This is a genomic window from Streptomyces sp. NPDC057136 (assembly GCF_042670885.1).
Taxonomy (GTDB): domain Bacteria; phylum Actinomycetota; class Actinomycetes; order Streptomycetales; family Streptomycetaceae; genus Streptomyces.
This window is the reverse complement of sequence record NZ_JBHUUV010000004.1, coordinates 1-57,671: the sequence shown is the minus strand read 5'-3', so window position 1 is coordinate 57,671 and position 57,671 is coordinate 1. Positions and strand designations below refer to the sequence as shown.

Here is a 57,671-nt window from a genome sequence, read left to right as displayed (position 1 = left end):
CCACCAGCGACCTCGTGCGACGCCACGCCGCCACCTTCCCAGCCATCGCCTCCACTCTCACCTCAAACGTCGCCCACGCTTCGGAAGCCGAGCGTCGACCGGCCTCTCCCAGCGGCACCGTCCCCAACGTGATCGGCGTCCACCTCTATCTGGAGCGCCCCGACGGAACAGTGCTGCTCGGGCTTCGCCACCCCGATTCCGCGTTCGCACCCTCCACCTGGCACACCCTGGCCGTTCATTAGGCAAGTGCGTTGTCGGGCAACAAGGTGTCGACTGCTTTAGAACACGTGCCCGACCCTCCCAGAGAGGACCCTCATCCGGCCTCGAACTCCTGGAGCCACGGCCAGGGGCAAAGTAGCTATCCGTAATCAGACGCTTCCAGTACGTTCTCATCGTGGTCGCGGAGCATCCGCATGATGGTGGCCGCTGACGGGTGCTGGCCCTTCTTCTTCCCGGTGGAGATGACGAGCCGCTCGGTGATCTCCCGCAGGCTCGCCGCAGCGTAAGATCCCTGGCTGCCCGGTTCCGGGCCGCCGTGTACGCAGCGCCTGCTGCCGCCCCGATCATCTCGTCTGAGTTGTCCGGCAGGGCGCTGAGGCTGTTTAGCGCTACGGCAGTGTGCGGCACCGGCAGCTGCCAGGCCGACCACGCCGGCGGGTTCTTGGGGGTCGCCGGTCTCCCCGGCGGCTTCTGCTGCGGCCTTCAGCGGGCGGGCGGCCAGTTCCGTAAAGCCAGCAGGTCCCAGTCAGGTACCGGGCGACTGATGTCGCGTGCCAGCGGGTGCAGCCGCGCGTCCAGCCCGGCCGCGGAGTGCCGAGTCAACTCGACACTTCCTCCCGTCGCCGGTCATCGCCGGCTGTGGCGGGGATGGCGTTGTCGATGAGGACGGCGGCGATGGCGGCGGCGGTGGGGAAGGCGTCGGCGTCGAGGACCCGGGTGCGGGCCGCGGCGCCGTCGATGAGGAGCGCGAGCTGCTCGCCGAGCTGTTCGGGGTCGGCGGCGCCGGCTTCGCGGGCGGTTTCGGCGAGCCGCGCGGCGACGGCCTTCTTGTAGTCGCGTGCGTACTGGGATGCGGGGTGCTGGGGGTCGTGGAGTTCGACGGCGGCGGCGATGTAGGGGCACAGGGGGGTGGTGGGGGGGATATCGAAGGCGGCGAGGAGTCGTTCGCGGGGCGTGTGGTCGGTGCGGTCGAACACGCCGGACAGAACGGAGGGGTCGAACCGGCGCAGGTACTCGGCGACGAGTTCGTCCTTGCCGGTGAAGTGTTGGTAGGCGGTGCGCTTGGACACCTGGGCCGCCGCGCAGAGCTGGTCCATGCCGGTGCGGTTGATGCCCTGCTCGCGGAACAGCTGCTGGGACGCGCCGAGGATGCGCTCGCGGGCGCCCCGGCCGCGGCGGCTACCCGTGGGGCCCTTCTCCAACTCCGTCATGGGCCCAGCGTACCGCAGCTCGGTAACGACCGGTGTACATAGTTGCGCCCCAGCCACCCGCCCCGTACGTTAAGCACACAGGGCGGTGTACATAACACCGTCATCCCAGGTGCGCACGGCACCACCGACCCAAGGGAATGACTATGGGAAAGCTTGACGGGAAGGTTGCGGTCATCACCGGCGGCAGCACCGGCATGGCGCTGGCCGGCGCGAAGCTGTTCGTCGACGAGGGAGCGCACGTCTTCATCACCGGCCGCCGCCAGGACGCCCTGGACGAGGCCGTGAAGCAGATCGGCCGCAACGTCACCGGCGTCCAGGGCGACGCCGCCAACCTCGACGACCTGGACCGCCTGTACGACACCGTCAAGCGGGAGAAGGGAAGCCTCGACGTGCTGTGGGCCAGCGCCGGCGGGGGCGCGCCCGCACCGCTCGGCGAGATCACCGAGGCCCAGTTCGACACCTGGTTCGGGCTCAACGCCCGCGGCACCCTGTTCACCGTCCAGAAGGCCCTCCCGCTCTTCAACGACGGCGGCTCCATCCTCATGACCGGCTCCAACGCCTCCCTCGGCGCCTTCCCCGGCTGGAGCGTCTACGCCGGCAGCAAGGCTGTCCAGCAGGCATGGGCCCGCGTCTGGCTCAACGAGCTCAAGGACCGCCGCATCCGCGTCAACGTCCTGACCCCCGGCCAGGTCGCCACCGCCAAGCAGGCAGAGCTCTTCGACGAGGCCACCAAGCGCCAGTTCGAGTCCCTCATCCCCCGCGGCCAGATGGGCCGCCCCGATGAAATCGCCACCGCCGCCCTCTTCCTCGCCTCCGACGACTCCAGCTACGTCAACGGCATGGAACTCGTCGCCGACGGCGGCACCACCGCCATCTGAACCGAACAACCACAACCAGGGCAGGACACCTCATGAGCAACATCAGCATCATCGGCACCGGGAACATGGCCCGCACCATCGGCGCGCGGGCGATAGCGGGCGGCAACACCGTCGAGATCATGGGCCGCGATCAGTCCAAGGCCGCCGACCTGGCCAAAGCTCTCGGCGGCGCCGCCACGACGGGAGAATGGGGCACCGCCCCGGCCGGGGACATCGTCATCGTCGCCCTGCTGCACGACGGCGTCGTACCGGCCGTCGCCCAGTACGGAGAAGCTCTCGCGGGCAAGGTCATCGTCGACATCAGCAACCCCTTCAACTCCACGTTCGACGGGCTGGCCCACCGCGAGGAGACCTCCATCGCGCAGGAAGTCGCCAAGGCGGCCCCGGCCGGCGCCAGCGTGGTGAAGGCGTTCAACACCGTCTTCCGCCATGTCCTGGAAAAGGGCCGGCCCGACGTCTTCATCGCCGGCGACAGCACGCAGGCAAAGGCAAGTGTGGAAGCGTTCATCGAGAGCCTCGGGATGCGCCCGCTGGACGTCGGCGGCCTGAAAATGGCGCACTGGCTGGAGGGAGCGGGCGTGGTCACGGTGGGCCTCGCCAACCACGGAGTGGGGAACTTGGACTTCGCCCTCAGCATCACCGAGCTTCCCGTCTGACCAGACGGTTGACGGAACACCGAAGGGGCTCGCCAAGAAGCTTGGTTTCACACTTCCCATAATCGGGCCCGCTATCAGCAGCGCAGCTGGCCTGAGCGCGTTCTGCCGCGGGATCGAGGACCTTGGCTACGACACGCTGTGGGTCGGCGATCGTCTGGTCCAGCCGGTCGATATGCACAGCACCTATCCGGGCAAAGAGCAGCCGTACCCGCCGCAGATGAAGCGTTACCTCGACCCGGTGCTGCTGTGGACCGTCGCCGCGACTGCGACCAGCCGGGTGCGGCTGAATGCCAGCACGCTCAGCACCTTCTACTACGAGCCGCCGCACCTGGCCCGGATGCTGACCACGCTCGACGTGCTCAGCGACGGCCGGCTCGAGGTCGGCGTGGGACTCGCGCGCGCTCCGCAGGTGGAGGCAGCGGCAGTTCCGGCATGAGACCTGGGCCGGTCCTGGCTGGAGCCCAGGCAACGTGCGTGAGCGTCACCTGGGGTGTCGGTGGCAGTCATGAGGGGGATGCGTCGCCTCTGCTGGCCGCGGTGGCGCTCTGGACGCAGTCGTGGAGCAGGGTGCGGCGCTGGTCATGTACGTCATCGTGTTCTTGGCTGCTGGCCGCATATACGTTGCTGACCGGTGACCAGGCCATGGACATGGCGATGACCATGGCCATGATGTCGAACGGGTCACCTGCGCGGACCCGCCCGGCGGCCTGGGCTTCGGCGATGGCCGTGAGCTTGCGGTCGTCGTAGTGCTGGTGGGTCTCGACGAGGTGCCCGGCAGGCCGGCGCTCCAGTCGTGTCCAGGTCGCCAGTCGGATGAGGTCGGGGCGGCGCAGGTATTCGTCGTAGAGACGAACGGCCCAGTCCGCGAGATCGTCGGCGTCGATGGGCACGACGTTGGTGATGCGCTCCAGCGAGCTGAGGAAGATCGCGTCGAAGAGTCGTTCCTTATCGCCGAAGTAGGCGTAGAGCTGTGCCTTGTTGGTGCGCGCTGCCGACACGATGCGTTCGATGCGCGCCCCGGCGATGCCGTGCTGGGCGAACTCTTCGGTGGCGGCGTCCAGGATGCGCTGGTAGGTCGCGGCGCCTCGCGAGGTCTGGGGCTGTTCCGGCATGCCCACACTCTACCAAACAGAACAGTTGGTTTGCCTTGGGGTGCGGTCGCGCTTACGCTGCAACAGACAGAACAGTCTGTTTAAGGAGTCACGTATGCGAACGACCACCGGATGGCAGGCGGCCGCCCCGACGGCGCTGCGGCGCACGTCGCTGGAGCGCCGTGACCTGCGCCCGGATGATGTCGCGGTGCAGGTCGACTACTGCGGCGTGTGCCACACCGACCTGCACGCCCTGCACGCCTACGACCAGCACACGAAGGCACCCCTGGTGCCCGGTCACGAATTCACCGGCGTGGTGGCCGGGATCGGCCCCAAGGTGACCACCTTCTCGGTCGGCGACCGCGTCGCGGTGGGCAACATCGTCGACTCCTGCGGCGTGTGCGCCATGTGCGAAGCCGGACAGGAGAATTTCTGCCACTCCTTCCCGACTCTGACCTACGGCGGCGCCGACCGGCAGGACGGGTCGACCACCCTGGGCGGCTACTCCCGCGAGTACGTCGTGCGCGACGCCTTCGCCTACCCGCTCCCCTCCGGTCTCGACCCGGCCGCAGCCGCCCCGCTGATGTGCGCAGGCGTCACCGTCTGGGAGCCCCTGCGCTCCCTCGGCGTGGGCCCCGGCAGTCGCGTCGCCGTGGCCGGCCTCGGCGGCCTGGGTCACCTCGCGGTCAAGATGGCCGTGGCACTCGGCGCCACCACGACCGTCATCAGCCGCAGCCAGGACAAGCGCGACGACGCCCGCAAGCTCGGCGCTCACGACTTCATCGCCTCCACCGACACCCAGAAGATGGCCACGGCACGTGACACCTTCGACGTCGTCATCGATACCATCTCCGCCCCTCACGACCTCGCTCCGTATCTGAAGCTGGTGGCGATGGACGGCACCCTCAGCCTCCTCGGGTACCTGGGCGCCGTCACCGTCGAGGTCATGGACCTGCTCATCGGCCGCAAGAAGCTCAGTTCCGCGGGCAGCGGAGGCCGCCTGGCGACAGCCGAGATGCTCCAATTCTGCGCTGACAACAGCATCGCCGCCGACATCGAAGTACTCCCGTCGTCGCAGGTGGAAACGGCACTCGACCGCCTCCGGCGGAACGACGTCCGCTACCGCTTCGTGCTCGACATGTCCGACCTGGACTGAAGAGACGGTGGGCCGGGCCATGGCGTGCGGGCCGGACAACGGCGCGCGCATGGCCCGGCACTCCGCCCCGTACCCTTGCCATTTGCCGGACTCGTTGCGGTTCGGGTCTCTTGCTGTGCGCGATGTTGGCAATCCGCACGACCGAAGACCGCACTCCCCGCTCGGGGAGGCCGAGGCCAGCTGACGAACCAAGGGGTCCGCCTCGTCCGCGTCCGCTTAAGTACCACCGTGAGCTCTCGGGCGAGCACCGTGTCGTCGCCGGGTACTCCCCGCGCATCCGTGCTATGTGCTGCGTGGGTCAGCCGTGCTTGACCAGGTCGTTGACGGCCTGGGTGTCTTTGTAGAAGGCGTTCGCGCCGTGGATCTTCCCCTCACGCACCGTGTAGTGCTCCACAACCTCCATCGGCAGTCGACGCCCGCTCTTCCTGGAGACGAATACAAGATTGAGCCGCATCTCCACTACCTCGCCAGCTTCGAGGACGGCGTAGTCCCGCACAATCATTTCTGCCGAAGTGTTGATCGCGCCTTCCAGGCGTGCGAACCCGTCAGGTCCTCGCCACTGCCCTGACCAGGGCAGGGTCTCGGCCTCCTGCCAGACCGCCTCCTCGTCGACCATCTCCAGGGCCCCACTCAGGTCACCGGCTTGCATGCGGGTCACGAACTTCTCCAGCGTCGCCACATCGTTGTTGCCGGCTGGGGTGCCGGAGGGGAAGTAATGGCCGTTGTCCAGATCGGCGAGCAGGCTGGGTTGAGCGGGTTCCCAGCCGAGGGCCTGGCGGGTGATGAGGTTGGACGCCGGGTAGTTCTGCGTGACGACGTTCGCGAGGAACCCGAAGTATCCCGGCACCATCAGGTCGTCTGCGGGAATGCTCACCGCGGGCAGGCCCAGGCGGCTGCCAATGGCCTCGGCGATCTCGCGGAACGGGATGCCCCCATCCTCAACCGCGTGCCAGTATTTGCCAGCCGGACCCTTCTCCAGCGCCAAGCGGAACAACGAGGCGACATCGCGGACGTGCACGGCGTTCCACAGGTTCGCGCCGTCTCCGGGGTAGCCGGCGAAACCCTTCTCCTTCGCGAGCGCGATCAGCATGGGGAGGAAGCCCGCATCGGTCGTGCTGTGCATGATGTTGGCAATCCGCACGACCGAAGACCGCACTCCCTGTTCGGCGAGACCGATTACGGCGGCTTCCACGACATTGCGAACCCGGAGGGTGCCCTTGTGCTCATCACCGACAGAAAGGGCCGGGTCCTCCTCGGTGGCCGGCCGGCCCAGCTTCCCGGGCGACCCTATGCTCCCCGCCGCGACGAGCGGCTTTCCGGTTCCCGCGAGTGCCTCGCCGTACGCGAGCATGATCGGGAGTTCCGCGGCGGCCACGGCGCCCATCCCGCCGGACGGAAGCAGGTCTTGCCGGTGCGCGACGTGGACGACGCCGTCGGAATCCGCAGCCGCCTCCTTGAGCCCGTCGAGATCCTGGAGGTCGCCGCGGCGCACCTTCGCGCCGAGCGCGGACAGCGCCGCCGCGGCCGTGTCCGATCGGGCCAGGCCGGTGACCTCGTGCCCGGCGGCGACGAGCTCGGGGATGATGTACGAACCGGAATGGCCGGTCCCGCCAGTGACGAAAACGCGCATGCTACTGGTCCTTGTGATTGATGTGGCGCGAGAAGTGGTGGTGTGGGCGCGCTCAGGCAGAAGTGTTGACGCCGAGGGTGAAGTTGAAGCTCCCCGCGCCATAGCGGCCCAGGCCGATCATCACCAGGCCCGTTCCCTCCAGCCAGCGCGCCATCCCCAGGGGGCCGGTGTCCATCGGCCGCAGCCCGAGACTTTCGATGAATGCCGACACAGTCGTCTTGGCCTCGGCGTCATCGCCGGCGATGAGCACGTCCAGCGGGTTGCCCTGCGCCAGCATGTGACCGAAGACGGTGTTGAACGCCTTCACGACGTGCGCGCCGGCGGGGGCGACCTTGGCGATCTCCTGCGCGCCGGAACTGCCGTCGGGGGTCACAAGGCCCTGGGAATCAGGGGAGACGGGGTTGGTGACGTCGATGATGACCTTGCCGTGCAGTGCGTCCCCGTACTCGCTCATCACCGCCGCCGCGCCGGCGTAAGGCACGGCGAGGATAACGATGTCCCCGGCCGGGGCGGCACCGGCCGTCCCGACAGTGGCGCCGCCGAGCGCGGCGGCCAATTCCTTGGCCTTGGCCGGGTCGCGGCCGATGATCTCGACGGCGTTGCCGCCGGCGAGCGCCCGGCCGGCCAGGGCGCCGGCCATGTTCCCCAGGCCGATAATGCTGATGTTGCTCATTGGTGTGCCTGCTTTCTGGAGCTGGATAGGACGCCATGCCTATCCCGTCGTTATTAACGATCGTGTCGTCGAATCCGTCGAATGACGCGACGGACGGCGCTCCATTCCCGATGTGCTCATTCTGAGCCTGAGCCCTGCCATCGAGTTCCGATGTCGAATTCTTAAACCGAATTCACTTCGGCCCCGTTAGGTACCCATTCAGGTTGTCATTGGCCTGAGTGGCTGTCCAAGACCTCTTTCAGTCGCTGCGATACCCTGAAGGCATCGCCGGACCGGGAGGGCTCCATGGATCTGGACCTGCGCAAGTTGCGCTACTTCGTCGCCGTCGCCGACAAGCTCCACTTCGGCCGCGCCGCCGATGAGCTGCACATCGCGCAGCCGCTGCTCAGCCGGCAGATCCGCGCGCTGGAAAAGGATCTCGGCACCTCGCTGCTGACAAGGGACAGCCACGGCGTGATGCTGACTGACGCCGGCAGGCAGTTGCTGACCGACGCCGGCCCGCTGCTGGCCTCCGCGCACGCGGCCCGCCGCCGGGTGACCGTGGCCGCGCGGGGCAGCCAGCGGCTAATGGTCGGCTTCCGGGCAGGCATCGCGGTCGCCCCGGCGGTACAACTCTTCGCCACCCAGCACCCGGACGTTCTGGTGGACGTGCAACGGATCGAATGGGACGACCAGTCCCCGATGCTGCTCGACGGCCGCATCGACGTGGGCTATGTGCGGCTGCCCATGGACGAGGCCGGCCTGCGCGTCGCCCCGCTCTACGCCGAGCCGCGGGTGGCGGTGCTGCCCGCCGGGCACCGATTGGCCGGCAGGGAAGAAGCCTGGTCATACGGTCCCCTCCCCGGCGTCAGGGACGCCTTGCATGTGGTGGCGGTCGATGATCCCCGACAGTTGAGCAGCCTGTGCCGCCGCGCGGTCGCGCCGGGGCTTGGGAGCCAGTGGGTCGGCCGCGTCGGCCCGATGCCGCTCGCGTCGGCGCTGCACGTCTTCGATATCGCGGTCGGTGTAGGCGAGGTTGGCGCACGAGGATCGGCACTCCGACTCGTCCGGTATGTCATCGTCCGGCAGCCCGAGTGCGAGCTTGGCCTTGCGGCAGGCGGCCGTGGCCGCGCGCCATACGCAAGTCATACCCTGCCCGTGATAGATCGCAGGATCCATCTGCTCCAGGAGTCGTTCCGCGCTGCCGGCGCTCGTCACCACTCGGCCCTCGAACGGCGCGGTGCGTTCCACGCGGGCCCGGTATTCGTCGGCAGAGGGACCGCTGACGTGCTCACCGGCCGCAAGGCGTCGGCCGTCCTGCTCGACCTGGTCGATGATGAGCTCGAGTTTCTCCACGGCTATGTCATGCAGCCAGGAGGGGTCGGCATACCCGGCGTAGCTCAAGGTTACTTTGATATTAATATGTCCGTATTGCAGTGCGGCTGCGATCAGCCCCCGCGGCCTGCGGACGATGAAGCGGGCCAGGGTGCGGCGGTAGCGGGTGGCATTGATGCGGCCAGCGGGATCAGCGGGGATGGGTGCGCCGATTCGTGCAGTTCTTCCAGGAGGCTGATGGCGGCGTGCACCACGTCCACAACGACCCACGGGCGCAGAGGTTCGGATACGTCTGGCTGGTCGGGGACGCGGTCGAAGCCCTTACCGCGGAAGCCGTGGACCAGGAGCTCACCTGTCGCTTCGTCGATATCACGGCATCCGCGGCGAAGATTGAGAACCTCACCGGGGCGCATTCCGGAGAGGTAGCAGACCGCCGTGAACAGCGCGGCGGACAACAGACGCACCAGGTTGGGGAGTTCTCCGATGGTGATGGGGTGCTCACGCCAGGAACGGCCATGGACCTGTCCGGTGATTCGGCCGATGCCGGTGAAGGCTGCGACGGGCAGGCCGCTGTCGACAAGGAGACCCAGCATGGTCACTGACACTCCTTGACGGTGTGCCTTCGGGATGCCCATGAGTCGCTTGATGTGCCCGTGGTTGATGTCTCCGCCTTCGTGGCCGGGCAGGGCGATGCCCCGTTGACGGCAGTGCGAGAGGTATGCGCGAAGCCGTTCCTCCCGTGTGCCGCTGTACCGGGCCTGCGAGTGGTGCTTCCCGGCCTCCAGTTGCTGGTACTCGTGCCAGGCATCCCGGATGTCAGGACCGACTCCCTCGATCATCACCAGGACCCAGGCCAATAGCGCCTCCATGGTGTCCTCGGCGATGCGTGGGGTCTTGTTCTCCCGCCCCGTCCTTGCCGGTGCCCCGACGACCTCCTTGGCGGTCTGACCGGCCCAGGGGAAGTCACAATCGAGGCGGCACTGGGCGGGCATGTGCTCGCTGAAGAGCCACAGCAGGCGCACCGCGGTGATCAGGTCCGACTTTCGGCGACCGTTGCGGTCCAGGCCCAGCACGTAGGTGCGGAAGGTCTCCAGATCGGCGTCGCGCACCTCGGAATGGTTATGGAACCCCTGTTCGTCCAGCCAGAGCGCCAGAACCCGCATGTCGATGACCCAGTAGGGAAAGCTGCCGATGCTGGCCTGCTCGGCGGGGCGTTGCCGCCCGCCCGGCTCCACCGGGACGGGGTGGTCCAGGGCGGCCAGGAAGAACGTGCGGAAATGCTGACGCAGTGCGCCGGGAAAGCTGGACCAGGAGATGGCCGAGATCTGAAGGTGCGCGTCGCGGTGGGCTGGCTGGACATGCCATAGCTCGTCTCCGAATCGCGACATGCGCGAGGGCGGAGTGCCGATCCGTACCGGCCGCTTGCGGAGGATGAGGACGTCATCGGCAGGCCAGAGCGCCTGGCCCGGAAGGCTGCCGTTTCCCGACGCGGAGGTGGCCGAGGAGGTCGAGGGGGCGGTCATCGGAGATCCAGCCTTCCGCTCAGCAGGTCGTCGATCAGTTCGCTCTGCCCGTCGCTCAGCTTGGCGCGGGCCTGCTCGCGCTCGGCAGGGGTGTAGTGACGCAGGATGTCCTCGAGCCGGTCGGTGGCCGCTTGGTATTTCGCGCGCCAGGTTGTGGGATCGGAGTTGGGGCGTGTGGCGAGGAGCCGGTCTCGGACCACGATCTGGACCGGCAACTGGTGTGGGAGAGCGCGGGCGTTCTCGCACCCAAGGCACGTGAAGAACGAGGCCGTGCACGGTGTCCCCCGTGGCGTGTCAGGCCCGGCGAGGTGATCGACGCATCCGGTCAGCACCGTGTCTTGCTCCCCGGCCAACAGCCCTTTCAGGACTTCCGGGTCAAGCCCGGCCTCAGCCGCTGCCGCCTCCGGGTCCTGAGCCGCGCGGTCGAGGAAGTCCGGCGTGAACACCGGAATCTCCATTGCCGTGCGTGCCTTCGCGACCTGTTCGCGCAGTGCTTTGCCGACCACGGAGCGGCTCTGCTCCTGCACGGTGCGGCTGCGCTTGAGGTAGTAGTCGCGCAACGTTTCGCGACTGTGGGCGACCGGGCGTCGCTTCAGTTCCAGCGCACTCTGGCGGATCCGCCTCACCTGTACGGCGGGCAGTCCTCCGGCAACAGCTTTGCGCATGGAGGGGAAGCCCCGCGTCTGGCTCCAGTGCTTCACGTGCACCTCGGTGTTCCACATGTCTCTGTCGAACGCCGGACGGCTCCTGGGGCTGTAGGCAATGAACGCGCGGGTCTCTCCGCTGAGGCGGCGTGCGGTCTGTGTCAGTTCCAGCAGCAGCTGGTACACCCGTAACGGTGAGTGGAAGAGACGGGGCTCGGTGTCCTCGGATTCGGCCAGCTCGCGCAGGGAGGCGGGGAGGTCCTCGAGTGCGGCGACCATGTGCTCGCGGTCGGGGCCGCGGCGTGGTTTGGTCTCCTCGACCAAGGCCACTGCCTGCGTCGTCACACCGCCGTCGGGCCGGGTGTGCAGAGCCGGCCACGTCTTGACCGTCCCGAAATTCTCCGCGGTCAGCGCGCTCAGCAGCATCGCGAAGGCCGTCGACTCATCGCGGGTGAGGCTCAGCATGCCGCCGATGGCCATCGCGCCGCCGAGCCGGGACACCTCGTCCCGCAGGGCACCGGATTCGTTCCGGGGCAGATCCCCCGTTGTGGCGAACTCCTCCAGCAGTCTTCCCAGGGCCTCCTCCCTGCTGCCCGGTATGAGTTCGCCGTCCCGGAAGCGGGCCAGCAGGCGTACTCCCGCACGGATGCGGTCCCGGGCGATACGGACATCACGGCGCAGCGCGGTCATGATCTGCTGCCACTCGTGATCGCTGTACGCCATGACCTGCGTTGCCGGCGTGGCGGCGGGAAGCCGTGTGCGCAGGAGATCATGGAGGGCTTCTGCCGTCAGCTCTTCGCGCTTGCGCATGAGACGCCGAAGAGCCATCAAGTGCACCCGCAAACTCGCCGGATGGCCCTCGTACCTGTCACGAAATATCTGAAAGTGCTCGGGCGCCAATTCGCCCGGCGTCGCCGGCACACGGCCGGCCTCGGACAGCACCACCGTGAAGCGGTGCAGCATCCAGTGGTATCTCTTCGCCGTGGCCAGACGCTTGCTTCCGCCGCGCGCACCGCACCGGGCCGCCAGCAACACGGCCATCCACTGCTGCATCGCGAGCGGCCCCAGGAAGGACGAGAAGTCGAGGATGTGGCTTTTTCCGCTCTGTTCCTCGTAGAAAATCACCGTGGTTTGATCCCCACCAGCGGGCAGCCGCTCAGGAGGCTGCCAGTCCCGGGGTGGCTGGGCTGCTCGTTGGCCGCCTCGCCCGCGCCCGCTCACAGGGCACCTCCTGGACCGACAGCCGCGGCAACGGGCATGATGGTGGAGCCGCCGTGCCGGGCGAAGATGCGGACCAGCGAGTCGACGCCGGCCTGTTCGTCGTCATCGAGCTGCGACATCAGGTAGGACAACTGCAGCCCCGTGAAGGGCTCCAGGTAGTGCTCCCGGGTGGTGTCCGGGTGCTTATGGCCGAGCAAGATCGCCACCTGTAGCCAAATGTCCCCCAGTTGATCTCGGAAGTCTTCGATCTCCTCCGCGGTGAACCCCTCCAGCCTCCGTTCTTCCAGCAGGGACAGGATCGAGAACCATTTCAGGGCGAAAGAGTGCCTGCACATATGGGCCGTTGCCCACAGCGGGCATTCGCGGCGGATCCGCTCCCGCTCCTCCTCGGGCAGGCGCCCATCCGGATCGGCTCTGCGCACCCATGCTGCCGCGACGCGCTTGTTCGCATCGTCGAAGGTGTCCTCCCAGCTGTGGACCTTCTTCGGCAGCCCGCTCACCGACAGCCACAGGCAGAGCGGCTCCAGCCCACCGGGAGTCCGGCGGAAGAGCATGCGGCGCTCGTCCGGCGACAGCACGTCCAAGGCCAGCACTGCCGGCCCGCTGCTGCCCTCAACATAGAGCTCGCCGGTCCGGGGATTGTGGCCGGTGACAATCCGCACGCCGCGCAGCCGGTCGTATCGGCCCCGCCGCTGTGCGCGGCGGATCGCCTCCGCCCGTGACCCCTCCAAGGGATCCGCGTAGCCTTCCACCGTGGTTGGGCGGGTGCGGAGGTCAGCTGACGACCAGGCTCTGTACGGAGAAGATCTGTCACTTCGCACACATGCCGGATCCCGATGCCCCTGACTCCCCATGTCGCAGAACGAACGGAAGGATCTCCGGGTCGGGGAGCGCGGACCACCTCTACATCAAGGCGGCCGTGTCGGACTGGATTGCCCGCCACGGCATCCGCGGTGAGACTCGCGTCCTGCAAGACCCGGTCGAAGAGATCAGGCTGGGCGCCCAGGTCACCGCCGAACCCCGAGGCACGAGCCACTGCACTTCGTCCTCGACTACTCCGCCTTCGCCGCATTCGACCCGCTGAACGCCACCACAGTCTTCGGCCCGGGCATCGAACCGGCCCCCGTCTCCTGCGCACACAGGGCTTACACTGCGTGCGGTGTGTCACCGATGGGGCACAACGGAAAGCCCAGATCGGCACCCAGAGCAGTGATGGTGCCATCGACTGGTACGACTTCACCGCAGACCACGTCCAGCTGACCCGGGAAGGGCTGTCGACCGCGGCCGTCACGGAGATCCGACACCGGCGCAGCCACACGGTGCCGATCGGCGCGCGCCGTCCCGCTGATGAGGCCACCGCCGTGCCCGGGCCGGCCACTGCCGTAGCCGACACGCCCGTGGACCGGACCGAGCTCGTGGAGAGACCTGCGCAAGGCCCTCGCGGACCACGTCAGCGTGACGCCGCTGCCGCGACACCTGGACCGGCTGGAGACCGCCGTCCAGCAGGGTGCCGTCCGCCCCGGATAACTCAACTCAGTCAGCCTCTGACGGGGGCGGCCCGGAGCACCCTGATCACTCAACGCGCTGGTCGTATAGCCACCGTAGAACCGCCCTCCCCATGCCACAGTGCTCGCCCACTGGCACCTCTGGGGAGAATCTGGGGAGTAATTGAAGGCTGGTGGGGAGAATCGGCTGCATAACGCAGTACGAAGCTCAAAGACACTGAAAGATGCGTCCCCGCAGGTCAGAGGCCCGCAGAACCATAACGCCGCAGGTCAGAGCCACCAGGTAGACAACTTCATGACGTGATCCACCGGTTCAACGAGGTCGGCCTGGACGAATCCATGCAGACCAATCACAGGATCCGGAACACTCACGGTCCAGGGTCAACGAACTGGCTGGCGCGACAGCCATTCTTTTTGTCAGTCCAGTAGGAGCCTGAGCCACGGCAGACTACGAATCCGCCTCACTGAGCGTTTTCAGCGTTGCCTCTCCAGGGTGAGGACGGCCTTGGCGATTGACGTCATGCAGTTGGGGCTGATCCGGGATCTTCGGAAGATGCGCCATGACTTCAGTCGTCCCATGCCCCGCTCCACGGGCGCCCGGGATGTGGCCAGCGCCCGGTTGACCGTCTGCTGTGTCGGGAACAGTCGTCCGCCGGGCGGCCGTTTGCGCCCGGTGGTGACCCACGGGCCGGCGCCCTGGTAAGCACGGTCAGCCAGTACGGCAACTCCTTGGAGTTCGCAGATCCGGATGATTCGGTGGGTGCGGGCCGCGGTGAGGTCGTGACACCGGCCCGGCAGAGCGGGCGAGATCCACAGCACCTGCCCGAACGGGTCGGTCACGACCTGCACGTTCACGCCGTGGCGGCGGTGCTTGTGCGAGTAGTCGGCCCGGCCGTCGCCCACACGGTCGCACTCGGCGAGGGTCCCGTCGAGCAGGACGTACTCCGGTTCATGCTCGCGCAAGACCTTGAGCAGGCCAGGCGCCTGGGCAGCCAGAAGGTCGATCACCGCGGCGGTATAGGCGTGGGCGGTGCCCACCGAGATCCCGAAGCCGGCGGCTATCTGAGCCAGGGTGTCGTGCTTGCGCAAGTACACCAGAGCGACGAGCGCGCGTCGGTGTGGCGGGAGCTTGCAGCGGCGGTCACCCTCGCAGGTGACGATGAGCATGGTTACCCACTCGACCAGCGCATGAGGCAGGTCAAGTGCGGCAGGATAGGGAACCAACGAGGCACCTGAGCTGATGAGTTGAGACTTCGAACATCTCCCTCAACGGCACAGGTGCCTCGTGCGTTGCGCCCTCGACGCCGTCACCCCATCGGTGACCACTCCGAAAACGCTCAGTGATGCAGTTGGCTGACCATGAAACGAACTGGCGAGGAACGCCATATTCCGGCTGCGCGCCCTTTTCTTCTGGCAGGCAGCTCCGCCCCGTCCGTGAGGCATCAAGGCAACGTGTCCGTGACCCTATGCAAGTAGCTGAAGTCGTGTTCATCTCGAGCACGGGCCAAGGAGCGGACCTCACGAGTGGCTACGTTCAGGGCGTAGCCACCAACTGCCCCCAAGGCCCAGGTCAGACCTGGCTGCACAATACTTCCCGCAGCGGCCGCCAAGGCGACCGTCACCGTTACTGACCGAGTCACCCACGCCATCCGGGTGCTCCTCGCAGCGGCATGGTAGTCCTTCACGGACTGGTCGATCTCGCGGCGCAGCTGGGACAGGACATCGGCAGGGTGTTCGTAATCCCGGCGCAGCTCACCGAGCATGCGGTGGACGGCTCTCATCAGACGCTGGCGCTCATCGGCGTAGCGGTCCCGGAAAGCAAGGACGTCGGCTGTTGGGGTGCCGGGAGCGGGGACAGCGAGCAATCGGCCCAACTCCAGCTCCCAGGCGGGCTGGAGGTCCTCCACGGAACCGGACGGTCAGCTCGGAGCCCACAGCTTCGCCAGCAGAACAAAGGTGCCTTCTACCTCGCGGAGTGCGACCGGGTCGGTGACGCACGCGGCGACTACTCGGGAAAGCACCCGTCGTCACGGAGTGAACGTGCAAGTGATCACCGATCCGGACGGCACGATCCTGTGGATCTCAGGGCGCTGCCCGGCCGCACCCACGATCTCACCGCGGCCCGCAGACACCGCATCGTCGACACCTGCCGCCGACTGGGCATTTCAGTCCTGGCCGACCTGGCCTACCTCGGAGCCGGTGGCACCTTCGCCACCGCGAAACGGCGTCGCCCCGGCAAAGAACTCAACCCTCGCGAGAAGTCGCTGAACAGGGCCCATGCCCGCCTGCGGCCGTTCTCTCGCACTTCGTGACTCGACATCGCGAAGCGTGGAGAACGGCCGCCTCCGCTGTCCCAGGAAGAACCGCAGATCAGCAGGTCGAGTGACCCGCGAGGTTAAATGCCAAGCGCTATCCCGTCGAGCGAGGCGTGGCCCGCCTCAAGACCTGGCGGATCTTCCGCAAAGCACGCTGCAGCCCCACCTGGCTCACCACCGCGGCCAAAGCCGTCCTCACCCTGAAGAGCTACCGCTGAAAAGGCTCACTCTGTCATCACCAACGACGCGTTGGGCGGCATGGGTAGCGACTTCGCTACCGTCCCGTCATGGCCTATGTCCCGGCTACCAGACGGGTCACCATTGTGGGATCACCACAACACCCTGTTCCCTCTGGGTGAGATCCCGGCCCCTGGTGGGCCATGTGCGAGTACCCCTCGTTCGCTCAACTGCCACGAGTCAGGAAAAGCTCCAGCCCCAGGTACCCAGTCCGCTCATCACAGACAGCAGACCAGCCAGACCGTGATGCGAATTCGCCTGACACCCCGTCAGCAAAGTCAGCATTGGGTCAGCATTACGTCTACTAAAGCTGCTCGCACACGACCACACTTTGGAATCCCGGGCACGTGCGGCGGAAGCTTCCGGAGAAGCGCTGGACCGATTCCGCTTCTGAGTATGAGACCGAGCTGCCGCGACCAGGAGCGCGCCCGGACCCGGTCACATCAGTGCAGCTCAGCGCACCCTTCCCCGCGGTTTCAGCGCCACAGGCGGCAGTTCAGGAGCGGGGAGTCGGTCGCCGTCGTAGCCATGCACTTCCCCGAACCGGGCACCATCCGCCCAGTCCGCACGCGCCTGTGCGATATCCTCGTGGGACCGCCCGATGAAGTTCCACCACATCACGATCCCCCGTTCCTCGTAGCTCAGCGGCAGCGGTCCGCCCGTCTCCGGGATAGGCGCCGCGAGCGTGGTCGTCTATCGGGTGCACCACGAGGAAGCGCCTGAGCTGGGCTGTTACCCGTCAGGCGCCTTGCTTTCAGCGCGGTCGGCATCGAGTCAGATTTGCGACTCATCTCCCGATAGCACCCATAGCTATCCCAGCCCTGACCAGCTCTTCCGGACCAGTCACGGACCAGAATCCCTACTCACCCTGCAGACTCCGCGCTCCGGCTGACGCGGTCCCACTCCTCCATGGATTGCTCGATGAGGCGGTTCGCTTGCTCCTGTACGCCGTCCAGGAAAGCCATAAGGAGATCCCGGCGTGGCGCAGATCGTATGGCCGCTTGGCCAGTCTCGAGGCCAGCTCCGTGCGGGTCAGGACGTACTTCCGTGCTCGTGACCAGGTGAGCCCGTCGGCCGCCGCGTCCACGTAGTTGCCCGCCTGGTTTCGGAACAGCCGGTCGTCCGGTGCCACACCGAATCGCTCGATGTGCGAACGGAGTCTGATCCGGGATGGTCGACTGCCGGAGCAGCCTGTCCGCTCAGGCCCTAAGGGCGTGTCCAGTCGTTGCGTCCACGTGATCGGGGATCTCATCGTGGCGGTCGCCCACGGTTGGTGTCCCAGTCGGCTCGAACATGAGGATCGCGGCACCGGACGGTGCGTACGGCTTGTGCTCGCTACCTGCGGGGACGGTGAAAACCGCTCCCTTCGGAAGCAGGACTGTGCGCTCACCCTCGGGCTCCCGCAAGGAGATGTGCAGCTCCCCATCGAGCACCAGGAAGAATTCGTCGGTGTCGTCGTGGGCGTGCCAGATGTGTTCGCCTGCGACCTTGGCGATCCGGACGTCGTAGTTGTTGACGCGCGTGACGATGTGGGGGCTCCACAATGCGTTCTTTCGCCATGTGCAATTCCTAGCACTCACGCTGCCCCTGCGAAACCGCGGAGGATGAGCCCATGAGTAACCAGCCCATCCCCCTCAGCCAGGCTCTGGCCTCCTTCGAAGGCTCACGCGGTGGGCATACACCGGGTGGTCGTGATCGTGGACGAGAACTCAAACCCTTTCGAGCTCGGCTGTGCAACCGAGGTCTTCGGCCTCCGAAGGCCGGAGATCGGCCGCGTTCTCTACGACTTCAGGCTCTGCTCCCCCGAGCCTCGCACCCCGATGCGAGACGGATTCTTCACGCTCACGGGAGTCGCCGGCTTGGAAGCGGCCGATGCGGCGGATACCTTGATCGTCCGCAACCGCCCCGACGTCGAGGTGCCCCGCCGACCCGCCGTGCTCGACGCCATCCGGCGGGCGCACGCGCGTGGCGCACGCCTGATCGGCTTCTGCAGTGGCGCCTTCACCCTGGCCGAGGCAGGCGTGCTCGACGGGCGACGGGCTACCGCCCACTGGCAGTGGGCGGCTTCTTTCCGGTCACGTTTCCCTGCTGTCCACCTCGAAACAGACGTGCTGTTCGTGGATGACGGTGACATCCTCACCGCTGCGGGAAGCGCGGCCGCACTCGATCTCGGGGAGCATGTGGTGCGCCGCGACTACGGCGCCGAGATTGCCAGCTCCGTGAGTCGGCGACTGGTCTTCGCGGCGCACCGGGACGGCGGGCAGCGGCAGTTCGTGGAGCGTCCCATGCCCGACTTCCCCGACGAGTCCCTGGCACCCGTCCTGGCCTGGGCGCAGGAACGGCTCGACTCACCGCTCGCGGTGTCAGACCTTGCGGCCCAGGCGGCGGTCAGCCCGGCGACGCTGCATCGTCGCTTCCGGGCACAGCTGGGAACGACCCCGTTGATGTGGCTCACGGGGGAGCGACTTGCCTTGGCCTGCCGATTGATCGAACGAGGCGAGTCACGCTTTGAGGTGGTCGCACGGCGGAGCGGGCTGGGCACCGCTACCAACTTGCGCACGCTGATGCGCCGCGAGACGGGCATCACTCCATCGGCGTACAAGCGTCGGTTCGGGCCAGAAATGTATTGACGACGGGGACGTCCCCCCAACGGCTTCTGCGTACAGCCACGCTCGGGGAGTGACCGAATAGCACACGGTCAGAACACCGCCTCTTCACCAGTAGGGTCCGATTGCTCGTCGGCGGTGGATCAGCCAGGCCACCAGGAGCAGGACGGCCAGCAGCGGGGTGATGAGGAGAAGGAGTCCGCCGCCGATCCGGGGCGCGAGGGCGCCGGCGCGGCGCAAGTGGCCTGCCGAGGTACTGCGGGTGATGGCGACGGTCAGGGACGCGACACCGACGAGCAGCCCCATGCCGACCGCGTACGCGGCGAATAAGAGAATTCCCTCGCCTGTGGAGCCGCTGCGGAAGGCGGAGACGACGATGGCGAGGAAAGGGGTGACGGTGCAGCCCAGGGAGGCAGTGCCGTTGCCATGCCGAGCAGGGCCATCGAGGGGACGGAGCGGGTGACGGTGGGAGCCCGTCGCACCTTGGGTAACAGGGCGGGCAGCCGGCGGCCGGCCAAGAGCCATGCTCCGGCCGCGCCCATGAGGATGCGGAACGCGATGGTGAACCAGGGCAGATGTGCCTGGACCTGGCCGGCGACGGGCTGGATCACCAGGCCGAACACGCCGAACAGGGCGGCGAAGTCGACGGTGATCGAAGCGGTTGCGGTCAGGGCCCGGCCGACGGCGACCTTGCTGGTGAGATTGTCGTCGCCGAGGACGAGGAGGGAGAGGTAGGCGGGAGCAGAGCCAAGCCGCACGGGTTGACGGAGGCGAGGATGCCCGCGGTGAGCGCGAGGACGAGAGGAATGTCAGTCATGCCTGCGGGGGCGAGACCGGGTGCGGCGGGTTCGGGTTGGAGCGGCGTGAGAGTTGGCCTCCGAAGCGTCTCAGCCCGTGGTAGGGCCGGTCCAGTCCGTGGGGACGTGGCCGAGGCGGACCCGCTGCGGGTGGTCGCCGACGGGGATCGAGGTGACCTTCTTGCCGGTGGCAAAGTCGATCGCCGTCACCTGGTCGGTGCCGCTCTCTGACACCACGCAGTGCTTACCGTCTCCGCTGACGGTAGCCCAGTACGGCTTGGAGGCGGTGAGGAGCGGGCCCTCCTGAAGCGTCTCGCGGTTCACGACGGTGACGTAGTCGTCCATGGTCCCGGCGATGCAGAGCTTGTCGCCCTGGGGACTCATGGACATGCCGTGGTGGCGGGAGTCGTTGACGTAGGTGGTGCGTTCGTCGCTGGTGTCCGGGTTCTTCGGCAGCGTCTTCACTCGGGTGATCTTGTCGTTGTGCACGTCGTACTCGACGAAGCCGTTGAAGAAGGAGAGCTGGAAGTACATCTTCGACTCGTCGGGCGTGAAGGCAACCGGGCGCAGCGCGTCGGACAGGTCCTTGCGGCCGAAGGCGTCGAGCCGCTCGCGCATGTCGATGATCTTCTTGACCTCGAAGGTCTTCGCGTCGGCGATGGTGATGCGGCGGTCGCCCTTGGTGAAGTCCTGCCAGGGCGCGTCCATGTCGGTGTTGACCTCGCCGATGGCCATGTTCCAGAGGTACTTGCCGCCGTTGGTGTACACGTTCTCGTGCGGCTTGTCGCCCGTCTTGAAGTTGCCTGCCTCCTTGCCCGTCGCCATGTCGAGGACGTGCACGGTGTTGGAGATGGAGGAGGAGACGGCGACCTGGGTGCCGTCGGGAGAGACCGCCATGTGATCGGAGCGGAAACCGGACACCGGGAAGCGCCAGTTGATCTTGCCGCTCTCCACGTCGATGGAGACCACGTCGGCGAAACTCGGCCGGGAGGCGACGACGGACTTGCCGTCCTTCGTGGTGTACATGTCGTCGACATATTGGTCGTGGCCCTCGCCCGGGCCGAGCCGGATACCGAGGAAGAAGGCGAGCTTGACGGGATTGAGGTAGATCTCCCGCAGGCGCTCCTTCTTGTCGGGGATCATGTTGATCCGGCCGATCTTGGCGTAGTCGCCACGGGAGTTGATGACGTCGGCGGTGCCCTCCCAGTTGTTGCCGACGAAGAACACCTCCTTGAGCTCCTCCGCGGCGGCTTCCCGCACCTGCTTCGGGGTCTCGCTCGCGCCGGCCGAGCCGGGGATGGTGGGCAGTGCGCCTGCGGTCAGTCCCGCGGCGACAAGGGCGGCCGCGCCGAAGGGGCGCCGACGGCGAGGACGACGGGTGGTGGAACGCGTCATGGTGAACTCCAGAGGCAGGAGTGGGTGGCGCGCCGTCAGACGGGCCCGCATCTGTTACTGGAGGTAACGTAGCCAGGAGCGGGAAACTTGAACAGAGTCCGATCGAGATTCCTCGACGGCTGCGATCGAGCCTTCCCAACGGTTCACCACGGGCAGGCTCGCCTTAGCCGCGTTGTGCGCGACGGGCGACCTCCGGGACTGGGACGCCTACGAGGGCCTGGTCGCAGGCATCGACGAGGCCAACGCCCAGCAGGCCGCCCTGCTGGAGCAGGCCGAGCTGGCCCCGGTCACCGATCAGGACCAGTTCACCGACCCACTGGAGAAGATCACCCAGAGCATGCGGGCGCCGCGACGACACAGGAGACGCGCACGGCCCTGGAGACACTCACGGTCGGGGCCTCACGACTCCAGCAGCGGGCCGAGGACCTCAAAGCAAGATCCGGACCATTCCCGGGCCATCGACTCCGACCCGCGTACCGAGTCTCGGCGCAGAGCTCCGGCCCGCCCCGCCCAGTGAACAAGGAACTGGATCTCCGGTTCGCCGTCGGGTACGCACCGCTCGAGTTCCGCGACACGCTCCGCACTGGCCGAAGGGACCCTCGACGCCTCGCACCTCGTCACCGGGCGCGCGGGACTGGACGGCGTCGCACCCGCGTTCACCGCCCTGGCCGACCCCGAGGTCCACGCCAAGATCCTGATCGATCCGGCACTCGGTACGGACCGGATCCTGGTTCGGTGCACCCGGGCCGGTGCACTTCAATGGCGTTGCGTACGCACTGGACCGTCGAGCAGCTGCGTGGTCAATCGACTGTCCCTGATCTGCCCCGTCGTCCCGAAGGCAAGGCCGTGGGCTAGCGCAGCAGCCGCTCACCCAACGTCCGCCGTACGGGCCGCACCACGACGCGGCTGTGCATCGTCGTGCCGACCAGCTCTACGCGCAGCGTGAGCGGCGTCCCGGGGTCTGGAGCCTGACGAATCTTGATCTTGCTGTGCACCAGGCTCAGGGCACCGGCATCGACCACGATGCCCGGCTTGGTGACAAGCGTCAGCTTCTTGCCCGCCGTGTTCATGTCGATCCGCAAGGTGTCCTGCGTGATCACTGCCTGCGTGAAGTCGAGCGTCACCTCACACCACGTCGTGGCCAACTCCAGCCTCCGCGGCACCACCCAGCACCCGTCACGTTTGACAGCGCCACTGTGAATGCCCTCAATTCGCAGTACGTCCTTGACTTCCGCCACGGCCATGCCGGTCGAAGCGGACACGGCCGGCAGGTCAGCGGTCAGCGCTGCCAGTTTTTTGACGGTACGCGCCGACAGGGCAGCTTCCAGGCGCTCGTCCAACTCATCCGCGGCCAGCAGCCCGTCCCCAGCGGCAATGCGCAGCACGTCCACCACCCGGTCACGGTCGGCATGAGAGGCCCTCAGCTCGGGCGACGAGTCCGCGCCGGAGCGCTTCCCTGTGGGCGAAATCTCTCCCGACATACTTCCGTCCCGGTCCTGTCAACGTGCCTACGCGACGCGGGCAGCGGCGCGAAAAGAAGACTAACGCTATATCGCGACATGGGTCCCGGCTGGGCGGAGAGAGGTGATGGTCAGCGTCGACTCACGGCACGCCACTCACAACCTCGCGCGTCATCCCAGTAGAGCCGACCCCGACGTTCCGCACCGCCTGGAACTGATCCTCCCCGCCGGCCCGGCATCCAGCAGGCCCTCGGCACCACCCCCGCGCCGGCCACACACCACCGTCGGCACCGCCAGCGGTCAAGGCAACAGCGCACCGCACGCGGCCTCAAAGAAACGCCGTAACAGGCTCCAGCCGCCGAACCGGGCGGGCCCTCCTACCCTGCGGCCGAACACACCGAAGGTATGAGTAGGCTCGGCGACATGTGGCCTCGGGTGAACGGAATGAGAACGCTTGAACTGAGTAGCCCGGGCAGCCTTCGAGACGAACTCAACGCCCTTGTGCTTGCGGGAGGCAAAACCGCTACCGCCACCCTGCTGGCCGAGTATGTGGACGAGGCCGAAGGCGAGGGCTACACCGACCTCGCCCATTGGCGCCGTGCCCATATCGACTACTGGCAGAACCTCGAGGGGCGCAGTGTCGACGACACCACGCCCGTGGTGTGCATGCACTTCACCCGAGCGATCTAGTGTGATGCGAGATGCAGCGGGCGCGCGCAGAGTCCTGAAGCGCTCGCGGCAGACAGCCCGACTGCTCGTCGTATGCGGACCAAGATCCGGGCCATACCCGGACCAGCACCGCACAAGGTGGCTCAGAAGTCGGCGTTTTGACTGGTCAGCAGAATGACTGCCCCGTACCACCAGCAGACGAAGAACCTTCTCGTGTCGTACTCGCCGAAGAAGCTCGGCTTCTTCTATACACCGAAAAAGGGCGCCTGAACAGGTGCTTTACCTGCCAGGCGCCCTTCGTGGCACGCATCTGGGCCGTGGAGCGAGATACGAGGTAACTCCCGACATCTCTCATTCCTATCCCTCCTCCGAGCATCAGCCGGCCCCCGGTGACGAGCGCGAGCCGTACGCCGTCGCAGGACGTGGCGGCAGGGGTTGAGCACACACTTCCAGTACGACGGCAGGATTGGCGAAGTTAATCACCGTATTCTGGTGAACATTGCAATTCATGAGGGAGTATCACGAATTGCGATGAGTTGAGGGATGGGAGCAACAGTTCCTCCCGCCGAGGCACCGTGCACCACCCCCTCCGCGACACAGCGCGGTCAACTGCCCCAAGACCGGTACGGGCCGCGTCAGGCAGCATCCCGGGGGGGCGATCCGATCCTCGGCCGCCGCTGAGTGCGTAGTCACGGAACCCTCACCGTCCGGTAGCAGCCGACGTGACCGGTGTGGACGTGTCCCCCGCACGGCGTGGCGGAGGCGCGGTTCGCGTGTCCGTCACGCCTGTCGGCTCCCACCGCCCTTTCCCGCCCGGCGTGGTACCGATCAAGCTCCCAGGTGAGGGAAGCGCAGTTCGGTGCGGCTGCGCGCGGTGTCGCCGGGGCGCAGCACGGTGCTGGGGAGGTCGGGCCTGTTGGGAGAGTCGGGCAGGTGCTGGGTCTCCAGGCAGACCGATCCGTGCCGTTCGTGGCGGCGGCCGGTGGCGTCGGTGAAGGAGCCGTCAAGCTGGTTGGCGGTATAGACCTGGATGCCGGGCTCCGTCGTCCAAACCTCCAGGACGCGGGCCGCGCGGGGGGCGGTGAGCCGTGCGGCGCGGCGCAGGCCACCGGCGTCGCGAAGCACCCAGCTGTGGTCGAACCCGCCTGCGGCGCGCAGCTGTTCGTCGTCCTGGCCGAGCCGTTCGCCGAGGACGCGGGGTCCGGTGAGGTCGAAGGGGGTGCCCCGGACCTCGGCCGGAGGTCCCTGGGGGATGCCGTCGCCGTCCACCGGCACGTAGGTGTCGGCGTCGACCTCCAGACGGTGGCCGAGGACGTCGCCGTGGCCGGCCAGGTCGAAGTAGGCGTGGTTGGTGAGGTTGACGACCGTGGGCCGGTCGCTGACCGACGTGTAGTCGATGGCCAGGGTCCCGGTCGCGTCGAGGGTGTACGTGACCGTGCAGTCCAGCGCCCCGGGGAAGCCCATGTCGCCGTCGGGGCTGTGCAGGGCGAGCCGTACGGACGCGGTGTCGTCGGTGCTGTCCGCGCTCGCGTCCCACACCTTGGTGTGGAAGCCCTCGGGGCCACCGTGGAGAGCGTGGCCGTGGTCGTTGGCGGGGACGTGGTACGTGGTCCCGTCCAGGGTGAAGCGACCGTGCGCGATGCGGTTGGCGTAGCGGCCGACGACGGCGCCGAAGTACGGGTGCTTGGCCGTGTAGTCGTCGACGGTCGCCAGCGAACGGACGACCGAGGCGGTGGCGCCCGTGGTGTCGGGCACGGTGAGGCGGTGCAGCGAGGCACCGTAGGTCAGTATCTCGGCCCGGACTCCCGTACCGCAGTCGAGGGTCCACAGATGGACCGGGGTGCCGTCGGCGGATCCGAACGGTGTGCGGTGCACGGTGGGGCGTGGCATCAGAGGTCCTTGGGAAGAGCGTCGGCAGGCCCGGGTGCGGTGGATTCCCGGATGACCAGGCGGTAGCCGGGACGTGGCCTGCGCGGTTCGGTCACCGGGTCACCGGAGAGACGTTCGACAAGGCTGTCGACGGCCAGGCGTGCGATGGCTTCCTTGTCCGGGGCGATGGTGGTGAGCGTGGTGGCGCCGTAGCTGCTCTCCTCGATGTCGTCGAAGCCGACGACTGCGATGTCTGCCGGGATGCGCAGCCCGCGTGCCGTGATGGTCCGCATCGCGCCGATGGCGATCAGGTCGTTGTACGCGAACACGGCGTCGGGCCGTTCGCCCCGGTCCAGGAGGGCCGCCATGCCGGCGGCGCCGTCCTCGCGGCCGTAGCCGTCGGTGACCACGACCAGGTTCTCGTCCGGGGTGATCCCCGAGGCGGCGAGCTCCTCGCGCCAGCCGCGCAGCCGCAGGTGTGCGGGCTGGCGTTCGCGGCCGGTGCGTGATCCGAGGAAGGCGATCCTGCGGTGGCCGTGGTCGATGAGGTGGCGCACGGCGTCGCGGGCGGCGGCCACGTTGTCGATGGCGATGTGGTCGTACGGGGCCTCGTACTCGCGCTCGCCGAGCAGGACCAGCGGCGCCGTCTCGGTGCGCGCCATGAGGTCCTCGGTCTCCAGATGGATGGGGCTGAGGATGAGACCGTCGATCACGTGGGACCTAAATCCCTGGCTGACCAGCAGCTCCTTCTCCCTCAGACCGGCGGTGTGGTCGACCAGGACGGTGTAGTCGTGCCGGGCGGCCGCGTCGACGACCGCTCCGGCGAGCTCCGCGAAGTACGGGTTGCCGAATTCGGGGACGGCGAGGGCGATGATGCCGGTGCGTCCCTTGCGCAGGTGGCGTGCGGTGAGGTTCGGCCGGTAGCCGAGCTCGTCGATCGCCAGTTGCACCTTGGCGCGCATGGCGGGTGTGACGTGCTGATAGTTGTTCACCACGTTCGACACGGTCTTGATGGACACGCCCGCCCGTTGCGCAACGTCCTTGAGGCTGACGCCCACGGCACTCCTTGGCTCGACTCGGCTCTTAGGGTCGGTGGCTCTGTTCGGCACAGCTGGTTCGCGGTCAGGTGGTTCGCGGTCAGGTGGTTCTGCGACTGCGCGCCAGATAACGCTGGGCCACCACGACAACGATAAGGAAACCCCCGCTGACCACCGACTGGTACGAGGAGTTGAGCGAGCCGATCTGGTTGATCAGGTTCTGGATGACGGCGAGCAGCAGGACCCCCCAGAGGGTGCCGCTGATCGAGCCCGCTCCACCGATGAGCAGCGTGCCGCCGATGACGACGGCGGAGATGGCATCGAGCTCCATGCCGACGCCGACGATCGTGACGCCGGATGACAGCCTCGCCGCGCTGAGCGCACCGGCGAGTCCGGCCAGCAGGCCGCTGAGCGTGTAGACGAGGATCTTGGTGCGGGCGACGGGGAGGCCCATCAGGGTGGCCGCGTCGCTGCTGCCGCCGACGGCGAAGAGCGTCTGCCCGAACGAGGTGCGCTGCACGACGAGTCCGCCGGCGCCGAAGAGGACCAGGGCGATCAGGATCGGGTAGCCGAATCCCCAGACGCTGCCCTGGCCCAGCTCGCCGAAGGCGGAGTCCTTGGGCACCAGGTAGGTGGTTGCGCCCTCGTCCGTGAGGGCGAGCAGCAGGCCCCGGGCGCCGAGCAGGGTGGCGAGCGTGACGATGAAGGGGGCCATGTTCCCCCGGGCGATCAGGAACCCGTTGAGCAGGCCGATCGCCCCGCACACGGCGAGGGGGACGAGCAGTGCGGCGAGGAACCCGTACTGCGACGCCCAGGCGGCGAGGACCCCGCCCAGGGCGAAGACCGACCCGACGGACAGGTCGATGCCGCCGGTGATGATGACCATGGTCATGCCGAGCGCGACCACGGCGAGGAACGACGCCTGGATGGTCACGCCGCGGGCGTTGTCCAGCGAGGCGAAGGTCGGGTAGATGAAGGAGGCGGCGATCACCACGGTCAGCAGGACCGCGAGTACGCCTTGGCGCTGCAGGAGTTCGGCGGCACGCTGCCGGTCCGTCGGCCCGGCGGCCGCGGCGGGGCGGGGCGATGTCGTCTTCCGCGGCGTCGGCGCGGGCGCCGGAACGGTGCGTGTGGGTGAGGTTTCGTTCATCGGGACCGACGCTCCCGTGCGACGTAGACGGCGGCGATGATGATGGCCGCCTGGGCGATCTGTGCGGTGGAGTCGGGCAGGTCGTGCTTGACGAGGGTGGCGCGCAGGAGCTGCATCAGCAGGGCGCCCGCCACGGTGCCGAGCACACGGACGGAGCCTCCGTTCAGGGGTGTGCCGCCGACCACGACCGCCGTGATGGCGGAGAGTTCCATGAGGGTGCCGAGCGAGGACGGGTCGCTCGCGGTGAGCCGGGCCGTGGCCAGGATGCCGGCGAGGGCGGCGAGCACCCCGCAGAGCACGTACACGCCGATGAGGACCCGTTTGACGGGGAGGCCCGCGAGGGCGGCGGCGGAACGGTTGCCCCCGACCGCGACGATCTGCCGGCCGAAGGTGGTGCGCTGCACCAGGAAGGCCACCGCGACGGCGAGTACCGCGGCGATCAGGACGACCAGCGGGATGCCGAGGAAGGAGCCGGTTCCCAGCGACAGCAGGTCGGGGTTGACGATCTGCTTGAGCTGGCCGTCGGCCATGACCAGGGCCAGTCCGCGGCCGCCGACGAAGAGGGCGAGCGTGGCCACGATGGGCTGCAGCCCGATGAGGGAGACCAGACAGCCGTTGACGGCTCCGACGACCGCGCCGGCCAGAAGCGAGACGACGAGCGCGGGCACGAGCCCGTAGCCGAGGTAGAGGGGCAGGAAGGCGGCGGCGAGCGCCATCGTCGAGCCGACGGACAGGTCGACGCCCTCGGTGCCGATGACCAGGGCCATGCCCAGGGCGACGATGACGATGGGGGCGACCTGGACGAGCTGGGTGCGGAAGTTGTCGGCGGTCATGAAGTGGTCGGTGAACAGCGCGTTGAAGAGCAGCAACACCGCCACGGCGACGTACACGCCGTACTCCTGGTACCAGGCCGGATCACGGAGCCGCGCCAGCGGGGAGGTGGGCGTGCCGGGCCTGGCGGGTCCGGCGGGCGGGGATACGGTGGTCGAGGTCATCGGGAGTCCTTCTGAGCGGCCGGGGACTTGTCCTCCGGTGCCGGTGCGTGGTCGGCGAGCACTTCGAGCAGCCGGTTCTCGGCCACCTCGTCGCCCGCCAGTTCGCCGGCGACGGCTCCGCCGCGCAGGACGACGATCCGGTCGGCGCCCTCGATGAGTTCCTCGATGTCGGAGGAGATGAGCAGGACGGCCAGGCCGTCGCGGGCGAGGTCGTCGATGAGGCTCTGGACCTCGGCCTTCGCGCCCACGTCGATGCCACGGGTGGGTTCGTCGAGCAGCAGGACCTTGGGGTCCAGGCAGAGCCAGCGGGCCAGGAGAACCTTCTGCTGGTTGCCGCCGGAGAGTTCGCCGACCTTCTGTTCGGGGCTCGACGCCTTGATCCGCAGGCGCTTCATGAAGATGTCGACGACCCGGTCCTGCTTCGCGCGGGAGACGATACCGGCGCGGGACAGGCGCGGCATGGCGGCCAGCACGATGTTCTCGCGGACCGAGAGGCCGGGAACGATTCCCTCGGCCTTGCGGTCCTCGGGCAGCAGGCTGATGCCGGCCCGGATGGCGGCGGCCGGCGTGAGCCGCTTCAACGCGGTCCCGTCCACGGTGAGTTCGCCCGAGTCCAGCGGCAGCGCACCGGACAGGGCCTTCGCCGTCTCGCTGCGGCCCGAGCCGAGAAGGCCACCGAGTCCGAGCACCTCACCCGCGTAGAGCGACACGGATATGTCGTGGAGCTGGAGGCGGCTGGTGAGCCCGGTCGCGGTGAGGACGGGCGTACGGGCGGCTTCGTGACCCTTCGCGGCGAAGCTGGTGACGCCCGAGCGGCGCACCTCGGCCAGGTCGCGGCCGAGCATCATCGACACGAGCTGCATCCGGTCGAGGTCGGCGAGGTCGCCGGTGTGGATGTGGCAGCCGTCGCGCAGGACGGTGACGCGGTCGCAGATCCGGTAGAGCTCGTCCATGCGGTGGCTGACGTAGAGCACGGCGATGCCCTGGTCACGCAGGTTACCGATGACCCGGAAGAGGGTCTCCACCTCGCGCGGTTCGAGCGAGGAGGTGGGCTCGTCCATGATGACGACCTGGGCGTTGACGGAAACGGCCCGGGCGAGGGCGACCATCTGCTGCGTACCGATGCCGAGGGTGTGCAGGGGGCGGCGCGGATCGACGGGTACGCCGAAGCCGTCGAGCAGTTCACTCGTCTCCCGGTGCATGCGGGCGAAGTCGATGAGGCCGACGCGATTCCTGGGTTCGCGGCCGAGGAAGATGTTGCGCGCCACGCTCATCAGCGGGACGAGGTTGACTTCCTGGTAGATCGTGGAGATACCGGCCTGCTGCGCCTCGAAGGGCCGGGCGAACCTGACCGGTTCGGCGGCCATCCGCAGTTCGCCCCCGTCGGGCCGGTACACACCGGTCAGCACCTTGATGAGGGTGGACTTGCCGGCGCCGTTCTCCCCGACCAGTGCGTGGGTCTCTCCCGCGCGCAGGGAGAAGGAGACGTCGTCGAGGGCGACGACGCCGGGGAACCGTTTGCTCACCGAGCGGGCTTCGAGCACGACGGAGGCCGTGGCCGCGGCCTCCGCAGGTGCCTGAGGTACTGCTTCGGGTGGTGCCATGAGTCTTCTTGGCCTTCCGCTGTCCAAGGGGGAGGGCCCGGGAGCCGCCGTGGCCTGGTGCGAGCGCCACGGCGGCGGGGGCCGTTGGGTTCAGGAGCGGATCAGTACGCCCCGCCGAGCGATTCCTTGGCGTTGGTCTCGTCGTAGGCGCGGTCGGTGATGATGACGTTCTCGGGGATCTCCTCGCCGCCGTAGAACTTCTGGGCGGTCGCGAAGGCCAGCGGCCCGAAGCGCGGGTTGGACTCGATGACGGCGTTGTACTCGCCGTTGACAAGGGCCTGCACTGCGTTGCGGGTACCGTCGATCGAGACGATCTTGACGTCCTTGCCGGGCTTCTTGCCGGCCGCCTTCAGCGCGGTGACCGCACCCAGGCCCATCTCGTCGTTCTCCGCGTAGACCGCGGTGATGTCCGGCTTGGACTGGATGAGCTGCTCCATGACCTGCTGGCCCTTGTCGCGGGCGAACTCGCCGGTCTGCTGGGCAACGATCTCGATGCCGGGGGCCTTGGCCTCGATCTGGTCGACGAAGCCCTTGGTGCGGTCGGTGGTCACGTTGTTGCCGGAGGCGCCGAGGAGAATGGCGACCTTGCCCTTGCCGTCGGTGGCCTTGATCATCGCGTCGGCGGCACGCTTGCCCTGCTCGACGAAGTCGGAGCCGAGGAAGGCCACATAGTCCTTGCACGCCGTGGAGTTGACCTTGCGGTCGATGGTGAGGACGGGCACCTTCTTCGCCGCGGCGGCCTTGAGCGCGGGCTCGAGGCCGTCGGAGTTGAGCGGGGCGATGATGAGGAACTGGGCGCCCTGGGAGAGCATGTCCTGGATGTCACTGATCTGCTTGGGCAGCTGCGACTGCGCGTTGGTGGTGAGCAGCTTCTTGACGCCGATCTTCTTGGCCTCGTCCTTGATGGACTGCGTCTCGGCGATACGGAAGGGGTTGGCTTCCTTCTCGGACTGGGAAAAGCCGACCACCGCGTCCTTCAGGTCGAGCTCAGGTGCGCCGTAGGTCTGCAGCGAGCAGCCGGCACCGGAGCTGGTCTCGGGCGTCTTGGCCGCCTGAGCTCCCTGGCTGCTGTCACCGCCCGCGGTGTCCGTGGCCTCCGACTTCGAGCAGCCGGAGGCGGCCAGCGTGGCGGTTGCGGCGAGCAGGCAGGCCGCGGCGAGGGTACGGGATCGACGCTGAGTCATCATGCGCGGGACGCTCCTTGGCGGGATGACGGCACGCCGTTCGGCGCGCGGTCGGGCAGGGCTGGACGATGCATCGGCCGCTCGGCGGCATATGGCACTGCATTCCTCACGACCCGCTTCCAGCTGGGAAAACTCTGGTCGCAAGAGCCTGTGCGGCCTCTCGGCGGCTCGGTTTACAACGTTATATAGGCGGGGTGGCGTCGGCGGCAAGGGAGTTGTCGTTGCGTTTCCAAAATGTGTCGCCCCGGGCCCCTGCCTCCTGGCGCCGGCTGCCGGGCCGTCCCGGCGCCAGGTACTGCGCCACCTCTGGACACCGCTTGACCGCGTGCTGTCATACCGCCGACATCAATTTTCCAACGTTGAAAGCGAGGGGTGTGCCGTCGGCCCGGAAGCGACGGTCACCTTCGTCAGGCACCGGCCCGGTCCGGGCCGGTCTCCTCTCCCTGTCCGGCAGAGCAGAAGCGGAACCCCACGATGTCCCTGAACCGCAGACAACTCATGACCGGCGCCCTGGCCACCGCCGCCGCGGCCACCGCGAACGGCCGCTGGGCCACCACCGCGACCGCCTCAGGAGGAATAGCGGCCGCAGCGCGCGGCGGCCACTATTCGTATGCCCGGCCGCAGGTCGTGGTGGAGACGCTTAACCGCCGGCACGGGGCTGCTGGCCCTCGTCGCAACCGCGCTGGCCGGTGCCGGCGCGCCCTCCGTCCAGGCCGCGACCTCGGCCTGGACGCCGAAGCCCTCCCCGATGACCACCCCGTGGACCGGCCAGCTTCCCGTGGACAAGCCGCTTCCGGAATACCCCCGCCCCCAGCTCACCCGCCCGGACTGGGCGAATCTCAACGGGATATGGGACTTCGCGGTAACCGGCCGCGACGCCGGACAGAGCACCGGGGGCGACCTCTCCCCCGTGTGACCGGCCTGGGGCCTCTCGCCGTCCTGCCCGGCCGGGGCCCGTGGGCACCGGCGCGCACCGGACAGGCCGGACTCCCGGCAGCGCGGGCTCGCGCACACTGCCGGGAGCGGTCCTGGGCGCTTGAGTCCTACGGCTGTTCGCCGTCGTGGAGTGCGGTCACCTCATGGTCGGTCAGCGCCTTGTCGTACACCCGTACCTGATCGATGGAGCCGTTCCAGAAGTCGGTGTTGCCGCCCGACCACCTGGCGCGGCCCACGGAGAGCGCGCCGGTGCTGACATCGGCGGACCCGGCCGCGGCGGTGGCCGCGAGCTTGCCGTCGACGTACAGCTTGATCTGGTCGCCGCTGCGCACGCCGACGAGGTGGTACCACTGGCCGGGCTCGGGCGTCACTTCGAGCCGGGCCCGGTTGCCGCCGGGCGTGGAGAAGGCGAACGCGCCCTGTCCGTACTGGAGGTAGAACGGGTTCTCCGTGCGGCGGCCGTCCTGGCTCACGACGGTGGCGTAGTTGCCCGGGCGCGCGTCCAGGGACGCCCAGGCGGACACGGTGTAGTCACCGGTGGTGTCGACCACCGGGCCGCTCGTCTCGGCGTACTGTCCCTTACCGTCGAACTTCAGGGCCGAGCCGTGCACCCCCGCCGTCCAGGACGCGCCCGCCGTGAGGGTGAGGTCCTTGCGATTGGGCCCGCTGTCGGCCGCCGTGGTGCCCTTGTTCTCGTCGAGGGACCAGGCGCCGCCGCCCTTGACCGCGTCCCGCTCACCGGCGGCGGCACCCGCCGCGATGACCTCTTCGTTGATCCTCCGCACCTGTGCCTGGTCGACCTTGATGTCCCGGCGGTCGTACGTCCAGAGCCCGTTGAGCTCGTTCTCGAGGTCGGTCACCTGGGTGTAAACGGATCCGGAGAGCTCGGCGCCGGCCGCTTCCAGGTAGTACTTCCGGGTGTTCTCGACGTACTTGGCGGTGAGGGCGGCCTTGTCGGCGACGCCGCTGTAGATCACCGTCGGGGTGCCCGGCCACATGTGTCCGGGGGTGCGCAGGGTGAAGCCGCCGTGTTCCCCGTCCATCGCGGCCCGGTGGTCCGGGAAGGGGGCGTCGGTGTTGTTGTAGTCGTGGTGATCGATGATGTCGCCCTTGCCGCTGTCACCCTTGGAGTTGCAGCAGTTGACGCCGCTGTGGGCGTTGACGACCCGGGAGGGATCGGCAGCCTCGACGGACTCGGTGATCCGGCCGGTCTCGGTGCGGTCCCACTCGCCCCAGCCCTCGTTGAAGACGATCCATCCGCCGATCGAGGGGTAGTTGTGCAGCTGTTCCATCATCTCGGCACCCTGGTCGAGGAAGGCCTTGTGGCCCTTCTCCCCCGTGAGGTCGCCGGAGACGAAGTCCTGCCACACCAGGAGACCCAGCTGGTCGGCGTGGTAGTACCAGCGGGCGGGCTCGACCTTGATGTGCTTGCGTACGGCGTTGAAGCCGAGGTCCTTCTGCGTCTTGAGGTCGAAGACGAGGGCGGCGTCGCTGGGCGCGGTGTTGAGCCCGTCGGGGTAGAAGCCCTGGTCGAGCTGGGCGAGGGAGAAGAACGGCTTCCCGTTGAGGACCAGTTTCGGGTAGCCGCCGACCTTCTCGACGCCGAAGGACCGCATGCCGAAGTAGCTGTCGACGGTGTCCTTCGACCTGCCGTCCCGCAGAGTGACTTCGAGGTCGTAGAGGTAGGGGTCGTCCGGCGTCCAGAGGTGCTGCTTCGCGACCGGCAGACTCAGCTCACGGTTGGCCGGTCCGGTGACACGGCCGACGACCTTGCCCTTCTTGTCACGCGCGACGGCGGTGATCCGGGCGGCCCCGGTCGCGTCCTCGGAGTTGACCGTCAGAGCCAGTCGTCCCTTGTCGATGTCGGGTGTGGTCTTGAGGGAGTCGACCGCGGCGGGGGCGACGGGCTCCATCCAGACGGTCTGCCAGATGCCGGAGGACGCGGTGTAGAAGATGCCGCCGGGGTTGCTGGACTGCTTGCCCGTGGGCTGGTCGCGTCCGGTGGTGTCGGTGACCGCGACGACGATCTCCTGAGGGCCGCTGCCCTTGACGGCGTCGGTGATGTCGGCACTGAAGGCCGTGTACCCGCCGGTGTGCTCGGCCACCTGCTTGCCGTTGACCCACACCCGTGCCTGGTAGTCGACGGCGCCGAAGTTGAGCTTCAGGCGCTTCGCGCTGCCGCCGCTCTTGCCGACCGACCAGCTCTTGGGCACGGTCACGAGCTTGCGGTAGAACATGTGGTCTTCGTGGCTCTCGAGTCCGGACAGCTGCGACTCGACGGGGAACGGCACGGTGATGCGCTCGTCGAGCGACTTGCCGAAGACCGGCTGCTCACCCGCGGTCGCCCCGGCGAACTCCCACGGTCCGTTCAGGTTCTTCCACTGGTCACGCACCTGCTGCGGGCGGGGATATTCGGGCAGCGGGTTCTGCCGGTCGAGCTTCTCGCCCCACGGGGTGAGCAGCCTCTGCGTGGAGAGGTTCTTGGCCCTGCGGCTGATCTCCGGGACGGTCTCGTCGCCGTTTTTCAGGCCACCCTCACCGTCGTACGCCACGCGGACCTGCTGGTCCTTCTGGATGGGCTCGGCAAGGGTGACGAGAAGCGCGTTCGGGTTGTCGGACGCCCTGGTGACCGACGTGACCGGCATCGGCGTGGTGTCCGCCTCGATCACGAGGTGGTCCTTCACGCCCTCTACGTCCGCCACCTCGCCTGCGAAGGTCGCCTGCAGTTTCCGGCCGTCCTCGGCGGCGGTCAGGGCGACGGGGTAGACCTCGAAGTCGGCCGGCGGGGTGAAGGCGGACTCGGGCACAATCTGTTTGGCGAGTTCCGGGCTCGACCAGCGCAGGAACATGTTGGCCCCGCCGATGTCCTGGAACATCTCCAGCCGGAACTCGTGGGGTTCGCCGGCGTTCAGCGCGACCGGCTTGCTGGTCTGCTCCTTGTCCCAATCGGGAACCCAGTGGTCGATGACCGGCTTGTCGTCGATGAAGAGACGGAAGCCGTTGTCACCGATGGCCGCGAAGGTGTAGTCGCCCGTCTCGGGGGCCTCGATCTGTCCGGTCCAGCGAGCGGTGGTGTGCTCGGTCTTGCCGGTGGCGGACTCGAAGGCGCCGGTCAGCCCGGGAAAGTTGATCTCCGGGTCGAGTGCCACACCGCCCAGTTCGGCGAAGTCGCGTGCGCCCGGAGCGGACATGGCGAAGTACTCGCCCTTGAGGCCGTTCACCTCTATGGAGGGGTCCTCCGTCACGAAGGCGGAGGCGGTGGTGGCGCCGGTGGGAGGGGCTGCAGCGGCGGCCGGGATCAGTGTGGCTCCGAGGGGGAGCAGAAGCGCTGCCGTACAGGCGAGGGTCCTGAACAACGTGCGGGGGCGGGCTGGTTGTCGTCTCAAGGCGTCGTCCTCATCGAAGAAGCCGGAGTGCCTCGACCCGCGAGGCACTGCACATGGACGAACATTGAGCCACAGTCCCAAACACCTGACTACGGTCATGCACGGAGAATTTTCAACGATAGAAAAATGAGACCGCTTCCAGCCCCCCGGCCCGGCGGGGAGCCGGCGTCCGGGCCCCGGCGAGCGTTCGCGTACCGCTCACCGGGGCCCTGGGCACCTTTTGGCAGCGTCCTACTGCGGCAGACCCGCAGGTCCGGTGGCCCAGTCGGTGTTCGGCTGTGCGGCGAGCCGGTAGGTCAGCGACCCGCCCCGGGTGACCAGCCGGTCATCCGTCCACGACCGGTCGTGGGTCCGCCCGTCGACGCGCACCGCGCCGATGTACGGACGTGTCGATCCCGCGTCCGGAGCGCTGATGGTGATGTCGCCTCCGCGCGGCCGATCGAGCACCGCCCGAGGGAACAGGGGTGTGCCCAGCAGCATGGTGGCGCTGCCCGGTGTGCGGGGATACAGTCCCAGCGCCGAGAAGACGTACCAGGAGGACATCGTGCCCAGATCGTCGTTGCCGGGGAGCCCGCGCGGGCCCGTGCCGTAGACGGTGTTCACGATCTCGCGCACGGTCTCCTGGGTCTTCCAGGGCTGCCCCAGCGCGTTGTACAGCCACGGGGCGTGGATGCCGGGCTCGTTGGTCGGGTCGTAGCGCAGCGCGTCGCCGCCCTTCACGGACCAGGATCCGTCCGCCTTGTGGAAGAAGGCGTCGAGCCGCTTCGCCGCGATGTCACGGCCTCCCATGGCATCGGCGAGCCCTTGCACGTCCTGCGGAACCATCCAGGTGTACGTGGCACTGGTGCCCTGGGCGAAGCCCCGGTCGCTGCCCGGACCGAACGGGGTCAGCCAGGAGCCGTCGAGGTTGCGGGCCTGGATGTAGCCGGTCGTTCCCGCGCCGTCGCTCGCCTCCGGGTTGAACACGTTGCGCCACCAACGGCCGCGCTCCTCGAAGGCGTTGGCCTCCTCGTCCCGGCCGAGCAGCCTGGCCCAGCGGCCGAGCGCGTCGTCGGCGACCGCGTCCTCCAGGGTCTCGGCCGCGCCGCCCCAGCAGTGACAGACGTCCTGGGCCGCGTAGTGGGACTCCAGGTACTGCGCCAGATTGGGCCGCTGCCCGGTGCACTGTCCGGGACATCCGGCGTCGTTCAGTCCGTCCGGGTGGGGCACGGTGGCCTGGCGGGCCAGGGACTCGAAGGCGCCCTCGTAGTCGAAGTTGCGTACGCCCATCGCGTAGAAGGTGGCGAGGGTGGCCGCCGAGGGATCGCCCGTCATCACGTGCGTGGCACCGTTGACGTGCACCCACCGGTCCCAGACGCCGCCGTTCTGCCGGGCGAAGTTGTACAGCGACTGCGCGAAGTCCCCCGCTATCCGCGGTTTGAGGAGCGCGAGGAGCTGAATCTGGGCGCGATACTGGTCCCAGCCGGAGAAGTTGCTGTACTGGGCCCCCTGCCCGCGCGTCACACGGTGCGGCCTGCCGTCCATGCCCGGATAGCGGCCGTCGGTGTCGCTGATCAGATTCGGCTGCATCAGCGAGTGGTACAGCGCGGTGTAGAAGGTGGTGCGTTGATCCCCGCTGCCGCCGCCGACACGTACGGAGCCGAGCTCGCGGTCCCACGCGCGGGACCCGGCCCCGGCCACGTCGTCCACGCTCGCCCGGGGTGCGATCTCCTTACGGAGGTTGGCCTCGGCGCCCTCCTGGCTCACGTAGGAGATGCCGATGCGCATGCTGACGTCGACGTCGGTGGCGGTGTCGAAGCCGACCCAGCCTCCGGACCCCCTTCCGGCCCGGGCGGCGCCGGTGGCGTATCCCTCGCCGCCGCTCCCGGTGGTCGCACCCGGCGCGAGGGCGCCGTCGCGCCAGGTGCCGGTCGAGGCGAAGTCACGGTCGAAGGACGCACTGAAGTAGAGCCGGTAGTAGCTCTTGCGGTTGTTGGTACCGCCGTTGGCCCGCCGACCGCAGAACGCCCCGGTGAGCACCGAGCCCGCCACTTTGCGGTGCGCGGTGTCGATCTCGATCTCGGCGTCCTCGCTGCCGTTTAGGGAGTTGGACACCCGGAAGAGTAGGTTGGCGGGCCTGCCTGCCGGGAAGCCGAAGTCGGCGACGCCCGCGCGCTCACTCACCGCCAGGTCGGCGGTGGCGCCGGAATCCAGGCCGACGGTGTAACGGCCGGGTACAGCACGCTCGTTGTCGTGCGAGAAGTTCGAGGCGTAGACGGCGTCCTTGGTGTCGGCGGACGGCGAGGACGTGACGTCACCGACGAACGGCATGATCGGCACATCACCGGCGGCGCCCGGATTGCACCCGGCGCCGTTGACGTGGGTGAGGCTCAGTCCCCGCATCCGGGTCGCCCCGTACTCGTAGCCGTTGGCCGCTCCGGTACTGGTCTGGTCGCCCGTGGTGCTGGTCGGCGACCAGGCGATCATGCCGTACGGGAGCGTGGCACCGGGAAAGGTATTGCCTCCGTTCGCGGTGCCGATCAGCGGGTCGACGTAGGCGGTGGGCCGTGTGACGAGCGGGTCGGCCTGGGCGGCCGGCGGCATGACGGCGCCGGCGAGCGCGCCGGTGAGCACGATCGCGGCGGCTCTCGCGGCGAAGCGCCTGGCCGCGCGGGACGGTCTGGACGGCATGTCTCGGATACCTCCGACGGTGGGACAACGTTGTCAGCGATGCCGGGAGGGGGGTCCGGACAGCGTTGATCGATTCGGGCCGAGCGTAGGTCCCCGCAGCGTGCGAGGGAAGGCCGCCAACCGAGGCCCACGGTGAACGAGTGGTGAACGGACACCGCCGGCCCCTCCCCTGACACCATGGAGGCTGCAGGCCAACGGCCCGGACCGCAGAGGAGAGACGTGATCCGCTGGACGTACGCCTTCATCGACCGGCCGCCGCCGCTGCCGGGCGCGCGGACGCCTTCCTGCGCCATCATCAGATAGGAGCCGTCGCCCACCATGACGAAGACCTCGCGCTCGGGGGCGGCGAGTTTGACGCCGAGCCCGCCGGCGATCTCGTAACCCATGCAGGAGTACCCGTATTCGACGTGAGGTCCTTGCGGCGAGTCTCATACCGGTCGCGTAGTTCAGCCATGGTTGGGGCGGTGGGGCCTAGGCGGCGGATGGCGCGGAAGTGGGCGGAAGTGTCGAGGAAGTTGGCATCGACAACGGAGGAGAACAGCATGCGCAGCAGGAGGTCGATGTTCTCGGGTTCTGCTGCGCCTGTCAGCTGTCGTGCCCGGCGGGTCGGCGCTGCTTCGCGCGGTGGGCGAGCGCATCGAGGATGCGTTGCCATGCCGGTGATGCCTCGGAGATCCGGGAAGAGACCAGCTTCAGGTAACCTGCCCGGTTGCTGTCTCGTTCGTGTTTGATCTCCCATGCGTCCAGGTCGTCGATGAGCCGGTCCAGGCGCGAATCGTGCGGATCCCAGTCGACTGATTGATCACAGGCGAGATACAGGCGCGTCGTCTCGGGGTCGTCGAAACCGGCGTTCTTGTCCCGTATCCGCTGCGGCATGACGTGCGGGTCCAGTGCCTGCATCAGGATCCACGAGTCCCGCTCGAGTCGTACCCTCCGTTCGCTTACCCCGAGACTGCGCATCCGGTTCAGGATGGCGACCACCTCGGGGGGCAGGACAAGCCTTTCGCCGCTGGCCAGTTCGGCGATCCTGCGGCGGTATCCGGTGAGCTGGTCGATCTTGCGCTGCAATTCGGCGTCGATGTCGGTGATGGCCGCAGCGAATTCGGTCGGCTGTGCATGCAGCAGCGCGTCGATACGGGCCAGTGGCACCCCCGCATCGGCGAGGGTCCTGATCTGGATGAGGTCCACCGCCGCTTGCGCGCTGTAGCGGCGGTAGCCGGAAGCATCGCGCTCGGGCTCGGGCAACAGGCCGACGTGGTGGTAGTGGCGAACGGTGCGAACGGTCACGCCGGCGGTTGCCGCGAGCTGGCTGATCGTGAGCACCGTCCTCCTCGGGTCTTCGTGCAACGTGGTCGTGCCGAGTCTAGGGGCGAGCTCGGTCGACGACGTCGCGGATCGCCTGGACCACGGCATCGGGCCGGTCGAAGCAGAGCCGGTGGTGGGCGGTGTCGGAGAGGATGCGTTGTTCCCCGTGCGAGACCGCGCTCACCAGGGCCGCGTCCATTCTCGTCTTGCCGTCATTCATCTCTTGCAACATCCGCTCCGACGCCAGCGCCTGCTGGGCGGGGTCGGTGCCCACCACGGAGAGAGCGACCACCGGGACGTCGGGAATGTTCGGCCCGGCCCGCAGTTCGGTGGCGAGTTCAGCCAACTTGGTGCGCTCGGCGACGCCGGAATGGATCCACTCGTCACTCTCATGGGCATCGATCAACGGTTGCCGCACGTGCTCCGGGTAGTCCGCGAGCAGCTCGTCGCGCATCTCGCGCAGGGCCGGACGCATCTGCTCGAGCTGCTCCCGATCGGGTGCCATCTGCTCGACCGCGTCCAGACCTGCCGTGGGAGGCATGAAGTCGTCCCAGTCGCGGTGGAAGGCGTCCAACCAGACCAACCCGGCCACGTCCTGCGGGTACAGCTGCGCGAACCGATGCGCGTAGAAGCCGCCGAGGGAGTGCGCCACCAAAACGTATGGGGCGGCGATGTTCTGGGCGCGCAGCAGCTCGCGGAGTTCCATGGCGACTGCGGCGGCGGTGCGCGGCAGCGGGAGGGCATCGCTGTAGCCCGTGCCGCCGCGGTCGTACACGACGGCGGTGGTGAACTGCGAAACCCCCTGCTGGACACCGAAATAGTCCAGGCCGACCGCGCTGGCGCCCGGAAGGAACACCACGGCCGGTCCGCCGCTGCCCGACCCATGCACGAAAATGCGGCGGCCGTCGATCTCCTGGAACCCTCCGACCGGCGGAGCGAGCCGAGCCGAGGAAGTGCTGTTGTTCGTCATGTGACAAGGCTCCAACCCTGACGCAGGGGCAGGGTCAATCCCTTCCGCCTCAGTACCCGAAACGTGCGCAGCTGTTCAACGCGCTGCCGTGCGGCTGATCGGAAGTTCATCGCGACGCACCTTCATGCCGCCGGCACCGACAGAAACCGGGTAGCAACGGGTGTCTGTCCCCCATGCGTCCCCTGGCGTTTCCACCCTCGACAGCCTCCCCGAGGGCCCGCCGGACACAGCGAGAGGCGCTCGGGGCCCACTTCCGTGCGCCCCGACCGCTCAGCCATGCCGCCACCGGCAAGTACCAGACGTTCGATCCGTTTCAGGTAATCGGCCAGTTGGCCGACGATGCAGCGTGCGCAGATCGCGAGAAGGGCGGGCACGCCGTTGCCCGCCCACTCGGCGACCCGCGCCGGAGAGATTCCGTTGTTGCGCCAACCCGTCAGACAGGTGTGACGGCATTGATCACGTGCCGGCGGTTTGCTGGGTACCCTCCGGTAGCGTCAGGGGATGAGTCATCCCCATCCAGAGCTGAAAACTGCCCCGCCGTTGCCCAAGGGAGGCCTCAGGGTCGTCGCCCTGGGTGGCCTGGGTGAGATCGGCCGCAACATGACGGTCTTCGAGCACGCGGGCAAATTGCTGATCGTCGACTGCGGAGTGCTGTTCCCCGAGGAGAGCCAGCCCGGGGTCGATGTCATCCTGCCGGACTTCACCTCGATCCGGGACCGCCTGGACGACATCGTGGCTGTCGTGCTGACCCATGGCCACGAGGACCACATCGGCGGCGTGCCCTACCTGCTGCGTGAGCGGGCGGACATTCCTGTCGTCGGCTCGAAGCTGACGCTGGCGTTCCTGGAGGCCAAGCTCAAGGAGCACGGCATCAGGCCGCGTACGGTCCGAGTGCGCGAGGGCGACCGACGGAGCTTCGGGCCCTTCGACTGCGAATTCATCGCGGTCAACCACTCCATCCCGGACGGACTCGCAGTCGCGATCCGTACCGGCGCGGGCATGGTCCTGCACACCGGTGACTTCAAGATGGACCAGTTCCCGCTGGACGATCGCATCACCGACCTGCGCGCCTTCGCCCGGCTCGGCGAGGAAGGGGTCGACCTGTTCCTCACCGACTCGACCAACGCCGAGGTGCCGGGCTTCACCACATCCGAGCGCGAGCTGAACCCCGCGATCGAACAGGTCCTGCGCACCGCGCCACGCCGGGTCATCGTCTCCAGTTTCGCCAGCCATGTACACCGTATCCAGCAGGTACTGGACGCCGCTCACCAGCACGGACGCAAGGTCGCCTTCGTGGGCAGGTCGATGGTCCGCAACATGGGCATTGCCCGGGAACTGGGCTATCTCAAGGTTCCTTCCGGTCTGGTGGTCAGCACCAAGGAACTTGAGAAGCTGCCGGACCACAGGATCACCCTCATCTGCACCGGCTCACAGGGCGAACCCATGGCCGCTCTCTCCCGCATGGCCAACCGCGACCACATGATCCGCATCGGCAAGGGCGACACCGTCCTGCTCGCCAGTTCCCTGATCCCGGGCAATGAGAACGCGATCTACCGGGTGATCAACGGATTGACCCGATGGGGCGCCAATGTCGTGCACAAGGGCAACGCGAAGGTGCATGTCTCCGGACACGCCAGCGCGGGAGAGCTCGTCTACTGCTACAACATCGTCAAGCCCCGCAATGTCATGCCTGTGCACGGCGAGTGGCGCCACCTGCGCGCCAACGGTGACCTGGCCATCCGTACCGGCGTGGACCCCGACCGGGTCATCCTCGCCGAGGATGGAGTCGTCGTCGACCTCGTCAACGGCCGTGCGTCGATCACCGGAAAGGTACCTGCGGGCAACGTCTACGTGGACGGCATGACGGTCGGCGGCGCCACCGAAGCCTCCCTGAAGGACCGTGTCACCCTCGCCGAGGAAGGTGTGGTCACCGTGGTGGCGATCGTCGACGCCGGCACGGGCGCCCTCGCGGAGCCTCCGGACTTCCTGGCCCGGGGTTTCGTCCACGACGACGCGACCTTCGAGCCGGTCGTCCCCGTGATCGAGAAGACCCTGGCCAAGGCCGCCGAGGAGGGCGTCGGAGACGCGCACCAGCTGGAACAGCTCATCGCCCGCGCCGTCGCAGCCTGGGCATTTCGGACCCACCGCCGCAAGCCGCTCATCATCCCAGTCGTCATCGACGCCTGACCGGCCGGAAGAACAAACCGAAAGGTGAACAGATGAGCGTGCGTTTCCAGGAGATCGACTGGCGCTCGACACCCATGGGTGACATCAGCCTGCGACGTCGGAGGGACCCGGCATCGGGCGTCGATGTGCACGAGGTGAAGCTCGGTGACGAGTTTCTCATGTCCAGCCTCTTCACGGCGGGCGAGATCGCACTCACCCGGCTCGGTCTGGCCAAGGCGACGGGTGGCGAACTGGACGTCGTGGTGGGCGGGCTCGGCCTCGGATACACCGCCCGGGCGGCCCTGGACGACCCACGCGTGCGGTCGCTCGTCGTGCTCGACGCTCTCGCCGAAGTGATCGAGTGGCACGAGCGGGGACTGGTGCCGCTGGGCAGTGGCCTGGCGTCCGATCCCCGCTGCCGCATGGTCCACGGCGATTTCTTCGCGATGGTCGCAGATTCCTGCCTGGATCCGCAGGAGCCGGACCGCCGGTTCGACGCGATCCTGCTGGACGTCGACCACTCGCCGCGCCATGTGCTGCATCCGCGGCACGCGGCGCTTTACCGCCCCGCCGGACTGCGGGCCCTTGCCGGCTGCCTCCGCCCTGGCGGCGTCTTCGCCCTGTGGTCGAACGACCCTCCGGACAAGGAGTTCATCGCTGCGCTCGGGGACGTCTTCCCCGGAGCCGAAGCCCACGTCGTGGAATTCGACAACACGCTGCAGGGCGGGACCGCGACCAACACCGTCTACGTGGCGGCAACGGGCCGAGCATGACGTAGGGCTTCGGCCTCGAGCGTCCCGCTCGCAGAGCGGATCGAGGTGAGAACGCAGCACCACCTCCGCCACATGCGGGGTGCGTCGGCCGACCAGGACGCTGGTTGGCCGACCATTGCCTCTGTCGGAGGCCGCAGCGGAGTCTCCGAGCTCAACTGGCACACCCCTGTTCGATTCATTGGAGCAGCGCTTCCTGAACACCGGGGGTGTGCTGAACTAAGTGGCCGCGCAGTACATGGCTTCGGCTCCGGGATGCACCAGGAGCTCGGCCTCATCACCCCAGACCGACTGTGCGCATCAACCGCAACATCCCGCCGACAACGCGGGCGACAGCAAAATGGGCCACGCGACCCTGCTGACCTGTGAAGCCCTCGCGGCTCGTTCGAGCCGGATGTGACGGCTGGCGCCGCTATCCAGCCGATCGCAAGCCACCGTGCGTCGGGTCGTCCAACGGCTGCGGCCACTGTTGGCGATCGAGTCGGCGACGCGGCCTGTTGCGCGGTGAAACGGCTGTGGATCGAGCGCCTCGCCCGTTACGTCGGGATTTTGAAGCGTCCTCATCGTGTCCGACCGATCTGCGGTCCGGGTGAAGACGAAGCGACGTAGGTTGTCGACGCTGGCAGTGGCGGGACAGGAAGGGTGCCCATGGATCAAGGACTCGCGGCCTTTCTCGCCGACATGGCACCCTGACCGCCTGCCTACTTGATCAGGGCATTCGCGATAATGATCACTAGGCCGATCAGCATGTCCATGCCCCCTGCGCGGCACGAGGACGGCCATCCGTGCCCGGCGGTGCGGGCGGCGCCGGCGCCCCAGCCGAACAAGGCGACGGTGTTGAACAGCAGGGCCGCGTCCACAGCCGTGGCCTCTGCCCACCACCCGGCTACCGCGGCAAGCAGTATCCCCACCGTGGGCAGCACGGCGGCGACCAGTGGCCACTCGGCGAGCACCAACCGCAGTCTGCTGGTGGTAGCTGCCCTGTCGGCGGACGCACGCTGGGCGATGACGTGCGCATACCCATGGGCGGCGCCCGACGCCAGCGCGGTGAGCAGTACCCACAGCGCGTCCCGACCGGGATCGGCCTTCTCGCCCGTCGCGTCCAGCGCGGCCACCAAGGCGCTGGCCAGCACCAGTCCGTAGATGCCGCTGAACAGCGACTGCTCCGGCGGCCGGTGCCGCAAGATCCACCTTGGTACGACGCTCTCGGGGCGGACGTGGTTGGCGCGGTCGGGCATCGCATCGCCTCGGTGCGGGAAGAGGGCTGGGTCCGCACATGCTCACCCGCGTGGCGTCAGGGAACACGACGCCACGCGCTGCTCGCATGGTTGTTGTGCCATAAGTTGTGCCATAAGGGGGGCTCACGAGGAGCAGAACGCCGCGATCGCGGCCTACCTCCGCTGGCGCAACGCCCGCGCCGAACCGAAGACCAGCTTCGCCCAAGACTCACCCATCCGTCAGTGGACGCAATACCCGGCCCAAGCGACGTGACAAGCGGTTACGCGACGAGCAGGAGCACGCTGATCGCCAGCATCGCCACGGCGGTGGTCCCATGGATGCCGTAAACGTTCGCCCTGGGCCCGTTGCTGCGCAGTCGCAGCAGTGACCAGTGCTCTCTAAGGTGGGATATGGGGCATCCGATCGGCTGGGCTGAGAGGAGTGGTCATCATGGCCGGCCGAAGCCGAAGCGAAGTCGAGTCGGAGATCAAGGAAACGCTGGGACTGGTTCCCCACTTCTTCTCCGCGATCCCCGACGACCTGCTGGACTACGAGTGGGAGATCTTCAAGAGGATCGAGCTCGGCGAGACACTCATTCCGAACAAGTACAAGGAACTGATCGGGGTCGCTCTGCACTCCGAGACGAAGTGCCGTTACTGCACGCTCTTCCACACGGAGGCCGCGAAGCTGTTCGGGGCCACGGACGAAGAGATCCAGGAAGCCGTCCACTACGCGAAGAACAGCCTCGGCTGGAGCGCCTACCTCAACGGCATGCGTGAGGACTACGACGAGTTCGCGCAGGAACTCGGGCAGATCAAGGAATACTTGGCGTCGAAGGGCTGACCATGCAACTCGAGTGGGCTCGGCCCGGTGTCCTGCGCGCGACTGCTCACGCCTTCGAATTCGCGGCGCTTGTGGCCGCAGCCCGATTCGTGGCCGAGTCCACCCCGTCCGAAATCCCCGGAGAGGCGCTGGACCAACTTCGGCGGATTCTGGACGAATACGATGCGCAGACAGCGCGGCTACGTGACGAGGCGGCGCCTCCCTCCGACGTCGTGTGATCGGCGATCAGCAGCGCGAATCCGAGCACACCATCGGCCACGGCCGTCCGGGCCGCGCCCAGGACCATGGGAGCGGCGTCGAGGTCGATACCGGCCGCGGTGAGCTTGTCCAGGGACGTCATACGCAGCAGGTTCAGCCGTGCCGCGATCTGGTCGATCACCCGCAGCATCTCTGTGTCGTGCCGTTCGGTGCGTACCGAACGCAGGCCCGCCGCAGCCGGGATGCCGGTGTACTCCTGCAGCGGCCGGGCTGACCAGCGGCCACGCCACCCGCGCCGTCCTCGAAGCCGTCGGCCACATGCCCGCCTGCAGATGGCCATCGGCGCCGTCCTCCCCGGCGGCGTCATCAGTTGCGTCGGCGTTCCCCAGCACAAGGACGCGCCCTTCGGCTTCGCCAGCCTCCGCCGCCCGAATGTCACCCTCACGAGCAGACCCTCGAGGGATATCGGGCCGCGGGTTGCTCCTCGTCGCCCGGTTCGCCAACCGGTGGGGGACGCGCTATACCGACGACGGCAAGGCCATCCGGACGGAACAGACACTGGCGGCCGCCCCGCCACGGACAGCCCACCGGGTGCGTGAATACGCCGCTCGGGAGCATCCTGAGGTGTGACCTGGTACGGCGCGACGAGACACGCTCCACTCAGCGAGAGCGGGGCCGTGTCGGCGCGGCCGAACGACGGCCGTATGCCGGACGAGCTGTCCCTGGTGCTCGCACAGGCCGTGGTGAGCGCGATCGAGTCCGCCGGAGGATACGCGGGCGGCGTCTACCTGCGCTCCGAAACACCGGGACTGCTGCGCCTCGCGGTGCTCGCAGGGCTGCCCATCCCACTGTTCCGCCCGTGGTGGCGCATGCATGTGAACCGGCCCTTTCCGGTGGCCGTGGCCTTCTCCACCGGGCAGCCCGTGTACCTCGGCGACGCCGAGGAGGCCATGCGCAAGTTTCCGCAACTGATGGCCGGCCTGCCGTTCCCCTTCGGCTCGCTGTACGTGCCCGTCGTCAGCGGTCACGAGAAGGTCGGGGTCCTGGTCGTGCTGCGCCCCGCCACCCCCGGAAAACCGGTCGGGTCCGCCGACCGCCGCAGGTTGCAGCACGTCGCTCAGCGGCTCGGCGGCGCCCTCGAAGAGCTGGCATCCGACGGAACGCCGGCCCGGTGGGAAGACGATCCGGTTCCCGTCCAGCTGCCCGTGGCCACCGCGCCACCGGTACGGATCGGTCACTTCGACTGGGACCTCGACAGCGGTGCCGTCACCGCGGACGAAGATCTGTGCGCGATCCTCGGTACGCAGCCCGCTGACTTCCCCGGCACCATCGACGCGCTGGCGGCGCAGCTGGTGCCGGAGGACGTGTACGGACTGTGGACGCTGGCCCGACAGGCTATGGGGTCGGGAACAGCGGTCGTCCGCAGAATGCGGCTCCAAGGACCCGACGGCCGGTCGCACCTGCTGGAGCTCTCGGGGCGCTTGGCCCACCCGCCCGGCGACGGCACGGCAAGCCACCTGAACGGATTCCTGGTGGATCTCGGTGCAGAGCCGGTCTTCCCCGAGGCAGCCGACCGGCTGCCTCGCGCGATCTTCTCGCTCGACCGGCTCGGACGGATCACCTACGTCAACCATCTGGCGGAGGCACTCCTCGGCATTGCCCGGGCGGACCTGGTCGGACGCGTCCTGTGGGAGGCCCTGCCATGGTTCGGCCACCCCGCCTACGAGGACCACCACCGGGCGGCCCTGCTCTCCGTCGAACCCGTCCACTTCCTCGCCCGGCGCACCACGAAGGAATGGCTGTCCGTTTCCCTGTACCCGGGCAACGACGGGGTGACAGCCACGCTCACCGCCACGGACCAGCCGGCCTACGCCCCGGGATCAGTCGTCACCCCGGGTGTCGGGCTCGGATCTCCGGCCGACCGGTCCTCCGCGCTGTACCGGCCCGTCGCTCTGGCCATCGCGCTGACTGAGGCGGTCACCGCCCGCCAGGTGTCCGCCGTGGTCACGGAGGAGCTGCTGCCCGCTTTCGGAGGCAGACAGCTGGCGATCTACCTGCTGCACGAGCGACATCTCTACCTGGCGTGGGAGACCGGCTTCCCGAAAGGCTTCCTGGACCCCTTCGACGGCGTCGGCCTCGACGCCCGCCTTCCCGGCGTGGAGACACTCACCTCCGGCCGCCCCATCTTCTTCGAGTCCATGAAACGCCTGGCCGCCGCCTATCCAGGCATCGCCATGGAGACCGACGTCGGCGCCCGGGCCTTCCTGCCACTCATCGCCTCCGGGCGGCCCGTCGGCTCGTGCATCCTCGGCTTCGACCAGCCGAGGGGCTTCACCCCCGAGGAACGCACGGTCCTCACGGCCCTCGCCGGACTCATCGCCCAGGCCCTCCAACGCGCCCAGCGCTACGACACCGAGGCTGCCCTGGCCCGCGGCCTGCAGGACGCCCTGCTCCCGAACCGGCTGCCCGAAGTCGAATACGTCGACACCGCCGGGCGCTACCTCTCCGGCACCCAGGGCATGGACGTCGGCGGCGATTGGTACGACGTCATCGAGACCGGCCGGGGCCTCGCCCTGGTCATCGGGGACGTCCAGGGCCACGGCGTCGCGGCTGCCGCGACCATGGGCCAACTACGCAGCGCCGTACGCGCCTTCGCCCTGAGCGGCCATGATCCGCAGGAGGTGATGAGCGGCACCAACCGGCTGCTCATCGACCTCGACCCCGGCCAGTTCGCCAGCTGCTGCTACATCGTCCTCGACCCCGAGACCGGCTTCACACAGGCCGTACGGGCCGGGCACCCGCAGCCCGTGCTGCGCCACCCCGACGGCACGGCCGAGGTCCTGGACCTCTCCGGCGGTGTCGTGCTCGGAGTCGACGCAACGGCTTCGTACCCGGTCACCGACCTACGGCTCGAACCGGGCGCGATCCTGGCCCTGTTCACCGACGGACTGGTCGAGCAGGCGGGAACCGATATCGACCTGGGTATCGAGCGGCTCCGCAGCACGATCGCCGAAGCCGGATCGGCGTCACTGGCCGACACGGCTGACCATGTGATCGGGGAGGCGAGACAGGCAGCCGACCGGCCCGACGACATCGCACTCCTGCTCGCCGCCCGCTGGTCGCAGAGCCCGGAGTGAACAGGCCCGGGCGATGAGACGTGGTGTCAGCCGCCTGACGCGGTGGCGCGTTGGACGTGTTTGCCGCGAACGGCGAGGATCGGAACGACCAGTCGCGGGAGCGATCAGTCGGCCGTGAGCTGGAACGCGCCGGAGGCCCTGAGCCGGTGCCGGAGGCCAGGTCGAGGACCGACTTGCCGCGCACGTCCCCGACCATGGTCAGGCAGCTGGGCACCTCACCGTACTGCGCCAGCGGCAGGGCCTTGAAGCCCTCGAACGCCTCACCGATCTCGTCAACAACCGCCCGTCAGAAGCAACACCGAACTCATTGATGAGATGTCGGCCGCTCCCGATCGGGAGCGGCCGGCATGGCGTTTCCTACTGGGCGTAGAACGTCGCGTCCGCCTTTGCGGTCGTCGTCTCCGCGGGCTGCGTCACGAGCAGGCCTTCGTAGTGACGGAGGTAGCGCCCGGGGAAGTTGTACGACTCGAAGGAGACTCCGGCAGCCGTGTCGGCCAGGCCCGGGCGGCGGTGGAAGCTGGCGTCGTTCTTGAAGGTCGTACTGCTGTCGTTCTTCTCGACCCACACCTCGTGGTTCTTGTGGCGGAGGTAGTAGCCGGGGAAATTGGCCGATTCGAGGGAGACGGTGCCGGTACCGGCGAGGCCGGTGACGACGCGGAACTGCGAGTCCGCCAGGTTGGTGACGTTCGCTTCCAGCTTGGCGCGGAATTCCCAGTGCCGGATGTACCGGTCGGGGAAGTTGAAGGAGGAGAAGCGGACGGGGGTGGCTCCGTCGGCGACCGGAATGCCGAAGTTCGGGGTGCCGTCGGCGTTCCAGTAGAGCTTCTGGTAGCGGGTGCGGCGGTTGGGGTCGTTGAGCGGGTCGCCGCTGATGTCCTTGTAGTTGCGGTCGTGGTAGACGAGGATGTCCGACTTCCCGTCCTCGGACGTGGTGAAGGTGTTGTGCCCGGGGCCGTACTGGCCGGTCGCGGCGTTGCTGGTGAAGACCGGGTTCGGGTTCTTGGTCCAGGAGGCCGGGTTCATCAGGTCGGCGCCGGCGGCCGCGGTCAGCAGGCCCAGGCAGTAGTTGCTGTCGGTGGCGCTGGCGGAGAAGCTCATGAAGACCTTGCCGCCCCGCTGGATGACCGCCGGGCCCTCATTGACCGTGTGGCCGACCGTCTCCCACGCGTGGGTCGGCCGGGAGATCATCACCGGACTGCCGCTGATCGTCCAGGGGTTGGACATCCTGGCCAGGTAGATGTTGGTTCCGGCGCCGACGGCCGGATCGTTCTGCGCCCAGGAAAGGTAGCGGGTCGAGCCGACGACGAAGGTGGTGGCGTCGAGGGAGAAGGTGTCGAGCGGCAGGGCGATGCGGCCCTTCTCGGTCCAGGTACCCGTCAGCGGGTTGGCCGCGCCGGTCTCCAGGACGTACGGCCGGATCTTCCAGATGTCGCTGGTGGACCCGGCGGCGAAGTAGACGTACCACTTGCCGTCGATGAAGTGGATCTCCGGCGCCCAGATGTGCGCGCCCATCTCACCGCTCGCGTGCTTGCTCCAGATGGTGGTCTCGGAGGCGGTGGACAGCCCCTGGAGGGTGGTGGCCCGCCGCATGACGATCCGGTCGTACGCGGGGACGGTCGCGGTGAAGTAGTAGTAGCCGTCCGTGTGCTTGAAGATGTGCGGATCGGCGCGCTGTTCGGCGACCGGATTGGTGAAGGTCACCGCCGGTGAGGCGGGGGCGGCCGCGTGTGCGGGCGTTCCCGTGGTCAGCACGGCCAGTGCGGCGAACAGAGCCATGATCACCCTTGTGATGTCGCGTCTCACTGTCTTCCTCTCCCTCACGGCCGTCATGCCGTCGGCTTGAGCTGCCACTGCTGGCAGGCGTTGTTCAGCCAGGTCCACTGCCGTACGTCACTGCCGTTCGCCGTACCGCAGTCCGCGACGTCGGCTACCTTGCCGCTGTTCTCGTTGACGATCCGTACGTAGTCACCCGAGGCCGTGTGCACGAGCCGGAACTTCTGGCAGTTGTTGTTCAGCCACGACCACTGCCTCAGATCGGCGCCGTCGGCGGTGGAACAGTCGGCCGTGTCCATGACCTTGCCGGTCGCGACGTTGACGAGCCGGCTGGTGTCGTTGCCGAGGTCCTCGATCCGCCACTTCTGGTTGGCGCCGCCGCCGCAGGTCCACTGCGCGATGTTGATGCCGTCCGCGGTGCTGCCGCCCGCGACGTCCAGGCACTTGCCGCTGTTCCGGTTCACCAGCGTGTACGCCGTCGGCGTGACCGCCGTCTCTCCGGACGGGCCGGGCAGGGTGGCGCCCAGGGCGACCGGGGCGCCGAAGTCCGGGGTGCCGTCGGCGTTCCAGGTGAACTTCTGGGCACGCGTGGTGCGGCCGTTGTCGCAGCCGTCGGAGGCCGAGTCGTTGGCGTGGTAGACGATCCAGTTCTCGGTGCCGTCGGGCGAGGTGAAGAAGCCGTTGTGGCCGGGGCCGTAGACCCCCGCGGAGTCGTTCCGCGAGAAGACGGGCGTGGACTTCTTGGTCCACGAGGAGGCCAGCAGCGGGTTGCTGCCGGTCAGTTCCAGCTGGCCGAGCTTGTAGTCCGGCCCCCAGCAGGCGCTCGCGGAGTAGACGACGAACGTCTTGCCGTTGCGGTAGAGCGGCTCGGGTCCTTCGTTGACCGTGCCGCCCTGGGTCTCCCAGCTCAGGGTGGGGCTGGAGATGACGGTGAAGGTGGAGCCGCTGACCGTGTACGGGTTGCTCATCGGGGCGATGACCAGGCTCTGCTTGCTGCCGTCGATGGAACCGCTGCCGAGCAGGTACAGCTTGCCGCCGTGCCGCAGCACGCTGGCGTCGATGAGCCAGCCGCCGGGGCTGAGGTTCGATCCGGTGAGCTGGTTCTTGTAGGTGTACGGGCCCATGGGATCGCTGCCGGCACTCTCCAGGACGTAGGTGCGCTGGGAGTCGCAGCAGGCGACACCGCTCTGCCCCGCGGAGTAGTAGAGGTACCAGCGGCCGTCGACGAAGTGCAGTTCGGGCGCCCAGAAGTTGGTGTTGCGGGTGGAGGTGGTGTCGCTCCACACCTGGACGCTGGGGGCCGTCGACAGACCGGCCAGGGTGGGCGACTTCCGCATGGTCAGCACGCCGGTGAAGGACGTGGTGACCAGGTAGTAGTGGCCGTTGTAGTACTCCAGCCAGGGGTCGGCGCCCTTCGCCGACTTGACGGGGTTCGTGTACGGCCGCCCCTCGGCGGCCGCGGCCGGCTGCGTGGCGACCGGGGAGAGCATCACGAGCAGCGCTGCCATGAAGGTGAACCAGTAGCGGGTGCGGAACAAGGCGAGTCCCTTTCGACAGCTGGCAGCTGACAGCCACCGGCTACAATTTGTTCGAAATACCGGACAACGTACGTAACTTCGACCAGAACATAGGCACGCGACCTGTACGCGTCAACGGTTCCGACAGCTTTGGTTCCGGCGGGATCACTCACCGGTCGACTTCGTCCGACGCGTCGAACGAAGCGTCAATTCGGTCGTCACCTGCGGTTTTTGGCGAAATCCGCGACACGTCGTCCGACCCGTCGTGCATTTCCCTCCGCCTCTTGACGCTGCACTCCGCGCCGATTGACACTCGCGCAACGCGACGTCACACAGCCGAAACGGCAGGGCACCCGCCACCGGCGCCCTGCCGTCCCCTTTCCCGTTCGCCAGCTCGCCGGTTCGCCAGTTCGCCGACTTTCCGGCTCCGCCCCCGATTCCCCCTTCAGCCCCCTGCCCGCAAGGGAATTTGAAACGATGCAGCTCGCACGACCACACAGCCGCGCGCAACGGTGGGCCGGTCATCTCGCCGGACTCACCGCCGCGTCGATCCTTCTGAGCGTCGTCGGCCCCGCCGCCCCCGCCCACGCGGCGGAGCGCGCCGACATCACCGAGGGCCTGGCCCTCTGGTACAAGCTCGACGCCCCCTCCGGCACCGCGGGCACCACCGTGACCGACGCCTCCGGCAACGGCCGCGACGGTACGGTCAACGGCACCGCAGCCTGGTCCGGTACCGGTGAGGGGCTGGGCTTCAACGGCTCCGACACCTTCGTCGAGGTGCCGGACAACGTCCTGAGCGGCATGGCCGCGATCACCGTCTCGATGGACGTACGGATCGACGCGGCCCAGGCCACCCCCTACTTCCTCTACGGCTTCGGCAACACCAGTGGCACCGCCGGCAACGGCTACCTCTTCACGACAGGCGACACCTTCCGTACCTCCCTCGCCTCCGGCAACTGGTCGACGGAGCAGACCACCCAGCCCTCCCCGGGGCACCCCCTGGCCCGCTCCGTCTGGAAGCACGTCACCTACACGCAGACCGGCTCCACGGGCGTGCTCTACGAGGACGGCGTGGAGGTGGCCCGCAACACGGCCCTCACCCTCACCCCCGGTTCCATCGGCTCCGGGATCACCACCGCCAACCACATCGGCAAATCGGTGTACCCCGGCGACAAGCTCTTCAAGGGCCGCATGCGCGAATTCCGGGTGTACGACCGCGCGCTGGCCGGCCCGGAGGTCGAGCAGCTCGCCCTTCCCGTCGCTACCAAGGGCGTCGCCGACGACAAGGCCGCTCTCACTCTCGGCGACACCAGCGGCATCGTCGCCGACCTGACGCTGCCGGCCTCCGGTACGGCAGGCGGCTCCACGATCACCTGGGCGAGCGACGCGCCCTCCGTGGTGTCGGCCACCGGCGCCGTGACACGCCCAGCCGCCGGTGAGCCGGCCGGCCACGCGCGGCTCACCGCGACGCTGAGAAAGGGAACAGTGACCGACACCGAGACCTTCGACATCACGGTCCCCGCCGCGTTCGACGACGCCACCGCCACCGCGGAGGCGGCCAAGGCGCTGACCGTCCACGACCTCGACGACGTACGCGGCAACCTCGTGCTCCCCACAAGCGGCGCGTACGGCACACACGTCACCTGGTCTTCGGCGAAGCCGGCCGTCGTCTCCGCCGACGGTGTGGTCCACCGCCCCGCGCACGGTGCCGGCGGCACCACCGTCCAGCTGACCGCGACCGTCACCAGGGGCGACGCCAGGGCGACGCGCGTCCTGACCGCCCAGGTCCCCGAACTCCCCGCCCGGGAAGCCCTGAAGGGCTACATGTTCAGCTACTTCACCGGCGAGGGCACCGCCGACGGCGAGCAGCTCTACACAGCGCTCAGCAAGGGCAACGACCCGCTGCACTGGCGGGAGTTGAACGACGGCAAGCCCGTCCTGACCTCCACGCTCGGCGAGAAGGGCCTGCGCGACCCGTTCATCATCCGCTCCCCCGAGGGCGACAAGTTCTACCAGATAGCCACCGACCTGCGGATCTACGGCAACGGCAACTGGGACGCCGCCCAGCGCACCGGCAGCAAGTCCATCATGGTCTGGGAGTCCACCGACCTCGTCCACTGGACCGACCAACGCCTCGTCAAGGTCTCCCCCGACGCGGCGGGCAACACCTGGGCGCCGGAAGCCTTCTACGACGAGAAGCTCGGCTCGTACGTGGTCTTCTGGGCATCGAAACTATACGCCGACGCCGAGCACTCCGGCGACACGTACAACCGCATGATGTACGCCACCACCCGCGACTTCCGCACCTTCAGCGAGCCCAAGGTCTGGATCGACCGCGGCTACTCGGTCATCGACTCGACGATGATCCAGCACGACGGCCAGTACCACCGCTTCTCCAAGGACGAGCGGAACAACACCTCCTCCACCCCTTACAGCAAGTTCGTCTTCGCGGAGAAGAGCGACTCGATCCTCGATCCCTCCTACGACTTCGTCGCCGAGGGCATCGGCAAGGGGGCGATGAGCGCCGCCGAGGGACCGCTGGTCTTCAAGTCCAACACCGAGGAGAAGTGGCACCTCTTCCTCGACGAGTTCGGCGGCCGCGGCTACATCCCGTTCGAGTCGACGGACCTCGCCTCCGGCGTCTGGACCCCGTCCACCGGCTACGACCTTCCCGCCAAGCCCCGCCACGGCACGGTCCTTCCGGTGACGCAGAGCGAGTACGACCGGCTGCTCCGCGCCTACCAGCCGGACCAGCTCGTCGAGTCCGTCGAGGCCGTCTCCGTGACGACGGCCGTCGGTGACGCCCCGGTGCTGCCCGGAACCGTGATCGCCGCGTACGCCGACGGCGTCGAGCGCCCCGTCTCCGTGGTCTGGGACGCCGTCCCGGCCTCGGCGTACGCCCGTGCCGGGACGTTCACGGTGGCGGGCAGCCTGCCCGACGGCGCCGCGTTGAAGGTCAACGCCCAGGTCACCGTCTCGGCGGAGGGCCCCGAGGTCCCCGCCGACCTGCTCCTGCGCTACGCCTTCGACGAGACCGACGGCAGCATAGCCCGTGACTCCAGCGGCCACGGCTTCCACGGCACGTACGTCCGTACGCCCGGCTTCGGCACCGGCGTCGACGGAGGATCCTTCAGGATGTCCGGCGGTACCGCCGCATCCACCACCGCCCCGTACGTGCGAATCCCGAACGGCGTCCTGAAGGGAGCCGACAGCGTCACCGTCTCCACCCACATCAAGTGGAAGGGCGGGGACAACTCCCAGTGGCTCTTCGGCCTGGGTCCCGACAGCAACAAATACCTCTTCGCCTCACCCTCCAACGGCGGCGGCAAGCTGTTCTCGGCGATCACCAAAGCCACCTGGTCGGGCGAGAAGCAGCTGACGGCAGGCTCCCCGCTCACCGCGGGCCGGTGGCAGCACGTCACCGTCACCGTGGACGGGGCGGCCGGGACCGCGGTCCTCTACGTGGACGGCGTCGAGACCGCCCGGGCGACGGGCGTCACCGTCAAGCCGTCCGAACTCTACGACGCCTCCAAGGGCTACTCCGGCCACATCGGCAAGTCCCTCTACTCCCCCGACCCGTACTTCGGCGGCGAGGTCGACGACTTCCGGATCTACAACCGGGCCCTGTCGGCCGCCGAGGTCCTGGCCCTCAGCGGCAACACCACCGGCGTCGCGGCGGCGACCCATCCGGCGCTGAAGGTCGACGCCCTCGTCGACAACACGGTCGGCCGGGTCACCCTCCCGCTGACCGAGGGCAGCGATCTCACCTCCCTGGCACCGGAGTTCACCCTCGCCCACGGCGCCTCCATCAGCCCCGCCTCCGGCACCCTGCACGACTTCACCGCGCCCGTGACGTACGAAGTCACGGGCTCCGACAGGAAGAAGCGCGCCTGGACGGTCGAGGCCCTCGAGATGAGAAGCCCGGTCCTGCCGGGGCTCACCGCCGACCCGAACATCGTGAGGTTCGGCGACACCTTCTACCTCTACCCGACGACCGACGGCTTCCCGGGCTGGAGCGGCACCCGGTTCACGGCGTACTCCTCCACCGACCTGGTCCACTGGAAGGACCACGGCGTCGTCCTCGACCTGGGCCCGGACGTCACCTGGGCCGACGGCCGGGCCTGGGCACCGGCCGTCGAGGAGCGGAACGGAAAGTACTACTTCTACTTCTGCGCCGACACGAACATCGGCGTGGCGGTCTCCGACTCGCCCACCGGCCCCTTCAAGGACGCCCTCGGCAAGCCACTGATCAAAGCCGGCCAGTACCCGGGCCAGATGATCGACCCGGCGGTCCTCACCGACGACGACGGCCGTTCGTACCTCTACTGGGGCAACGGCAGGGCGTATGCCGTCCCGCTCGACGACGACATGGTCTCCTTCGACGCGTCGAAGGTCACGGACATGACGCCCAACGGCTACAACGAGGCCACCTTCGTCATCAAGCGCGGGGCAACCTACTACTTCATGTGGTCGGAGAACGACACCCGGGACGAGAACTACCGGGTCGCCTACGCCACCGGCTCCTCGCCCACGGGCCCCTGGACCGAGCGGGGCGTGATCCTGGAGAAGCGGCCGGGCCTCGGCATCAAGGGACCGGGCCACCACTCGGTCGTCCAGGTGCCGAACACCGACGACTGGTACATCGCCTACCACCGCTTCGCCGTCCCGGGCGGTGACGGCACCCATCGCGAAACCACCGTCGACAGGCTGGAGTTCGACTCCGAGGGCCTGATCAGGAAGGTCGTCCCGACCCTCTCCGGCATCGAGCCGGTCACCATCGTCCGCGCCGGTCCGGACGTCCGGGGCACCGAGGGCGGCGCGATCCCCGTCTCCGGCACCCTCTCGGGGGCCGGCGGCGCGAAGTGGACGGTGGAGGACGGAGCGCCCTGCGTCGTCGCCGACCCCGACACCGTCCGGACCTCGGTCACCTGCGCCGACGACGGTACGTACGAGCTGAAGCTGACCGGTGGCCGCGGCAGCGACACACTCACCGTGAGCGTGGACAACGCGGACCCGGTGATCACCTCGGCCACGGGGCCGACCGCGCCGGTTCCGGCCGGCCGGAGCACGGCCGTCACCGCGCACCTCTCCGACGCGGGCTCCGGGGACACACAGAGCTGCCGGGTCGACTGGAAGGACGGCACGGACCCGGCTCCCGGCACGGTCACCGGCTCCGTCTGCGAAGCGCACCACACGTACACCGCGGCCGGCATCCACCGTCCGGTGATCACGGTCACCGACGACGACGGCGCCTCCGTCAGCACCCGGCTGCCCGAGCTGATCGTCCACGACCGTGCGGCGGGCCCCGCCGCCGGCCACGGCGTCATCGCCTCCCCGGCCGGGGCCTACCGCGCCGAGCCCGGCCTGTCCGGGACCGCGGCCTTCTCCTTCGCCGCCCAGTACAAGAAGGGCGCCACCGTTCCCTCGGGTGAGGCGGGCTTCCTCTTCGGGGCCGGCAAGCTGAAGTTCCGTTCCACCTCGTCGGACTGGCTGGTGGTCACGGGTGCCGAAGCCCACTACCAGGGCTCCGGCACGGTCAACGGCACGGGCGGCTACGCCTTCCGTATCACCGTCACCGACGCCCCGGACACCTTCCGCATCAGGATCTGGAAGAAGTCCACGGGAGACGTGCTCTACGACAACGCGACCGGCACCGGCACAAAGGGCATCACGCTCGGCACCTCCTGAGGTTCCCGGTCCGGGAGGGAGCGACTGTGGCCTGCTCGACGCGCATGTCGAGCAG

At 68.1% G+C, this 57,671-nt stretch carries 41 protein-coding genes and 8 pseudogenes (1 of these 49 running past the window's edge); 17 read left to right on the top strand and 32 right to left on the bottom strand.

Annotated elements, in window-relative coordinates:
- Window positions 1-242, top strand: partial view of an NUDIX domain-containing protein gene (locus ACFT7S_RS06480; protein WP_382727805.1) — the 3' end only. The gene continues 937 nt to the left of window position 1, outside the view; 242 of the gene's 1,179 nt are visible here — the last part of the coding sequence; its start codon lies off the left edge, out of view; it ends in the stop codon at window positions 240-242.
- 576 nt (window positions 243-818) lie between these two features.
- Here ACFT7S_RS06480 and ACFT7S_RS06475 read toward each other — a convergent pair.
- A complete protein-coding gene (locus ACFT7S_RS06475) occupies window positions 819-1,430 on the bottom strand; it encodes a TetR/AcrR family transcriptional regulator (protein WP_382727802.1) in 612 nt (203 codons plus the stop codon).
- A 143-nt stretch (window positions 1,431-1,573) separates the two neighbouring features.
- Between ACFT7S_RS06475 and ACFT7S_RS06470 the strand changes: the two genes are divergently transcribed.
- From ACFT7S_RS06470 to ACFT7S_RS06460, 3 genes are read left to right on the top strand one after another with little or no spacing between them, the layout of a single operon-like run.
- A complete protein-coding gene (locus tag ACFT7S_RS06470) occupies window positions 1,574-2,308 on the top strand; it encodes an SDR family NAD(P)-dependent oxidoreductase (protein ID WP_382727799.1) in 735 nt (244 codons plus the stop codon).
- 32 nt (window positions 2,309-2,340) lie between these two features.
- Window positions 2,341-2,964, top strand: coding sequence for an NADPH-dependent F420 reductase (locus ACFT7S_RS06465; RefSeq protein WP_382727797.1), 624 nt, complete (start codon window positions 2,341-2,343; stop codon window positions 2,962-2,964).
- Between the two features lie 58 nt (window positions 2,965-3,022).
- Complete coding sequence (locus ACFT7S_RS06460) at window positions 3,023-3,400, top strand: LLM class flavin-dependent oxidoreductase (protein WP_382728523.1); 378 nt, start codon at window positions 3,023-3,025, stop codon at window positions 3,398-3,400.
- Window positions 3,401-3,467: 67 nt separating this feature from the next.
- On the opposite strand, the gene ACFT7S_RS06455 is transcribed toward ACFT7S_RS06460, so the two are convergent.
- Complete coding sequence (locus ACFT7S_RS06455; RefSeq protein ID WP_382727794.1) at window positions 3,468-4,076, bottom strand: TetR family transcriptional regulator; 609 nt, start codon at window positions 4,074-4,076, stop codon at window positions 3,468-3,470.
- A 94-nt stretch (window positions 4,077-4,170) separates the two neighbouring features.
- On the opposite strand from ACFT7S_RS06455, the gene ACFT7S_RS06450 reads away from it, so the two are divergent.
- Window positions 4,171-5,211 carry an NAD(P)-dependent alcohol dehydrogenase gene (locus tag ACFT7S_RS06450; protein WP_382727791.1) on the top strand — a complete coding sequence of 347 codons (1,041 nt, stop codon included), beginning with the start codon at window positions 4,171-4,173 and terminating at the stop codon, window positions 5,209-5,211.
- A gap of 298 nt (window positions 5,212-5,509) precedes the next feature.
- Here the strand turns inward: ACFT7S_RS06450 and ACFT7S_RS06445 are convergent, their stop codons facing one another.
- The 3 genes and pseudogenes from ACFT7S_RS06445 to ACFT7S_RS06435 form a co-directional block, all read right to left on the bottom strand.
- Window positions 5,510-5,869 (bottom strand): nuclear transport factor 2 family protein, encoded by a 360-nt coding sequence (locus ACFT7S_RS06445; protein WP_382728520.1) that lies wholly within the window; start codon window positions 5,867-5,869, stop codon window positions 5,510-5,512.
- Window positions 5,870-5,914: 45 nt separating this feature from the next.
- Window positions 5,915-6,841, bottom strand: a pseudogene (locus tag ACFT7S_RS06440) (SDR family oxidoreductase); the annotation flags it as partial.
- A 52-nt stretch (window positions 6,842-6,893) separates the two neighbouring features.
- Entirely contained in the window at window positions 6,894-7,514 is a 621-nt protein-coding gene (locus ACFT7S_RS06435) for an NADPH-dependent F420 reductase (protein ID WP_382727788.1), read from the bottom strand.
- Window positions 7,515-7,799: 285 nt separating this feature from the next.
- Between ACFT7S_RS06435 and ACFT7S_RS06430 the strand changes: the two are divergent.
- Window positions 7,800-8,333, top strand: a pseudogene (locus tag ACFT7S_RS06430) (LysR family transcriptional regulator); the annotation flags it as partial.
- A 6-nt stretch (window positions 8,334-8,339) separates the two neighbouring features.
- Here the strand turns inward: ACFT7S_RS06430 and ACFT7S_RS06425 are convergent.
- The 5 genes from ACFT7S_RS06425 to ACFT7S_RS06405 all read right to left on the bottom strand — a co-directional run bounded on the left by ACFT7S_RS06425 (window position 8,340) and on the right by ACFT7S_RS06405 (window position 14,945).
- Window positions 8,340-8,897 (bottom strand): hypothetical protein, encoded by a 558-nt coding sequence (locus ACFT7S_RS06425; RefSeq protein ID WP_382728574.1) that lies wholly within the window; start codon window positions 8,895-8,897, stop codon window positions 8,340-8,342.
- A 44-nt stretch (window positions 8,898-8,941) separates the two neighbouring features.
- Complete coding sequence (locus tag ACFT7S_RS06420; RefSeq protein WP_382727785.1) at window positions 8,942-10,351, bottom strand: hypothetical protein; 1,410 nt, start codon at window positions 10,349-10,351, stop codon at window positions 8,942-8,944.
- On the bottom strand, window positions 10,348-12,120 hold the full coding sequence (locus ACFT7S_RS06415) for a hypothetical protein (RefSeq protein WP_382727783.1): 1,773 nt from the start codon (window positions 12,118-12,120) through the stop codon (window positions 10,348-10,350). Before ACFT7S_RS06415 ends, ACFT7S_RS06420 begins: the two co-directional genes overlap by 4 nt.
- A 92-nt stretch (window positions 12,121-12,212) precedes the next feature.
- Entirely contained in the window at window positions 12,213-12,968 is a 756-nt protein-coding gene (locus ACFT7S_RS06410; RefSeq protein ID WP_382727780.1) for a hypothetical protein, read from the bottom strand.
- Between the two features lie 1,227 nt (window positions 12,969-14,195).
- Entirely contained in the window at window positions 14,196-14,945 is a 750-nt protein-coding gene (locus tag ACFT7S_RS06405; protein ID WP_382727778.1) for a transposase family protein, read from the bottom strand.
- Between the two features lie 743 nt (window positions 14,946-15,688).
- Between ACFT7S_RS06405 and ACFT7S_RS06400 the strand changes: the two are divergent.
- Both ACFT7S_RS06400 and ACFT7S_RS06395 read left to right on the top strand, forming a co-directional pair.
- Window positions 15,689-15,997, top strand: a pseudogene (locus ACFT7S_RS06400) (transposase family protein); the annotation flags it as partial.
- Window positions 15,998-16,116: 119 nt separating this feature from the next.
- Window positions 16,117-16,254, top strand: a pseudogene (locus ACFT7S_RS06395) (IS5/IS1182 family transposase); the annotation flags it as partial.
- 472 nt (window positions 16,255-16,726) lie between these two features.
- Here the strand turns inward: ACFT7S_RS06395 and ACFT7S_RS06390 are convergent.
- Both ACFT7S_RS06390 and ACFT7S_RS06385 read right to left on the bottom strand, forming a co-directional pair.
- A pseudogene (locus ACFT7S_RS06390) lies at window positions 16,727-16,906 on the bottom strand (pirin family protein); the annotation flags it as partial.
- Between the two features lie 566 nt (window positions 16,907-17,472).
- The gene (locus ACFT7S_RS06385; RefSeq protein WP_382727775.1) at window positions 17,473-17,817 is read right to left on the bottom strand and encodes a cupin domain-containing protein; all 345 of its coding nucleotides are present in this window, start codon (window positions 17,815-17,817) and stop codon (window positions 17,473-17,475) included.
- Window positions 17,818-17,964: 147 nt separating this feature from the next.
- Here ACFT7S_RS06385 and ACFT7S_RS06380 point away from each other — a divergent pair, with 147 nt between their 5' ends.
- A complete protein-coding gene (locus ACFT7S_RS06380) occupies window positions 17,965-18,903 on the top strand; it encodes a GlxA family transcriptional regulator (protein WP_382727772.1) in 939 nt (312 codons plus the stop codon).
- Window positions 18,904-18,987: 84 nt separating this feature from the next.
- Here ACFT7S_RS06380 and ACFT7S_RS06375 read toward each other — a convergent pair whose 3' ends face one another.
- From ACFT7S_RS06375 to ACFT7S_RS06365, 3 genes are all read right to left on the bottom strand, one after another.
- Complete coding sequence (locus tag ACFT7S_RS06375) at window positions 18,988-19,185, bottom strand: hypothetical protein (RefSeq protein WP_382727769.1); 198 nt, start codon at window positions 19,183-19,185, stop codon at window positions 18,988-18,990.
- Window positions 19,155-19,637: a hypothetical protein gene (locus ACFT7S_RS06370; protein ID WP_382727766.1), complete on the bottom strand. Its 483-nt coding sequence runs from the start codon at window positions 19,635-19,637 to the stop codon at window positions 19,155-19,157. The genes ACFT7S_RS06375 and ACFT7S_RS06370 overlap by 31 nt, the downstream gene beginning before the upstream one ends.
- Before the next feature lie 129 nt (window positions 19,638-19,766).
- Window positions 19,767-21,071: a YncE family protein gene (locus ACFT7S_RS06365; protein ID WP_382727763.1), complete on the bottom strand. Its 1,305-nt coding sequence runs from the start codon at window positions 21,069-21,071 to the stop codon at window positions 19,767-19,769.
- 172 nt (window positions 21,072-21,243) lie between these two features.
- Between ACFT7S_RS06365 and ACFT7S_RS06360 the strand changes: the two genes are divergently transcribed.
- Window positions 21,244-21,588: a hypothetical protein gene (locus tag ACFT7S_RS06360; protein WP_382727760.1), complete on the top strand. Its 345-nt coding sequence runs from the start codon at window positions 21,244-21,246 to the stop codon at window positions 21,586-21,588.
- A 334-nt stretch (window positions 21,589-21,922) separates the two neighbouring features.
- On the opposite strand, the gene ACFT7S_RS06355 is transcribed toward ACFT7S_RS06360, so the two are convergent.
- Window positions 21,923-22,552, bottom strand: a complete 630-nt coding sequence (locus tag ACFT7S_RS06355; protein ID WP_382727758.1) for a DUF1707 domain-containing protein — start codon at window positions 22,550-22,552, stop codon at window positions 21,923-21,925.
- Window positions 22,553-22,975: 423 nt separating this feature from the next.
- Between ACFT7S_RS06355 and ACFT7S_RS06350 the strand changes: the two genes are divergently transcribed.
- Window positions 22,976-23,221 carry a hypothetical protein gene (locus ACFT7S_RS06350; protein WP_382727756.1) on the top strand — a complete coding sequence of 82 codons (246 nt, stop codon included), beginning with the start codon at window positions 22,976-22,978 and terminating at the stop codon, window positions 23,219-23,221.
- Between the two features lie 807 nt (window positions 23,222-24,028).
- On the opposite strand, the gene ACFT7S_RS06345 is transcribed toward ACFT7S_RS06350, so the two are convergent.
- The 6 genes from ACFT7S_RS06345 to ACFT7S_RS06320 all read right to left on the bottom strand — a co-directional run bounded on the left by ACFT7S_RS06345 (window position 24,029) and on the right by ACFT7S_RS06320 (window position 31,042).
- Complete coding sequence (locus tag ACFT7S_RS06345; RefSeq protein WP_382727753.1) at window positions 24,029-25,090, bottom strand: aldose epimerase family protein; 1,062 nt, start codon at window positions 25,088-25,090, stop codon at window positions 24,029-24,031.
- On the bottom strand, window positions 25,090-26,127 hold the full coding sequence (locus ACFT7S_RS06340; protein ID WP_382727750.1) for a LacI family DNA-binding transcriptional regulator: 1,038 nt from the start codon (window positions 26,125-26,127) through the stop codon (window positions 25,090-25,092). The genes ACFT7S_RS06345 and ACFT7S_RS06340 overlap by 1 nt, the downstream gene beginning before the upstream one ends.
- 79 nt (window positions 26,128-26,206) lie before the next feature.
- Complete coding sequence (locus tag ACFT7S_RS06335) at window positions 26,207-27,256, bottom strand: ABC transporter permease (protein WP_382727747.1); 1,050 nt, start codon at window positions 27,254-27,256, stop codon at window positions 26,207-26,209.
- Window positions 27,253-28,251 carry an ABC transporter permease gene (locus tag ACFT7S_RS06330; RefSeq protein WP_382727744.1) on the bottom strand — a complete coding sequence of 333 codons (999 nt, stop codon included), beginning with the start codon at window positions 28,249-28,251 and terminating at the stop codon, window positions 27,253-27,255. The genes ACFT7S_RS06335 and ACFT7S_RS06330 overlap by 4 nt, the downstream gene beginning before the upstream one ends.
- Window positions 28,248-29,855 (bottom strand): sugar ABC transporter ATP-binding protein, encoded by a 1,608-nt coding sequence (locus ACFT7S_RS06325; RefSeq protein ID WP_382727741.1) that lies wholly within the window; start codon window positions 29,853-29,855, stop codon window positions 28,248-28,250. The genes ACFT7S_RS06330 and ACFT7S_RS06325 overlap by 4 nt, the downstream gene beginning before the upstream one ends.
- Before the next feature lie 101 nt (window positions 29,856-29,956).
- Window positions 29,957-31,042, bottom strand: a complete 1,086-nt coding sequence (locus ACFT7S_RS06320; RefSeq protein WP_382727738.1) for an ABC transporter substrate-binding protein — start codon at window positions 31,040-31,042, stop codon at window positions 29,957-29,959.
- A gap of 607 nt (window positions 31,043-31,649) precedes the next feature.
- Between ACFT7S_RS06320 and ACFT7S_RS06315 the strand changes: the two are divergent.
- Window positions 31,650-31,925 (top strand): annotated as a pseudogene (locus tag ACFT7S_RS06315) (glycoside hydrolase family 2); the annotation flags it as partial.
- Between the two features lie 157 nt (window positions 31,926-32,082).
- On the opposite strand, the gene ACFT7S_RS06310 reads toward ACFT7S_RS06315, so the two are convergent.
- The 5 genes and pseudogenes from ACFT7S_RS06310 to ACFT7S_RS06290 all read right to left on the bottom strand — a co-directional run bounded on the left by ACFT7S_RS06310 (window position 32,083) and on the right by ACFT7S_RS06290 (window position 40,306).
- A complete protein-coding gene (locus tag ACFT7S_RS06310; protein ID WP_382727735.1) occupies window positions 32,083-35,409 on the bottom strand; it encodes a LamG-like jellyroll fold domain-containing protein in 3,327 nt (1,108 codons plus the stop codon).
- A 183-nt stretch (window positions 35,410-35,592) separates the two neighbouring features.
- Window positions 35,593-38,031, bottom strand: a complete 2,439-nt coding sequence (locus ACFT7S_RS06305) for a GH92 family glycosyl hydrolase (protein ID WP_382727733.1) — start codon at window positions 38,029-38,031, stop codon at window positions 35,593-35,595.
- A 269-nt stretch (window positions 38,032-38,300) separates the two neighbouring features.
- Window positions 38,301-38,453: pseudogene (locus ACFT7S_RS06300) on the bottom strand (thiamine pyrophosphate-dependent enzyme); the annotation flags it as partial.
- 163 nt (window positions 38,454-38,616) lie between these two features.
- On the bottom strand, window positions 38,617-39,354 hold the full coding sequence (locus tag ACFT7S_RS06295; protein ID WP_382727730.1) for a MerR family transcriptional regulator: 738 nt from the start codon (window positions 39,352-39,354) through the stop codon (window positions 38,617-38,619).
- Between the two features lie 40 nt (window positions 39,355-39,394).
- Window positions 39,395-40,306 (bottom strand): alpha/beta fold hydrolase, encoded by a 912-nt coding sequence (locus tag ACFT7S_RS06290; RefSeq protein WP_382727728.1) that lies wholly within the window; start codon window positions 40,304-40,306, stop codon window positions 39,395-39,397.
- A 501-nt stretch (window positions 40,307-40,807) separates the two neighbouring features.
- Between ACFT7S_RS06290 and ACFT7S_RS06285 the strand changes: the two genes are divergently transcribed.
- The gene (locus tag ACFT7S_RS06285) at window positions 40,808-42,493 is read left to right on the top strand and encodes a ribonuclease J (RefSeq protein ID WP_382727725.1); all 1,686 of its coding nucleotides are present in this window, start codon (window positions 40,808-40,810) and stop codon (window positions 42,491-42,493) included.
- Between the two features lie 32 nt (window positions 42,494-42,525).
- The gene (locus ACFT7S_RS06280) at window positions 42,526-43,245 is read left to right on the top strand and encodes a spermidine synthase (RefSeq protein WP_382727722.1); all 720 of its coding nucleotides are present in this window, start codon (window positions 42,526-42,528) and stop codon (window positions 43,243-43,245) included.
- A gap of 698 nt (window positions 43,246-43,943) precedes the next feature.
- Here the strand turns inward: ACFT7S_RS06280 and ACFT7S_RS06275 are convergent.
- Window positions 43,944-44,480 (bottom strand): hypothetical protein, encoded by a 537-nt coding sequence (locus tag ACFT7S_RS06275; RefSeq protein WP_382727720.1) that lies wholly within the window; start codon window positions 44,478-44,480, stop codon window positions 43,944-43,946.
- Between the two features lie 430 nt (window positions 44,481-44,910).
- Here ACFT7S_RS06275 and ACFT7S_RS06270 point away from each other — a divergent pair, with 430 nt between their 5' ends.
- A complete protein-coding gene (locus ACFT7S_RS06270; protein ID WP_382727717.1) occupies window positions 44,911-45,303 on the top strand; it encodes a carboxymuconolactone decarboxylase family protein in 393 nt (130 codons plus the stop codon).
- A gap of 46 nt (window positions 45,304-45,349) precedes the next feature.
- On the opposite strand, the gene ACFT7S_RS06265 is transcribed toward ACFT7S_RS06270, so the two are convergent.
- Window positions 45,350-45,691, bottom strand: coding sequence for a hypothetical protein (locus ACFT7S_RS06265; protein WP_382727715.1), 342 nt, complete (start codon window positions 45,689-45,691; stop codon window positions 45,350-45,352).
- Window positions 45,692-46,205: 514 nt separating this feature from the next.
- Between ACFT7S_RS06265 and ACFT7S_RS06260 the strand changes: the two genes are divergently transcribed.
- Entirely contained in the window at window positions 46,206-48,638 is a 2,433-nt protein-coding gene (locus tag ACFT7S_RS06260) for a SpoIIE family protein phosphatase (RefSeq protein WP_382727712.1), read from the top strand.
- A gap of 142 nt (window positions 48,639-48,780) precedes the next feature.
- Here ACFT7S_RS06260 and ACFT7S_RS06255 read toward each other — a convergent pair.
- From ACFT7S_RS06255 to ACFT7S_RS06245, 3 genes and pseudogenes are all read right to left on the bottom strand, one after another.
- Window positions 48,781-48,906, bottom strand: a pseudogene (locus tag ACFT7S_RS06255) (class I SAM-dependent methyltransferase); the annotation flags it as partial.
- 89 nt (window positions 48,907-48,995) lie between these two features.
- The gene (locus tag ACFT7S_RS06250; protein WP_382728517.1) at window positions 48,996-50,414 is read right to left on the bottom strand and encodes a family 43 glycosylhydrolase; all 1,419 of its coding nucleotides are present in this window, start codon (window positions 50,412-50,414) and stop codon (window positions 48,996-48,998) included.
- A 50-nt stretch (window positions 50,415-50,464) separates the two neighbouring features.
- A complete protein-coding gene (locus tag ACFT7S_RS06245) occupies window positions 50,465-51,919 on the bottom strand; it encodes a family 43 glycosylhydrolase (protein WP_382728515.1) in 1,455 nt (484 codons plus the stop codon).
- A gap of 486 nt (window positions 51,920-52,405) precedes the next feature.
- On the opposite strand from ACFT7S_RS06245, the gene ACFT7S_RS06240 reads away from it, so the two are divergent.
- Window positions 52,406-57,616: a family 43 glycosylhydrolase gene (locus tag ACFT7S_RS06240; RefSeq protein ID WP_382727709.1), complete on the top strand. Its 5,211-nt coding sequence runs from the start codon at window positions 52,406-52,408 to the stop codon at window positions 57,614-57,616.
- Window positions 57,617-57,671 lie beyond the last annotated feature (55 nt).

Bases quoted from the DNA above. Each gene is read 5' to 3' on its own strand.
- ACFT7S_RS06270 (WP_382727717.1), top strand. From the start codon at position 44,911: ATGGCCGGCCGAAGCCGAAGCGAAGTCGAGTCGGAGATCAAGGAAACG.
- ACFT7S_RS06275 (WP_382727720.1), bottom strand. From the start codon at position 44,480: ATGCCCGACCGCGCCAACCACGTCCGCCCCGAGAGCGTCGTACCAAGG.
- ACFT7S_RS06320 (WP_382727738.1), bottom strand. From the start codon at position 31,042: ATGATGACTCAGCGTCGATCCCGTACCCTCGCCGCGGCCTGCCTGCTC.
- ACFT7S_RS06290 (WP_382727728.1), bottom strand. From the start codon at position 40,306: ATGACGAACAACAGCACTTCCTCGGCTCGGCTCGCTCCGCCGGTCGGA.
- ACFT7S_RS06325 (WP_382727741.1), bottom strand. From the start codon at position 29,855: ATGGCACCACCCGAAGCAGTACCTCAGGCACCTGCGGAGGCCGCGGCC.
- ACFT7S_RS06305 (WP_382727733.1), bottom strand. From the start codon at position 38,031: ATGCCGTCCAGACCGTCCCGCGCGGCCAGGCGCTTCGCCGCGAGAGCC.
- ACFT7S_RS06250 (WP_382728517.1), bottom strand. From the start codon at position 50,414: ATGGCTCTGTTCGCCGCACTGGCCGTGCTGACCACGGGAACGCCCGCA.
- ACFT7S_RS06455 (WP_382727794.1), bottom strand. From the start codon at position 4,076: ATGCCGGAACAGCCCCAGACCTCGCGAGGCGCCGCGACCTACCAGCGC.
- ACFT7S_RS06375 (WP_382727769.1), bottom strand. From the start codon at position 19,185: ATGGGGCTGCTCGTCGGTGTCGCGTCCCTGACCGTCGCCATCACCCGC.
- ACFT7S_RS06335 (WP_382727747.1), bottom strand. From the start codon at position 27,256: ATGAACGAAACCTCACCCACACGCACCGTTCCGGCGCCCGCGCCGACG.
- ACFT7S_RS06450 (WP_382727791.1), top strand. From the start codon at position 4,171: ATGCGAACGACCACCGGATGGCAGGCGGCCGCCCCGACGGCGCTGCGG.
- ACFT7S_RS06240 (WP_382727709.1), top strand. From the start codon at position 52,406: ATGCAGCTCGCACGACCACACAGCCGCGCGCAACGGTGGGCCGGTCAT.
- ACFT7S_RS06470 (WP_382727799.1), top strand. From the start codon at position 1,574: ATGGGAAAGCTTGACGGGAAGGTTGCGGTCATCACCGGCGGCAGCACC.
- ACFT7S_RS06465 (WP_382727797.1), top strand. From the start codon at position 2,341: ATGAGCAACATCAGCATCATCGGCACCGGGAACATGGCCCGCACCATC.
- ACFT7S_RS06260 (WP_382727712.1), top strand. From the start codon at position 46,206: ATGCCGGACGAGCTGTCCCTGGTGCTCGCACAGGCCGTGGTGAGCGCG.
- ACFT7S_RS06330 (WP_382727744.1), bottom strand. From the start codon at position 28,251: ATGACCTCGACCACCGTATCCCCGCCCGCCGGACCCGCCAGGCCCGGC.
- ACFT7S_RS06285 (WP_382727725.1), top strand. From the start codon at position 40,808: ATGAGTCATCCCCATCCAGAGCTGAAAACTGCCCCGCCGTTGCCCAAG.
- ACFT7S_RS06280 (WP_382727722.1), top strand. From the start codon at position 42,526: ATGAGCGTGCGTTTCCAGGAGATCGACTGGCGCTCGACACCCATGGGT.
- ACFT7S_RS06365 (WP_382727763.1), bottom strand. From the start codon at position 21,071: ATGACGCGTTCCACCACCCGTCGTCCTCGCCGTCGGCGCCCCTTCGGC.
- ACFT7S_RS06245 (WP_382728515.1), bottom strand. From the start codon at position 51,919: ATGGCAGCGCTGCTCGTGATGCTCTCCCCGGTCGCCACGCAGCCGGCC.
- ACFT7S_RS06475 (WP_382727802.1), bottom strand. From the start codon at position 1,430: ATGACGGAGTTGGAGAAGGGCCCCACGGGTAGCCGCCGCGGCCGGGGC.
- ACFT7S_RS06265 (WP_382727715.1), bottom strand. From the start codon at position 45,691: ATGCTGCGGGTGATCGACCAGATCGCGGCACGGCTGAACCTGCTGCGT.
- ACFT7S_RS06350 (WP_382727756.1), top strand. From the start codon at position 22,976: ATGAGAACGCTTGAACTGAGTAGCCCGGGCAGCCTTCGAGACGAACTC.
- ACFT7S_RS06435 (WP_382727788.1), bottom strand. From the start codon at position 7,514: ATGAGCAACATCAGCATTATCGGCCTGGGGAACATGGCCGGCGCCCTG.
- ACFT7S_RS06355 (WP_382727758.1), bottom strand. From the start codon at position 22,552: ATGTCGGGAGAGATTTCGCCCACAGGGAAGCGCTCCGGCGCGGACTCG.
- ACFT7S_RS06345 (WP_382727753.1), bottom strand. From the start codon at position 25,090: ATGCCACGCCCCACCGTGCACCGCACACCGTTCGGATCCGCCGACGGC.
- ACFT7S_RS06420 (WP_382727785.1), bottom strand. From the start codon at position 10,351: ATGACCGCCCCCTCGACCTCCTCGGCCACCTCCGCGTCGGGAAACGGC.